49 protein-coding genes, 1 tRNA gene and 1 pseudogene (1 of these 51 only partly in view) are annotated in these 56,247 nt (G+C 69.6%); 32 read left to right on the top strand and 19 right to left on the bottom strand.

Annotation, left to right across the window (positions count from 1 at the left end; genetic code table 11):
* Both D9R12_RS13780 and acs read right to left on the bottom strand, forming a co-directional pair.
* On the bottom strand, positions 1 to 327 hold the 5' portion of the coding sequence (locus D9R12_RS13780) for a response regulator transcription factor (RefSeq protein ID WP_014162113.1). The gene continues 342 nt to the left of window position 1, outside the view; 327 of the gene's 669 nt are visible here — the first part of the coding sequence; it begins with the start codon at positions 325 to 327; its stop codon lies off the left edge, out of view.
* A 144-nt stretch (positions 328 to 471) separates the two neighbouring features.
* A complete protein-coding gene (gene acs, locus D9R12_RS13775; protein WP_122231265.1) occupies positions 472 to 2,415 on the bottom strand; it encodes an acetate--CoA ligase in 1,944 nt (647 codons plus the stop codon).
* Positions 2,416 to 2,667: 252 nt separating this feature from the next.
* Here acs and D9R12_RS13770 point away from each other — a divergent pair, with 252 nt between their 5' ends.
* The 4 genes from D9R12_RS13770 (at position 2,668) to zapE (ending at position 7,688) form a co-directional block, all read left to right on the top strand.
* Complete coding sequence (locus D9R12_RS13770; RefSeq protein ID WP_122231264.1) at positions 2,668 to 4,083, top strand: DcaP family trimeric outer membrane transporter; 1,416 nt, start codon at positions 2,668 to 2,670, stop codon at positions 4,081 to 4,083.
* Positions 4,084 to 4,095: 12 nt separating this feature from the next.
* Positions 4,096 to 5,757 carry an MFS transporter gene (locus tag D9R12_RS13765; RefSeq protein WP_122231263.1) on the top strand — a complete coding sequence of 554 codons (1,662 nt, stop codon included), beginning with the start codon at positions 4,096 to 4,098 and terminating at the stop codon, positions 5,755 to 5,757.
* A gap of 147 nt (positions 5,758 to 5,904) precedes the next feature.
* Positions 5,905 to 6,573: an alpha/beta hydrolase gene (locus tag D9R12_RS13760; RefSeq protein WP_122231262.1), complete on the top strand. Its 669-nt coding sequence runs from the start codon at positions 5,905 to 5,907 to the stop codon at positions 6,571 to 6,573.
* A 32-nt stretch (positions 6,574 to 6,605) separates the two neighbouring features.
* Entirely contained in the window at positions 6,606 to 7,688 is a 1,083-nt protein-coding gene (gene zapE, locus D9R12_RS13755; protein ID WP_170159270.1) for a cell division protein ZapE, read from the top strand.
* Positions 7,689 to 8,206: 518 nt separating this feature from the next.
* Here zapE and D9R12_RS13750 read toward each other — a convergent pair.
* Entirely contained in the window at positions 8,207 to 9,901 is a 1,695-nt protein-coding gene (locus tag D9R12_RS13750; RefSeq protein WP_210538948.1) for a phosphoethanolamine transferase, read from the bottom strand.
* Positions 9,898 to 10,620 (bottom strand): phosphatase PAP2 family protein, encoded by a 723-nt coding sequence (locus tag D9R12_RS13745; protein WP_122231302.1) that lies wholly within the window; start codon positions 10,618 to 10,620, stop codon positions 9,898 to 9,900. The genes D9R12_RS13750 and D9R12_RS13745 overlap by 4 nt, the downstream gene beginning before the upstream one ends.
* Positions 10,621 to 10,855: 235 nt before the next feature.
* Between D9R12_RS13745 and D9R12_RS13740 the strand changes: the two genes are divergently transcribed.
* From D9R12_RS13740 to D9R12_RS13725, 4 genes are all read left to right on the top strand, one after another.
* Positions 10,856 to 11,551: a response regulator transcription factor gene (locus tag D9R12_RS13740; RefSeq protein ID WP_014162105.1), complete on the top strand. Its 696-nt coding sequence runs from the start codon at positions 10,856 to 10,858 to the stop codon at positions 11,549 to 11,551.
* A complete protein-coding gene (locus tag D9R12_RS13735; RefSeq protein WP_170159265.1) occupies positions 11,541 to 12,824 on the top strand; it encodes a sensor histidine kinase in 1,284 nt (427 codons plus the stop codon). Before D9R12_RS13740 ends, D9R12_RS13735 begins: the two co-directional genes overlap by 11 nt.
* A 180-nt stretch (positions 12,825 to 13,004) precedes the next feature.
* Complete coding sequence (locus D9R12_RS13730; RefSeq protein ID WP_122231258.1) at positions 13,005 to 16,460, top strand: PAS domain-containing hybrid sensor histidine kinase/response regulator; 3,456 nt, start codon at positions 13,005 to 13,007, stop codon at positions 16,458 to 16,460.
* Positions 16,461 to 16,705: 245 nt separating this feature from the next.
* On the top strand, positions 16,706 to 17,338 hold the full coding sequence (locus D9R12_RS13725; protein ID WP_043291500.1) for an exopolysaccharide biosynthesis protein: 633 nt from the start codon (positions 16,706 to 16,708) through the stop codon (positions 17,336 to 17,338).
* Between the two features lie 161 nt (positions 17,339 to 17,499).
* On the opposite strand, the gene D9R12_RS13720 is transcribed toward D9R12_RS13725, so the two are convergent.
* Both D9R12_RS13720 and D9R12_RS13715 read right to left on the bottom strand, forming a co-directional pair.
* Positions 17,500 to 18,525, bottom strand: a complete 1,026-nt coding sequence (locus D9R12_RS13720; protein ID WP_122231256.1) for a ribonuclease H-like domain-containing protein — start codon at positions 18,523 to 18,525, stop codon at positions 17,500 to 17,502.
* Positions 18,526 to 18,697: 172 nt separating this feature from the next.
* Complete coding sequence (locus D9R12_RS13715) at positions 18,698 to 21,250, bottom strand: DEAD/DEAH box helicase (RefSeq protein ID WP_122231254.1); 2,553 nt, start codon at positions 21,248 to 21,250, stop codon at positions 18,698 to 18,700.
* Positions 21,251 to 21,361: 111 nt separating this feature from the next.
* Here D9R12_RS13715 and kdsA point away from each other — a divergent pair, with 111 nt between their 5' ends.
* From kdsA to D9R12_RS13695, 4 genes are all read left to right on the top strand, one after another.
* Entirely contained in the window at positions 21,362 to 22,228 is an 867-nt protein-coding gene (kdsA, locus tag D9R12_RS13710) for a 3-deoxy-8-phosphooctulonate synthase (RefSeq protein ID WP_122231252.1), read from the top strand.
* 176 nt (positions 22,229 to 22,404) lie between these two features.
* A tRNA-Arg gene (locus D9R12_RS13705) sits at positions 22,405 to 22,481 on the top strand.
* Between the two features lie 79 nt (positions 22,482 to 22,560).
* The gene (locus tag D9R12_RS13700) at positions 22,561 to 22,839 is read left to right on the top strand and encodes an IS1096 element passenger TnpR family protein (protein ID WP_122231250.1); all 279 of its coding nucleotides are present in this window, start codon (positions 22,561 to 22,563) and stop codon (positions 22,837 to 22,839) included.
* Positions 22,836 to 23,654 (top strand): dioxygenase family protein, encoded by an 819-nt coding sequence (locus tag D9R12_RS13695; RefSeq protein ID WP_122231248.1) that lies wholly within the window; start codon positions 22,836 to 22,838, stop codon positions 23,652 to 23,654. Before D9R12_RS13700 ends, D9R12_RS13695 begins: the two co-directional genes overlap by 4 nt.
* 49 nt (positions 23,655 to 23,703) lie before the next feature.
* Here the strand turns inward: D9R12_RS13695 and D9R12_RS13690 are convergent, their stop codons facing one another.
* The 3 genes from D9R12_RS13690 to D9R12_RS13680 form a co-directional block, all read right to left on the bottom strand.
* Positions 23,704 to 24,261: a DUF2058 domain-containing protein gene (locus D9R12_RS13690; RefSeq protein WP_122231246.1), complete on the bottom strand. Its 558-nt coding sequence runs from the start codon at positions 24,259 to 24,261 to the stop codon at positions 23,704 to 23,706.
* A gap of 275 nt (positions 24,262 to 24,536) precedes the next feature.
* Complete coding sequence (locus D9R12_RS13685) at positions 24,537 to 25,154, bottom strand: hypothetical protein (RefSeq protein ID WP_014162086.1); 618 nt, start codon at positions 25,152 to 25,154, stop codon at positions 24,537 to 24,539.
* Between the two features lie 138 nt (positions 25,155 to 25,292).
* On the bottom strand, positions 25,293 to 25,874 hold the full coding sequence (locus D9R12_RS13680) for a TetR/AcrR family transcriptional regulator (RefSeq protein WP_122231244.1): 582 nt from the start codon (positions 25,872 to 25,874) through the stop codon (positions 25,293 to 25,295).
* A gap of 194 nt (positions 25,875 to 26,068) precedes the next feature.
* On the opposite strand from D9R12_RS13680, the gene D9R12_RS13675 reads away from it, so the two are divergent.
* On the top strand, positions 26,069 to 27,163 hold the full coding sequence (locus D9R12_RS13675) for an AbrB family transcriptional regulator (protein ID WP_014162083.1): 1,095 nt from the start codon (positions 26,069 to 26,071) through the stop codon (positions 27,161 to 27,163).
* Positions 27,164 to 27,177: 14 nt separating this feature from the next.
* Here D9R12_RS13675 and D9R12_RS13670 read toward each other — a convergent pair whose 3' ends face one another.
* On the bottom strand, positions 27,178 to 27,549 hold the full coding sequence (locus D9R12_RS13670) for an MAPEG family protein (RefSeq protein WP_014162082.1): 372 nt from the start codon (positions 27,547 to 27,549) through the stop codon (positions 27,178 to 27,180).
* 102 nt (positions 27,550 to 27,651) lie between these two features.
* Positions 27,652 to 28,773, bottom strand: coding sequence for an NAD(P)/FAD-dependent oxidoreductase (locus tag D9R12_RS13665; RefSeq protein ID WP_014162081.1), 1,122 nt, complete (start codon positions 28,771 to 28,773; stop codon positions 27,652 to 27,654).
* Between the two features lie 203 nt (positions 28,774 to 28,976).
* Here D9R12_RS13665 and D9R12_RS13660 point away from each other — a divergent pair, with 203 nt between their 5' ends.
* The 7 genes and pseudogenes from D9R12_RS13660 to D9R12_RS13625 all read left to right on the top strand — a co-directional run bounded on the left by D9R12_RS13660 (position 28,977) and on the right by D9R12_RS13625 (position 32,890).
* Positions 28,977 to 29,549, top strand: a complete 573-nt coding sequence (locus D9R12_RS13660; protein ID WP_122231242.1) for a DsrE family protein — start codon at positions 28,977 to 28,979, stop codon at positions 29,547 to 29,549.
* Between the two features lie 74 nt (positions 29,550 to 29,623).
* Complete coding sequence (locus D9R12_RS13655; protein WP_122231240.1) at positions 29,624 to 30,205, top strand: phosphatase PAP2 family protein; 582 nt, start codon at positions 29,624 to 29,626, stop codon at positions 30,203 to 30,205.
* A pseudogene (locus tag D9R12_RS16295) lies at positions 30,148 to 30,519 on the top strand (DUF1615 family protein); the annotation flags it as partial. The gene D9R12_RS13655 and the pseudogene D9R12_RS16295, both read left to right, overlap by 58 nt.
* 112 nt (positions 30,520 to 30,631) lie before the next feature.
* Positions 30,632 to 30,880: a hypothetical protein gene (locus tag D9R12_RS13640; RefSeq protein WP_147475104.1), complete on the top strand. Its 249-nt coding sequence runs from the start codon at positions 30,632 to 30,634 to the stop codon at positions 30,878 to 30,880.
* Positions 30,877 to 31,785 (top strand): EamA family transporter, encoded by a 909-nt coding sequence (locus tag D9R12_RS13635; RefSeq protein ID WP_210538950.1) that lies wholly within the window; start codon positions 30,877 to 30,879, stop codon positions 31,783 to 31,785. Before D9R12_RS13640 ends, D9R12_RS13635 begins: the two co-directional genes overlap by 4 nt.
* 67 nt (positions 31,786 to 31,852) lie before the next feature.
* Positions 31,853 to 32,566, top strand: a complete 714-nt coding sequence (locus tag D9R12_RS13630; RefSeq protein ID WP_122231238.1) for a glutathione S-transferase family protein — start codon at positions 31,853 to 31,855, stop codon at positions 32,564 to 32,566.
* A gap of 87 nt (positions 32,567 to 32,653) precedes the next feature.
* Positions 32,654 to 32,890 carry a hypothetical protein gene (locus D9R12_RS13625; RefSeq protein ID WP_014162074.1) on the top strand — a complete coding sequence of 79 codons (237 nt, stop codon included), beginning with the start codon at positions 32,654 to 32,656 and terminating at the stop codon, positions 32,888 to 32,890.
* A 61-nt stretch (positions 32,891 to 32,951) separates the two neighbouring features.
* Here D9R12_RS13625 and D9R12_RS13620 read toward each other — a convergent pair whose 3' ends face one another.
* From D9R12_RS13620 to D9R12_RS13610, 3 genes are all read right to left on the bottom strand, one after another.
* Entirely contained in the window at positions 32,952 to 33,845 is an 894-nt protein-coding gene (locus tag D9R12_RS13620; protein ID WP_122231236.1) for a ketopantoate reductase family protein, read from the bottom strand.
* Positions 33,846 to 33,908: 63 nt separating this feature from the next.
* Positions 33,909 to 35,609 (bottom strand): FAD-dependent oxidoreductase, encoded by a 1,701-nt coding sequence (locus D9R12_RS13615; RefSeq protein WP_122231234.1) that lies wholly within the window; start codon positions 35,607 to 35,609, stop codon positions 33,909 to 33,911.
* Positions 35,610 to 35,837: 228 nt separating this feature from the next.
* The gene (locus D9R12_RS13610; protein WP_244671969.1) at positions 35,838 to 36,167 is read right to left on the bottom strand and encodes a DUF2782 domain-containing protein; all 330 of its coding nucleotides are present in this window, start codon (positions 36,165 to 36,167) and stop codon (positions 35,838 to 35,840) included.
* 99 nt (positions 36,168 to 36,266) lie between these two features.
* Between D9R12_RS13610 and polA the strand changes: the two genes are divergently transcribed.
* A complete protein-coding gene (gene polA, locus D9R12_RS13605; protein ID WP_122231232.1) occupies positions 36,267 to 39,032 on the top strand; it encodes a DNA polymerase I in 2,766 nt (921 codons plus the stop codon).
* A 455-nt stretch (positions 39,033 to 39,487) separates the two neighbouring features.
* Here the strand turns inward: polA and hemF are convergent, their stop codons facing one another.
* Genes hemF through D9R12_RS13590 form a run of 3 tightly spaced genes read right to left on the bottom strand, consistent with a single transcriptional unit; the run spans position 39,488 to position 43,561 of the window.
* Positions 39,488 to 40,456 (bottom strand): oxygen-dependent coproporphyrinogen oxidase, encoded by a 969-nt coding sequence (gene hemF / locus D9R12_RS13600; RefSeq protein WP_014162069.1) that lies wholly within the window; start codon positions 40,454 to 40,456, stop codon positions 39,488 to 39,490.
* Positions 40,457 to 40,499: 43 nt separating this feature from the next.
* Positions 40,500 to 41,126, bottom strand: coding sequence for a hypothetical protein (locus D9R12_RS13595; RefSeq protein WP_147475103.1), 627 nt, complete (start codon positions 41,124 to 41,126; stop codon positions 40,500 to 40,502).
* Between the two features lie 56 nt (positions 41,127 to 41,182).
* Positions 41,183 to 43,561 (bottom strand): alpha/beta hydrolase family protein, encoded by a 2,379-nt coding sequence (locus tag D9R12_RS13590; RefSeq protein ID WP_122231227.1) that lies wholly within the window; start codon positions 43,559 to 43,561, stop codon positions 41,183 to 41,185.
* A gap of 179 nt (positions 43,562 to 43,740) precedes the next feature.
* On the opposite strand from D9R12_RS13590, the gene D9R12_RS13585 reads away from it, so the two are divergent.
* Both D9R12_RS13585 and D9R12_RS13580 read left to right on the top strand, forming a co-directional pair.
* A complete protein-coding gene (locus D9R12_RS13585) occupies positions 43,741 to 45,087 on the top strand; it encodes an AMP-binding protein (protein WP_170159264.1) in 1,347 nt (448 codons plus the stop codon).
* A 48-nt stretch (positions 45,088 to 45,135) separates the two neighbouring features.
* Positions 45,136 to 46,485: a class I adenylate-forming enzyme family protein gene (locus tag D9R12_RS13580; RefSeq protein WP_122231225.1), complete on the top strand. Its 1,350-nt coding sequence runs from the start codon at positions 45,136 to 45,138 to the stop codon at positions 46,483 to 46,485.
* Positions 46,486 to 46,687: 202 nt separating this feature from the next.
* On the opposite strand, the gene D9R12_RS13575 is transcribed toward D9R12_RS13580, so the two are convergent.
* Entirely contained in the window at positions 46,688 to 47,701 is a 1,014-nt protein-coding gene (locus D9R12_RS13575) for a chorismate transformation FkbO/Hyg5 family protein (RefSeq protein ID WP_122231223.1), read from the bottom strand.
* Positions 47,698 to 49,080: an NAD(P)/FAD-dependent oxidoreductase gene (locus tag D9R12_RS13570; RefSeq protein WP_122231294.1), complete on the bottom strand. Its 1,383-nt coding sequence runs from the start codon at positions 49,078 to 49,080 to the stop codon at positions 47,698 to 47,700. The genes D9R12_RS13575 and D9R12_RS13570 overlap by 4 nt, the downstream gene beginning before the upstream one ends.
* Positions 49,081 to 49,214: 134 nt before the next feature.
* Between D9R12_RS13570 and D9R12_RS13565 the strand changes: the two genes are divergently transcribed.
* The 9 genes from D9R12_RS13565 to D9R12_RS15930 all read left to right on the top strand — a co-directional run.
* Entirely contained in the window at positions 49,215 to 49,484 is a 270-nt protein-coding gene (locus D9R12_RS13565; protein ID WP_122231221.1) for a phosphopantetheine-binding protein, read from the top strand.
* Positions 49,459 to 50,211: a ketosynthase gene (locus tag D9R12_RS13560; protein ID WP_244671970.1), complete on the top strand. Its 753-nt coding sequence runs from the start codon at positions 49,459 to 49,461 to the stop codon at positions 50,209 to 50,211. Before D9R12_RS13565 ends, D9R12_RS13560 begins: the two co-directional genes overlap by 26 nt.
* A 145-nt stretch (positions 50,212 to 50,356) precedes the next feature.
* On the top strand, positions 50,357 to 51,112 hold the full coding sequence (locus D9R12_RS13555) for a lysophospholipid acyltransferase family protein (protein ID WP_425476627.1): 756 nt from the start codon (positions 50,357 to 50,359) through the stop codon (positions 51,110 to 51,112).
* A 7-nt stretch (positions 51,113 to 51,119) separates the two neighbouring features.
* Complete coding sequence (locus D9R12_RS13550) at positions 51,120 to 51,413, top strand: ApeI family dehydratase (protein ID WP_122231217.1); 294 nt, start codon at positions 51,120 to 51,122, stop codon at positions 51,411 to 51,413.
* Positions 51,410 to 52,393: a lysophospholipid acyltransferase family protein gene (locus D9R12_RS13545; protein ID WP_122231215.1), complete on the top strand. Its 984-nt coding sequence runs from the start codon at positions 51,410 to 51,412 to the stop codon at positions 52,391 to 52,393. The genes D9R12_RS13550 and D9R12_RS13545 overlap by 4 nt, the downstream gene beginning before the upstream one ends.
* On the top strand, positions 52,344 to 52,979 hold the full coding sequence (locus D9R12_RS13540; protein ID WP_122231213.1) for a LolA-related protein: 636 nt from the start codon (positions 52,344 to 52,346) through the stop codon (positions 52,977 to 52,979). The genes D9R12_RS13545 and D9R12_RS13540 overlap by 50 nt, the downstream gene beginning before the upstream one ends.
* On the top strand, positions 52,976 to 55,321 hold the full coding sequence (locus D9R12_RS13535) for an MMPL family transporter (protein WP_170159263.1): 2,346 nt from the start codon (positions 52,976 to 52,978) through the stop codon (positions 55,319 to 55,321). The genes D9R12_RS13540 and D9R12_RS13535 overlap by 4 nt, the downstream gene beginning before the upstream one ends.
* Positions 55,308 to 55,742: a hotdog family protein gene (locus tag D9R12_RS13530; RefSeq protein ID WP_122231210.1), complete on the top strand. Its 435-nt coding sequence runs from the start codon at positions 55,308 to 55,310 to the stop codon at positions 55,740 to 55,742. Before D9R12_RS13535 ends, D9R12_RS13530 begins: the two co-directional genes overlap by 14 nt.
* A 170-nt stretch (positions 55,743 to 55,912) precedes the next feature.
* Positions 55,913 to 56,247, top strand: a 335-nt coding sequence (locus D9R12_RS15930; RefSeq protein WP_211327657.1) for a helix-turn-helix domain-containing protein, incomplete at its 3' end; no start/stop codon positions are given.

Genomic DNA, 56,247 nt, shown 5'->3' with positions numbered 1-56,247 from the left:
CGAATCGACCGACTTGGGAATGAAGCCCATCGCGCCGTGGTCCAGGGCGCGTCGCATCACCGAGGGTTCCTCGCGCGCGGACACCACGATCACCGGCAGCTGCGGATGCAGGGCGCGCAGGTGGACCAGCGCGTTGAAGCCATGCGCGCCGGGCATGTTGAGGTCCAGCAGCAGCAGGTCCGCATCCGGGTTGGCCTCGACCAGGGCGTAGAGCGCATCGACACTGGCGGCCTCGTGCAGGTTCACCCCCGGCAGCACCCGTTGCACGGCTCCGCGCAGGGCCTCCCGGAACAGGGGATGGTCGTCGGCGATGAGCAGTGTGGTCATGGAGGCGCAGGTCGTGGGAGAGGGGTCGTGCACCGGGTCGGCATCGCGCTCGGGCAATGCCGATTCCGGGTGGGAACGCTTGGCATGGTGCCAGACCACGCGGTCGGCCCTGGACGATGCACTGGCCACGGCCCCTCGCTCCGGCTACCGGACCTTGCGCTCGGACACCAGCGAATCGACCACCGACGGGTCGGCCAGGGTCGAGGTATCGCCCAGCTGGTCCGGCGCGTTCTCGGCGATCTTGCGCAGGATCCGGCGCATGATCTTGCCCGACCGGGTCTTGGGCAGGCCCGGCGCCCACTGCAGGTGGTCGGGCGAGGCGATCGGCCCGATCTCCTTGCGCACGTGGGCGATCAGCTCCTTGCGCAGCTCCTCGGTTGGCTGCTCGCCGGCCACCAGGGTCACATAGGCATAGATGCCCTGGCCCTTGAGGTCGTGCGGGAAGCCGACCACGGCGGCCTCGGCCACCTTGGGATGCGAGACCAGCGCGCTTTCCACCTCGGCCGTGCCGATCCGGTGGCCGGAAACGTTGATGACGTCATCCACCCGGCCGGTGATCCAGTAGTAGCCATCGGCATCGCGGCGGCAGCCGTCGCCGGTGAAGTAGGTGCCCGGATAGGTGCGAAAGTAGGTGTCGATGAAGCGCTGGTGGTCGCCGTAGACCGTGCGCATCTGACCCGGCCAGGAGTCCTTGATCACCAGGTTGCCCTCGGCCTGGCCTTCCAGCTCGACCCCGTTGGCATCCACCACGGCCGGCTGCACACCGAAGAACGGTACGGTGGCCGAGCCCGGCTTGAGCGCGGTGGCACCGGGCAGCGGGGTGATCATGTGGCCGCCGGTTTCGGTCTGCCACCAGGTGTCCACGATCGGGCAGCGGCTGTCACCCACCACCTCGTAGTACCAGCGCCAGGCTTCGGGATTGATCGGCTCGCCGACCGTGCCCAGCACGCGCAGGGTCTTGCGCGAGGTCTTCCTGACCGGGCCATCGCCCTCGCGCATCAGCGCGCGGATCGCGGTGGGCGCGGTGTAGAACAGGCTGACCCTGTGCTTGTCCACCACCTGCCAGAAGCGCGAATTGTCCGGATAGCTGGGCACCCCTTCGAAGACCAGCGAGGTCGCGCCATTGGCCAGCGGGCCGTAGACGATGTAGCTGTGGCCGGTGACCCAGCCCACGTCGGCGGTGCACCAGTAGATGTCGTCTTCCTTCAGGTCGAAGACCAGCTCGTGCGTGTACGCGGCCCACAGCAGGTAGCCGCCGGTGGTGTGCAGCACGCCCTTGGGCTTGCCGGTCGAACCGGAGGTGTAGAGGATGAACAGCGGATCCTCGGCATTCATGCGCTCCGGCGCGCAGGTGTCCGGCTGGCTGTCGACCACGTCGTGGAACCAGCGGTCGCGCGGGGCCTGCATGTCGACCGGGCCACCGGTGTGGCGCACCACCAGCACCGTTTCCACCGAGCTGGTACCGGGCAGCTTCAGTGCGGCATCGACGTTGGCCTTGAGCGGGATCTTCCTGGAGCCGCGCAGGCCCTCGTCGGCGGTGATGATCAGCTTGCTGGCGCAGTCGGCGACCCGGTCGGCGATGGAATTGGGCGCAAAACCGCCGAACACCACCGAATGGACCGCGCCGATCCGGGCGCAGGCCAGCATCGCCACGGCCGCATCGGGAATCATCGGCAGGTAGATGGTGACCCGGTCGCCCTTGGCCACGCCCAGGCTGCGCAGCGCGTTGGCCAGCCGGCACACGCGCGCATGCAGCTGGCGATAGGTGACGCCGTAGCTCTCGCTGTCGGGGCTGTCCGGTTCGAACAGCAGCGCGATCTTGTCGCCGCGCGCCTCCAGCTGGCGGTCCAGGCAGTTGACGCTGGCGTTGAGTTCGCCATCGGCGAACCACTGGATGTGGAAGTCATCCACATCGAAGCTCACGTCCTTGATCCGGGTCGGCGCCTTGATCCAGTCCAGCCGCTGCGCCACCTGCTTCCAGAACGCCTCGGGCTGCTCGATGGAGGCCTTGTAGTCGCGGGCATAGGTCGCGGCATCGACCCGGGCCTGGCGGGCGAATGCAGGATCGACGGGATACAGATCGGACATGGAGCCTCCTTGGTGGAACGTGTTGCCAATGAGCGGGCCGGACATCGAAAAACCGGCCGCGACGCGGGGACAGGAAGTTTGACCGATCCACGGTTTACGCTGCCCGACAGGCCCGTTAGACCTTGGTCTTAAAGGGTGCGCGTTTCGACCAAAGGGGAATGGTGAGCGCCATCACGTACCCCGCACTCTGCCATGGTGCGCTCTGAGGGGGCAGATCCGACGCACATGGGTGGACTTCCTGGGAGAGGGGAAATGAGCACAAACCTAGCATCGTTGTCGCGCCGACCACTTGCAGTCGCGATGTTGGTTGCCCTGCTGGTGCCCGCAGCGGCCCTGGCTCAGACAAGGAAGGAGAAAGAGCTCGAAGCCCGCGTGGCCCAGCTCGAGGCGCAGGTCCAGGCCTTGCTCAACGCGCAACAGCAACAGGCCAGCCAGATCACCCAGACCCAAGGGCAGATCGCCCAGACCCAAGGCCAGATCAGTCAGACCCAGACCCAGCTGGACGAGGTGCGCACCCGTGTGGCCAAGGTCCCGGCCGGCAAGCAGCCGATCCAGGCGCAGTCGATCATGGCCGGGGCCATGCCCAATACCACCTTCACCTTTGGTGGCTTCATCAAGATGGACGGCATGTACACCGACACCTCCGACGGCCGCATCGTCGACGGATCGGCCGGACGCCTGTTCTATGTGCCAGCGGCGATCCCGGTGGCCGGTGCTGGCGCCGATGGTGGCGATGGCTACACCGATTTCCACGCGCAGTTCTCGCGCTTCAACTTCTCGATGGACACCGTCACCGACAATGGCGACAAGATCAAGGCGTACCTGGAGGCGGACATGTTCGGCGGCGGCAGCAACACGTTCGCCGGCAACGAGACTTCCACCAACACCTACGCGCTGAGCCTGCGCCATGCGTACGTGAGCTGGAACCACTGGCTGGCCGGCCAGACCTGGTCCAACTTCATGAATGCCGAAGTGCTGCCCGACGCAGTGGACTTCCTGGGGCCGACTGACGGGGTGATCTTCGTGCGCCAGGCGCAGTTGCGCTATACCAACGGTGGCTTCTCGGTGGCGCTGGAAAACCCGCAGACCACGATGGGTGCGTATCGGACCGGGGTGCGCTCCAACTCCGGCGACAGCAGCCTGCCGGACCTGACCGCCAAGTGGCAGACCAAGGGCGACTGGGGCCTGTTCAGCGTGGCCGCGCTGCTGCGCCAGTTCAAGTACCAGGACGAAACCGACAACGGCGCTGCGCTGAGCGTGGCCGGCAAATTCAACATGGGCAAGGCCGACGACCTGCGCTACCAGGTCAACGGCGGCAAGGGCATTGGCCGCTACATGGCCCTGGGCCTGGGACCGGACACCGTGGTCGATGCCGACAACGACCTGCATGCACAGGACGGCTACGGCGGCTGGGTGGCCTGGCGCCATCTGTTCTCGCCCAAGGTGCGCACCAACCTGTACTACGCGCAGGCCCTACTGGACAACGATGTGGAATACACCGGCTACGGGGTGACCGAACGCGCCCAGTCCTGGCACGCCAACGTGATCTATTCGCCGTATCCCAAGCTCGATCTGGGCGCCGAGCTCAGCTGGGGCCAGCGTCAGCTTGAAGACGACCGGTCCGGCGACTTCAAGCGCATCCATACGTCCGTGAAATACAGCTTCTAACCGGAGAACCTCATGTCAACGACTGCTTCCTCCCAGCCCGTCTCGGGCGCGCTGACTTCCGGGCACAAGCGCGTCATTATCGCGTCCAGCCTCGGCACGGTCTTCGAGTGGTACGACTTCTTCCTGTACGGCTCGCTGGCGGCGATCATCGCCAAGCAGTTCTTCAGCGGCGTCAACGAAACCACCGGCTTCATCTTCGCCCTGCTGGCCTTTGCGGCAGGCTTTTTCGTGCGGCCCTTCGGCGCGGCCTTCTTCGGCAGCCTGGGCGACCGCATCGGCCGCAAATACACCTTCCTGGTCACGATCCTGATCATGGGCCTGTCCACCTTTCTGGTGGGCGTGCTGCCGTCCTACACCGCCATTGGTGCGGCCGCGCCGGTGATCCTGATCGTGCTGCGCCTGGCCCAGGGTCTGGCGATGGGCGGCGAGTACGGGGGCGCGGCGACCTACGTGGCCGAACACGCGCCGGTCAACAAGCGTGGGTTCTACACCAGCTTCATCCAGTGCACGGCCACCGTTGGCCTGTTCCTGTCGCTGCTGATCATCCTGGCCTGCCGCACTGCGCTGGGCAATGAAGCGTTCGAGGACTGGGGTTGGCGCATTCCGTTCCTGGTCTCGATCGTGCTGCTGGGCGTGTCGGTGTGGATCCGCCTGCAGCTGAGCGAGTCGCCACTGTTCCAGCAGATGCAGTCCGAGGGCAAGGGGTCCAAGCAGCCGTTCCGCGACAGCCTCAAGGGCGGCAACTTCAAGCTGATGCTGCTGGTGCTCCTGGGCGCCACCGCCGGCCAGGCTGTGGTCTGGTACGGCGGCCAGTTCTACACGCTGTTCTTCCTGACCCAGGCGCTGAAGGTCGACCCCACGACCGGCAACCTGATGATTGCCGGGAGCCTGGCACTGGCCACGCCGTTCTTCCTGTTCTTCGGCTGGCTCTCGGACAGGATCGGCCGCAAAAGCATCGTCCTGGGCGGCTGCCTGCTGGCCGCCCTGTGCTACATCCCGCTGTTCAAGGCGCTGACCCACTACGCCAACCCGGCGATCGAAGAGGCCCGTGTCAGTGCGCCGGTGGTGATCAATGCCGACCCGCAGACCTGCAGCTTCCAGTTTGACCCGATCGGCCGGAAGAGCTTCACCAGCTCCTGCGATGTCGCGGCCACCGCGCTGACCAGGGCCGGCGTTCCGTACACGATCAACGAGGCCGCGCCCGGCACCGTAGCCACGGTGAATGTGGGCAGCGTGCAGATCAGTTCGTACGAAGGCGGCGGCTTGAGCAAGGAAGAAACCAAGGCCAACAGCGAGGCCTTCACCAAGCAGCTCAAGTCCACTCTGACCACTGCCGGCTACCCTGAAAAAGCCGACCCGGCGCGCATGAACAAGCCGATGGTCATCGCGGTGCTGTTTGTGCTGGCGATCTTCGTGACCATGGTCTACGGGCCGATCGCGGCCTGGCTGGTGGAACTGTTCCCCACCCGGATCCGTTACACCTCGATGTCGCTGCCATACCACATCGGCAATGGCTGGTTCGGCGGCTTCCTGCCGACGATTTCCTTCAGCCTGGTCGCGGCGACCGGCAACATGTACTACGGCCTGTGGTATCCCATCGGCGTTGCCTTGATGACGGTGGTGATCGGGGGGATCTTCCTGCGCGAGACCCGGGGCGTGGACATCACCAAGTAAGCCATCCCTGGGAGGGGCGCCACGGGCCGGGGCGAGATTCGCCAGCCCACACCGACGCCGGTCCCGTGGGGCCGGCGTCGGTGTTTATGCGATTTGACGAGGTTGCAAGAGGCGGGCCGCGCGCGAAGCGGGGGTTATCATGGCGCCATGCCGACTCCTGCCTTCCCCACTGAATCGACCACCCTGCTGCTGGACGGCCCCGCCGGCGCGTTGGAAACGGCGGTGGACCTGCCCGATCCCGACGTGGCGCCGGTTCCGGCCGTGGCGGTGGTCTGCCATCCGCTGTCCACCGAAGGCGGCAGTCTGCACAACAAGGTCGTGACCATGGCCGCGCGCGCGCTGCGCGAGCTTGGCCTGGCCACGGTGCGCTTCAACTTTCGCAGCGTCGGCCGCTCGGCCGGCGCGTTCGACAACGGCGTCGGCGAGCAGGACGACCTGGCCGCGGTGGTGGCCTGGGTGCGCACCCAGCGGCCCGAGGCGGCGCTGTGGCTGGTGGGCTTCAGTTTCGGCGCCTACGTGACCCTGAAGGCCAGCGCCGCGCTGCGGCCGCAGGTACTGGTGTCCATCGCCCCGCCGGTCGGGCGCGAGTGGGACTTCGATGATGTGCAGCCGCCGTCGCGCTGGCTGGTGGTGCAGGGCAACGATGATGAGATCGTCGATCCGCAGGCGGTGGTCGACTGGCTCGACGGCCTCGACGCGCCGCACACGCTGGTGCGCATGCCCGACACCGGCCACTTCTTCCACCGCAAGCTGATCGACCTGCGCGGCGCCATCCAGCACACGGTCAAGGGCTGGCTGCCGGCAGCCAGCGCGTGAGCGCACCGCAGGCAGGCCGCGCGCAGGCTGACCTGCTGCCTTCGCAGCGCTATGCGCAAGGTGCGCGCGAAGGCAAGTGGAGCGATGACCGCGCCCAGCACGCAGCCCTGGCCGAGCTGGACCGCATCCACATCGCGCTGTGCGAGGGCGAGCAGGACGGCTTCCTGGATCGGCTTTCGGCCTTCTGGAAGAAGCCGCAGGCCGTGCCCGGACTGTATCTGTGGGGCGGTGTGGGCCGTGGCAAGACCTTCCTGGTCGACCTGTTCTACGACGGGCTGCCGGTCAGGCAGAAGCGGCGCACGCATTTCCACCGGTTCATGCGCCAGATCCACGACAGGCTGCGCGCGCATGCCGGCCAGAGCGATCCGCTGGCACGCATTGCCCAGGACTGGAAGGATTCGCTGCGGGTGCTGGTGCTCGACGAATTCTTCGTCACCGACATCGGCGATGCGATGCTGCTCGGGCGGCTGCTGGAGCGGCTGTTCGTCCAGGGCGTGACCCTGGTGACCACCTCCAACACCGCGCCGGAAAACCTCTACAAGGACGGCCTGCAGCGCGAGCGTTTCCTGCCGGCCATCGCCGCGCTGCAGAAGTACTGTGTGGTGCTGCACGCCGAGGGCCAGCAGGACTATCGGCTGCGCACGCTGACCCGTTCGCCAGTGTACCGCGCGCCGCTGGATGGCGAGGCGGACGCCTGGCTGGGCCAGCGCTGGCTGGAACTGGCCGGCGTACCGGCGCAGGCCGGGCAGATCGAGATCGACGGTCGCAGGATCGCGCTGCGCGGACGCTGCCGGGGCCTGGCCTGGTTCGATTTTTCGGCCCTGTGCGAAGGCCCGCGCTCGACCACCGACTACATCGAGCTGGCGCGCGAATTCGACACGCTGCTGGTGGGCGCCATCCCGACCTTCGATCGCCACAACGAGGATGCCGCGCGCCGCTTCGTCAACCTGATCGACGAGGTGTACGACCGCCAGGTCAAGCTGGTGTGCACCGCCGCCGCTGCACCGACCGCGCTGTACAGCGGCAGCCGCCTGGCCGGTGCGTTCGAGCGCACGGCGTCGCGATTGATCGAAATGCAAAGTGCGCAGTATCTGGGGACGCCGCATCTGGGTTGATGCGGCGCAGGCTTCGGTCTGTTGTTGTTGATTTGACTGAGCTTCCTCTTGCCGCGAGAAAAGGAAGTCCATGCCCGAAGGGTGCGAAATCCTTTGATCCTGCTTGAATGGCTTGCGCGGTCTTAGCGGGGACACTCAACGCACACCAAGATCAGAAGCAAAGGCTTTCACGCCGCTTCGCGGCGCGAGCTACTTTTGTCTTGGCAAGAGTAGCCAAAACCGCTTCTCGCCGGTCCCAAAAAGGGGATTGAAAACGCGATCCGCCGCTGCGCGGCGGTCCCCTGCGCTTCTCGGAAGGCGGGGCATTTATCCCCTTTCAGGGACGGCGCCCAAACTCGCTTCGCTCAGACAAGGGCGCCTCTTCGGCCCTGCCTTCCTGCGATGCTCGGCTCGCTTTACGGCTCGGTCAGGTAAAGCTCACGGCAACGGCAACGGCAACGGCACAAGCAACAGCACAAGCAACAGCTCAGGCCAACAGCTCAGGGCAACAGCTCAGGGCAACAGCTCAGGGCAACAGCTCAGGCGTGGGTTGCCGCCGCCGCGCGACACGGTGCGAACAGATCCCGCGAGGCGTCGTACAGCGAGGTCTTCACATCCAGCAGGCCCAGCACCGAGGGAAACAGGTTGTCGTGGCTGGTGGGCCGGGTGGCGCGCTGGCGCAGGCACTGCAGGTCCAGGCCCTCGTCGCGGGCGAAGCGCTCGCCGAACCACATCACCATCGGCACGTGGGTCTGTTCGCGCGGGGCGATGGCGTAGGGCACGCCGTGCAGGAACAGGCCTTTCTCGCCCAGTGATTCGCCGTGGTCGGACAGGTACACCAGCGCGCTGTCCACCTCGGTGCGCCTGGCCAACGCGCCGATGGCGCTGGCCAGTACATGATCGGTGTAGCGCAAGGCATTGTCGTAGGCGTTGACGATCTCCTGGCGCGAACAGCGGCCCAGGTCAGGCACCTGGCAGGCAGGCGTGAAGCGGGCGAACTGCGGCGGGTAGCGGTCGTAATAGCTGGGTCCGTGGTTGCCCAACATGTGCAGGACCAGGACCTTGTCCCGGCCCGTGGTCTTGGCCATGGCCAGCGCCCCGTCCAGGTCCTTGAGCAGGATCTGGTCCCAGCAGCGCTGGTCGTTGCACAGCTGCGGGTCCTTCGCGTCGGTCACCGACTGCATCGGCAGCCCCTCGCATACGCCCTTGCAGCCAGCCTGGTTGTCGCGCCAGACCACGCCGATGCCGGCATGGTCCAGCACATGCAACAGCGACTGGTGGGCGCGGATCTTCTTCTCGTCGTAGTCGTGGCGGCCCCACGGCGAAAACATGCACGGCAACGAGACCTCGGTGGCGGTGCCGCAGGCGCTGGTGTCGGTGAAGTTGATCACGCCGGCTTGGCGCAGCTCCGGGGTGGTGTCGCGGGCGTAGCCGCCCAAGCCCCAGTTCTGCGCCCGCGCGGTTTCGCCGACCACGATCACCAACAGTCGCGGCCTGGCCCCGGCCGGGCGCGCGGCGACCTGGACCGCGTCGGTGCCGATCGCCAGCTTGGGCTTGGCCGGGCCGGGCGGGCTGGCGAAGGCCACCTTGCCCAGCGAGAGCATCCAGTTGCCCGGGGTGGCCAGGTAGCGCAGGTCATGCTGGTTGCGCATCAGCGCGGCCAGCGGCTGGTAGCCGGCCACCGCCGCCACGGTGCTGGCGGCCAGGGCACCGCCCAGCAGCAGGACGCGCGCGCCCAAAGCCTTCTTCAAAGGTCGGCCGAGCAGCTCCACGCGCCACAGCAGCGCCACCGGGATGGCCGCCAGCAGCAGCGGTGCCAGCAGCGACCAGGTCATCAGTTCGGACGATTCGCGCGGGTCGGTGGCCAGCACGTTGCGCACCATGTCCGCGTCCAGGTACAGGCCAAAGGCCTGCATGAAGTGCGAGGCCGCGGCGGTCACCAGCACGATCACGCTCAACAGCGGCTTGGCGGTCCAGCGGTTGACCAGCAGGCCCAGCAACAGCGCGTGCAGGCCGACCAGCAAGACCAACAGGGAGATGGCCATCGGCCATTGCTGGGCGGGTGCGGTGATGGCGGCCGACCAGAAACGGACATTGCTGAAGACGGCGAAATACAGGCTGGCCAGCAGCACCAGCATTTCGCTGCTCAGGCGCGGCGGCTGCCGTAGCCGCGCCGCCAGATGTGGCACGTCGGCGCCGGGCCGCTTGCGCGGCATGGGCAGGTCGGCGCTCATGCCTTGACCGCCGGCTGGCGCGGCAGCATCAGCCGTGCGCAGACCCAGGCCATGAGCCAGCACACCGCCGCCGAGGCCACGTCGTGGGAGAGAAAATGCGCGCCGCGCAGCTGCTGGCTGATGCCGAACACCAGGCCCACCCCGAGCGCGATGCCCAGCCCGATCCAGCCCCAGCGGCGATCCAGCGCGCCCAGGCCGAAGAACAGCGCCAGCCAGCCATAGCCGGCGCTGGCGTGGCCGGCAGGAAAGCACTGGCCGGGGCCATAGCCAGCCGCACGAGGCTGCAGCAATTCCACGTAGGGATGGCTGCCGCCGTAGCGGACCAGGTCCCAGGGGCAGTCGACATGTGTCCAGGACTTCAGCCAGGACACCATCAGCGGACCGGCCAGCGTGGCCACCAGCAGGTAGTCCAGCGGCCGACACCAGGCGCGCTTGCCGGCATCGCGCGAGAGCGCCACGCGCGTGCACGCCATCGCCAGCCAGGCGAGGATATCCAGCCGCTTGCCCCAACGGTGAACCAGGTCCTCGGTGAACCAGGCGTGCTGCAGGGCCCAGCGGCCCCCTTCGAGCGCATACAGCTGGTCGGCCAGCCACCGGTCTGCGCCGGCGCCCTGCAACAAGGCGATGGCTGCGATGGCCGCACCCAGCGGGCCCCACAGCAGCAGGTCAGGACGCAGGCGCGCGGCGCCGCGAACGCGGAGAAGTCTGGTGGCAGGCATCTGCATTGAAGGCGCACGCATCACGGGAACGGCGCGGATGCTCGGGCCTGCACCGTCGGAGCTTCGTCGGAGCGAGGTTGGCTGGATTTAACCGTTCAGCCGCCGGTGGCTATGGGAGAATGTGCATGGCCGCGCATCCAACACCATTCCGACAACGGCATCCCAACCATACGCGCCCATCCATGGCGATCGTGACTGCGCTGCGGCCATCCGAGGCAATTGAGGAAGCACGGCCATGCGCCTGCTGGTGATCGAGGACAACCGCAACCTGGTGGCCAATCTGTTCGATTACTTCGAATCGCGCGGCCACGCCCTGGATGCCGCCCCCGATGGCGTTACCGGCCTGCACCTGGCCACGACCCAGGTCTTCGACGCGGTGCTGCTGGACTGGATGCTGCCGCGCATGGACGGGCGCGAAGTGCTGCGCCGGCTGCGCGGCGAGTACGGCAGCATCGTGCCGGTGATCATGCTCACCGCGCGCGATGAACTGCCCGACAAGATCGACGGTTTCCGCACCGGCGCCGACGACTACCTCACCAAGCCCTTTGCCATGCAGGAACTGGAAGTGCGGCTGGAGGCACTGCTGGCCCGCGCCAACGGCCGCAACCGCCGGCGCGTGCTGCAGGTGGCCGACCTGACCCTGGACCTGTCCACCCTGGAAGCCACCCGCGCCGGCCAGCCGCTGCACCTGTACCCGGCCTGCCGCAAGCTGCTGGAAGTGCTGATGCAGGCCAGCCCGGCCGCGGTCACCCGCCAGCGCCTGGAATACGCGCTGTGGGGCGATGAGCCACCCGACGGCGACATGCTGCGTTCGCACATCTACGAACTGCGGCGCAGCGTCGATGGCCCGTTCCAGACCAAGCTGATCCAGACCCTGCCGCGGGTCGGTTACCGGCTGCTGACCGGTGATGTCGCTGCCGATGGCGCGTAGGATCTCGCTGCGCAAGCGCCTGCTGCGCTGGGCGCTGGTGTATCTGGTGGTGGTCACCGGCGCGGTGGTGCTGGGCGGGGAGGTGGTCAACGAACACGCCGAGCGCCAGGTGTGGCGCTCGCTGATGCGCTCGGACCTGCAGCATTTCGTCGAACGGCGGCAGGCCGACCCGGGCTACAACTGGATCGACGATCCGGCCGAGCGCCTGTATTTCCTGAATACCGATCCGGACGTGCCGACCAAACTGGCCGCGCTCAAGCCCGGGCTGCACGATGACTTTTCCATCGATGGCGTGCAGCACGTGGTGCTGGTGGAAGACACGCCGCTGGGGCGGCTGGCGCTGTCCCTGGATCTGACCCGTTTCGAAGGCGTGGAAGGCTGGGTGACCCTGGGCACGGTGGGCGCCGCGGCGGTGGCCATTGCCGTGTTCGGCCTGCTCATGGCCTGGGGTCTGGGGCGCGCGGTGCGGCCGCTGGGCGCGATGGCCGACCAGATTGCCGGGCTACGCCCGGACATGGGCCATGCCCGCATCCAGGTGGCCGAGGACGCCGGCGAGGAACTGCAGGTGATCGGCGCGGCGTTCAACGACTACCTGGAGCGCAACGCCCGTTTCGTCGAACGCGAACGCGCCTTCATCGACAGTGCCAGCCATGAGTTGCGCACGCCGGTGGCGGTGATCGCCGGTGCCAACGAACTGGCCCTGGAGCAGCCCGACCTGCCGGTGGCCGCGCGCCAGCCGCTGCTGCGCGTGCGCCGCACCGCGCGCAACGTCGAACAGCTGATCGCGCTGCTGCTGGCGCTGGCCAAGGATCCGGCGCGCCTGGCCGGCAGCGCCGACATGGTGGCCCTGGACGAACTGCTGCCGGCGGTGGTGGCCGATCACCGCCACCTCACCGAAGGTCGCGACCTGGAGATCGTGCTGGCGCCGCTGCCTGCCTGCGTGATCCGCGCGCCGGTGGCGATGGTCCAGGCCGCGATCGGCAACCTGCTGCGCAACGCGGTGGAGAACAGCGACCGGGGCCGGATCGAGGTCGGCCTGACCGCCGATGCCACCGTGATCATCCGCGATCCCGGCCATGGCATGTCGCCGGAGGAAATCAGCGAGGTCTACGGGCGTCTGGCCCGCGGCGGCGGCGGCCGCGACGGCGGCGGCATCGGCCTGGACCTGATCGCGCGCCTGTGCGAGCACCTGGGCTGGCAACTGCGGATCGACTCCGAGCCGGGCCGCGGCACCGTTGCCCGGCTGCGCCTGGCACCGGCCGAAGGCCTGTAGCCGAGCCTGCAGCGCTGCCGTTCGCCCGATGACCGGGAATGTCCCGGCCGGGCAGGTTCGGCCTGCCCCCGAAACCGGGGAAAGCGGGAAGCCGTGCCTGCGGCACGCGGGTAAACTCCAGGGCTGCATGCGGTGCCCCTGGCGCGCCGCGTCACGTGCGTGCGAGGTCCGGGAAAGGCAATGATTTCAGGTTGGCTGTTGCTGGGCATTTCAGTCGGCTATGCGGTGCTGCTGTTCGGCATCGCATGGTTCGGCGACCGCCATCCGCTGTATCCCAACCGGCGCTGGCTGCGCCCGGCGATCTATTCGCTGGCGCTGGCGGTGTACTGCTCGTCGTGGACCTTCTATGGCGCGGTCGGCAGTGCAGTGCGCAACGGCATCGGCTACCTGCCGATCTACCTTGGGCCGCTGCTGATGCTGGCGTTTGGCTGGCGCATCATCGAACGCCTGGCGCTGGCGGCGCGCAGCCAGAACACGGTCTCCATCGCCGATTTCATTTCTTCGCGCTACGGACGCTCGCGCCGGCTGGCGGCCCTGGTCACGGTGATCGCGCTGGTCGGGGTGATCCCCTACCTGGCGCTGCAGTACAAGGCGGTGGCGATGAGCCTGGGCGTGCTGACCGGGTACAACCCGCAGGCCGCCGGCTTCCTGCACGACCCGGCGCTGTACGTGGCGCTGCTGATGGCGCTGTTCGCGGCCCTGTTCGGCACCCGCCAGGTCGATGCGACCGAACACCACCACGGCATGATGCTGGCCATTGCCATGGAGTCGGTGGTCAAGCTGGTGGTGATCACCGCGGTGGGTGTGTTCGCCTGGCAGTGGCTGGGCACGGGCGGGCATGCGCTGGGCGAGTCGGTGCTGACCCTGTTCCAGAACGCCCCGCCGGTGGGATTGCTGACCCAGACCCTGCTCGGATTCCTGGCCATCATCTGCCTGCCGCGCCAGTTCCACGTGGCGGTGGTCGAATGCGGCGAGGTGGGCGACGTGCGCCGCGCGCGCTGGATGTTCGGCGCCTACCTGGTGGTGATCTCGGCGATGGTGGTGCCCATCGCCACGGCCGGCGCGGAATTGTTCGGCGGGTCCGGCGCGCAGGCCGGTGATACCTATGTGCTGGCGCTGCCGCTGGCGCTTGGCCGCGAGGGCCTGGCCATCGCCGCCTACATCGGCGGCTTTTCGGCGGCCACCGGCATGGTGATCGTGGCCAGCATCGCCCTGGCCACCATGGTCAGCAACGATCTGGTGATGCCGCTGCTGCTGCGCCGTGGCTGGGGCGAGCGCCACGACGCGGCCGACATGGCCACCCGGGTCCTGTGGATCCGCCGGGTGACCATCGTGGCGCTGGCGCTGTGCGCCTTCGCCTACCACCGCAACAGCGACGGTGGCAGTACCCTGGCCAGCTACGGCCTGATCGCCTTCGCCGCGGTGGCGCAGTTCGCACCGGGGCTGATCGGCGGGCTGTACTGGCGCGGGGCCAGCCGCCACGGGGTGGAGCTGGGCATGGCAGTGGGCTTTGCCACCTGGGCCTATACCCTGCTGCTGCCGACCCTGTCGGCCTCGGGCTGGTTGGGGCCGCAGTGGCTGGTCACCGGGCCGTTCGGGGTGTCCTGGCTGCGTCCGCAGCAACTGTTCAACCTGACCGGCTGGGACCCGTTGACCCACGGCACGTTCTGGTCGCTGCTGCTCAATGCCGGCACGATGATGATCGTCTCGGCGCGCTGGCGGCCCAGCCTGGATGAACGCCTGCGGATCGTGCCGTTTCTGGACCCGTACGCGCAGCGGCGTGCGCTGATCGCAAGCCCGTGGCCGGGCGGGAGCGTGCGCGTGTCCGACCTGGTCTCGCTGGCCCAGCGCGTGGTCGGCGAGCGCCACGCGGTGCGTGCCTTCGCCGAGCAGGCCAACGAGCTGGGGCGCGAACTCAAGCCCGATGCCAGCGCCGACCGCGCCTGGGTCCAGTTCACCGAGCGCCTGCTGGCCTCGGCCATTGGCGCGGCCTCGGCGCGGCTGGTGTTGACCAGCGTGCTGCGCGGCTCGGGCATGGAGCTGGGCGAAGTGGTGGCGGTGCTGGACGAGGCCGGGCAGGAACTGCGTTTCAACCGCGAGATCCTTTCCTCCACCCTGGAGAACATCAGCTCCGGGGTCAGCGTGGTCGATCACGAGATGCGCCTGGTGGCCTGGAACCGCCGCTACCAGACCATGTTCGGCTACCCGGAGGGCATGCTCTACGTCGGCCGGCCGGTGGCCGACCTGATCCGCTACAACGCGCTCAAGGGCGAGCTGGGTGCCGGCGAGGTGGAGGAACAGATCGACAAGCGCATCGGCTACATGCGCGCCGGCACGCCGCACGTGTTCGAACGGGTGCGCAGCGACGGCCAGGTGATCGAGCTGCGCGGCCAGGCGCTGCCCGGCGGCGGCTACGTGACCAGCTACAACGATGTGACCGAATTCAAGCGCGTGGAGATGGCGCTGCTGGAATCCAACGAGACCCTGGAGCAGCGGGTGGCCGAGCGCTCGCGCGAGGCCGAGGCCGCGCAGCAGTCCAAGACACGCTTCTTGGCCGCGATCAGCCATGACGTGCTGCAGCCGCTCAATGCGGCAAGGCTGTTCACCTCGGCGCTGCGCGAAAGCGGCGGCGATGCGGCCGAGCAGGTGCGCCTGGCCGAGCGCGTGGATGCCTCGCTGCGCGCGGCCGAGGAGCTGCTGGACGGGCTGCTGGATGTCTCGCGCATGGACGCCAACCGCCTGCGCGCCGAGCTGAGCGACTTCGACGCGGCCGAGGTGCTGCGCGAGCTGGCCGCCCAGTACGCGCCGGTGGCGGCCAGCCGCGGCCTGCAGCTGCGCGTGCACGCGCCTGCCAGCGCGCCGGTGCGCAGCGATCGCCGGCTGCTGCGCCGGGTGTTGCAGAACTTCGTCGCCAACGCGCTGCGCTACACCCGCTCGGGCCGGATCGTGCTGGGCATGCGCGGGCGCGGGCGGCTGCTGGAACTGCAGGTGTGGGACACCGGACCAGGCATCCCGCCGCAGCACATGCGCCAGATCTTCGAGGAATTCCAGCGCTACCAGCAGCCCTTCGACTGGGGTGAGCAGGGCCTGGGCCTGGGCCTGTCGATCTGCCAGCGCATCTCGCGCGTGCTCGACGCGCCGCTGGATGCGCGCAGCAACGTCGGCAAGGGCAGCATGTTCTCCATCACCGTGCCACGCGCGGCCCAGATCAGCGAGCCGGTGGTGCGCCGGCGGCGTGCACCGGTGAGCGACTCGCTTGGGGGACTGAAGGTACTGTGCGTGGACAACGACCAGGAAATCCTGGATGGCATGCGCATGCTGCTCAGCCGCTGGGGCGTGGAGGTGATCACCGCCAGCACCGTCGATGCCGCCCTGGAGCAGGTGGCCGAAGGTCCGGCGGTGATGCTGGTCGACTACCACCTGCATGACCGCCTGGAAGGGCTGGATACGCTCGATGCGTTGCGTGACGCCAGCCCCGGCCCGATCGCCGGCGCGCTGCTCACCGCCGACGGGCGCGACGAGCTGAAGGTCGAGGCGCGCGCGCGCGGCTACCGGCTGTTGACCAAGCCGGTCAAGCCGGCGTCGCTGCGTTCGTTCCTGGCCGCGCACAGCGACCGCAGCCCGCCCGGGAGCTGAATGGCGCCGCGCCAATCCGACAGCGCCGCCACGGCCGCCGGGCTAGCAGTCTGTCGGACTTTGGTCGGCCGGGCTGCGAATCCGCCTGTGCGGCCCATCTTTCCGCCGCTTCTTGGCCCATAGCACCACTATGGGCCGGCGAACCGTCGAAAATCTGACCTCGCACAGCCGAATTCTCGCCTCGACCACCAAAGCCCGACAGGCTGCTAGCCTGCAACGCCCGCCGCCACCGCCGCCCCCATATGATGACCACCGCCGCGCCCGCCTCGCTGGGCGACCAGTTGCAACAGGCCATCGATGGCCTGCCGCCGGACCAGATCAGCCTGGATGCGCTGCTCGATCAGGTCGGCCCGCAGGGCCTGCTGCTGCTCACCGCGCTGCTGACCCTGGTGTTTCTGATCCCGGTGTCCATCCCCGGCGTCAGCACCGTGTTCGGCGCCGGCATCCTGCTGGTCGGTGTCAGCCGGCTGCTGCGCCGACCATTGTGGCTGCCGACCCGGCTGCGCCAGCGCCAGCTGCCCGCCGACAAGCTGCGCAACGCGCTGGGCCGCGGCATGGTGTGGGTGGCGCGCCTGCAGAAGGTCAGCCGTCCCCATCGGCTGCCGGTGCTGGTCGACAGCCGCATCGCCGAAACGCTCAACGATGCCGCCCTGGTGCTGGGCGCGGTGCTGCTGATGGCGCCGTTCGGGTTCGTGCCTTTCAGCAACACCATCCCGGGCCTGGCGTTGCTGCTGCTGGCGATCGGCCTGATGCAGCGCGACGGTGTGGCGGTGCTGCTGGGGCACCTGCTCAATGGCGCAAGCATCGTGTACTTCGGGATGTTGATTGGTGGCGGGGGACTGGCGGTGCGCGAGGTGTGGGACCGGATCGTTGGGTGAGTGGCGCTTCTCCTGACCAGCACGATTCCGGCGGTGGCCTCCAGCGGGGGCTTGCTGCCGGCACATCCAGGCGAGGGGACAGCCACTGACGAGGCGGCCCGGCAGCCGTTCCTGCAGCCCGAAGCGATGGGTGCGCCCGGGCGCTGACCGGTCTGCGCCGGCTACCGCGCTTGCTCGAAGGCCAGCACGGCGCGCTCGTCGTCCTCGGCCTGGACCAGGCGCTGGAACAGCTGGGCCAGGGTGACCACGTCCTGGTGGTTGTGCTGGACCACGCGACGCAGGTTGCCGGCGCTGCCGCCGCGCAGGAAGGACAGCCAGGCGGCGGGAGCTTGGCAGCCGGGCAGGTCGTCCTCGCGCACGATGCGCAGCAGCTGGCGCTCGATGGTGGCCAGCCTGCAGTTTTCCCAGGTGCCGCGATAGCGCCGGCGGGTGGGATGCAGCAGGTCGATGTGGTCCAGTGCGCTCAGCGGTTCGGCCAGGCGCGCCAGGCGATAGCGGGTCTTCAGCAGCGGCGCGTCGTAGCTGCGGCCGTTGTAGCTGGACAGCACCGTGCCCGGCGACAGCCACCCGGCGAATGCACGCAGCATCGCGCCTTCGGCGGCCATCGTGGAGGTCAGCAGCTGGCGCACGCGCAGGCCTTCGATCCCGCTCGCATGCACCTGCCAGTCGGCCGCGCCGATCATGAAGGCGCGTGTGCCGCTGCCGCCGGCCAGGCCGGTGGTCTCGGTATCGAAGAACAGCAGGTCGCACGGCGCCACCGCATCCTCGCAGCGCCTGGCGAAGGCCAGCGACAGCGCCATGCGCGGGATCGGCTGCGGCAGGAATGCCTCGATCAGGTGCAGGCCGGGCGAGATCTCTTGCCCGGGCAGGCTGCGCTCGGCCACTGCGGCACCCCGCGCGACGGCCGCGCCTGCCGGCACGGCCGGCTTGCGCTCGCGGGTGGCGATCAGACGACGCAGCGCGTCCACGTTCTGCGGCTGCAGGCCGCGCCGATGGCGGTCGTTGGCGGCAGGCGTGGCGGTGGGATCCATCCAGTCCAGGACCGAGCGTTCACGCGTGCGTGCGCTGTCCCGCGCTGCGACAGTTGGCGAAAGCTGGGCGCCATCGCCCGATGGCGCCGCCTCGCGCACCGTGGGATCGCCGGCCTGCTTGCGCAAGGCGCGCAGTCGATCAGCGCTGATGCTCATGGGCGGCCATCCGCTGAACCCTTCACAGGAGCGCGCTCCGCATGGCGTGGGAGCCGCCACGGCGGCGAAGGGGCCCTCCCACTGCGCTCACGTCCTGCGATCAACACGCCACGCGCGCGCTGACCGACATCGCCGCCGTGGCGGCTCCCACAGGATCGGCGCTGCATCGTCGTCACGCCGACGTGTCCCGGGCCGCGCGCTCGTCATCCAGCGGACGATGATCGGCGGTCAACGCGCCATCGACCGGTGCGAACACCGCGCTCGCATCAAAACCTGCGTCCTCGTGCAGCGCAGTCCCAGGCTCGCACAGCAGCGCCAGCACCTTCAGCGCCAAGGTCTTGGGCCAGGTGCCGTTGCCCTCTTCGTGTGCGGCCAGCACCGGGCCCACGCATGCGGGGCAGCCGGCCTTGCAGTCGCAGCGCTGGACCAGCTCGCCGGCGCGCTGCACCAGTTCGCCCTGGCGCTGCCACAGCGGTTCGCTCAGGCCCACACCGCCGGGGAAGTTGTCGTACAGGTACACCGTCGGCACGAACGCCTGCGCCAGGCTCGCCGCACCCTCTGCGCCTTCCACGCCGCGCAGCTGGCCGCGGCCGCTCTGGTCGGCCAGCGCGAACCAGGCGCCGTCGCCGTTGCCCACGGCTTTTTGCAGGTCGCGTGCATCGGCCATCACCGCCACCGTGGCCACCACGTGCAGTGCATGCGAGGCAGCCAGGAAGCCATCCAGCGCGTCCTGCCTGGAGGCGAACGCCTTGCCCAGGGCGGCCTGTGGCAACTGCCACCACACCGCGGTGGTGTGCAGCTCCTGGTCGGGCAGGTTGACCGGGCCGTAGCCGATGTTCTCGTGGGTGTAGTAGCGGATCTTCTTGTAGCCGCTCACGCGCCGGACCACGTGGACCTCGCCGTGGTGCGCATCGCCGCGCCCGGCCGGGCCGCCGTCGAAGCGTTCCAGCACCTTGAGCCGGGTGTAGTCGATGCTGTCGGTGTAGTAGTCCACCTGGGTGCGGCTGACGTAGGCCTTGCGGCCCTCCCAGTCCAGCCGCTCGACCTGGTACGGCGTGGACTGCACCATGTGGATCGCGCCTTCGTACAGGGTCAGCGCCGCGGCCGAATAATCGACCTCGGCAATGATGGTCTGCTTGCCGTCGGTCCTGTCGACCACCACGAAGTTGCCGTCGGCCACCGAGCGCAGGCTCACCGCGTTGGCCGGATAGCTGTCGGCGATCCATTCCCAGCGATCGCCTTCCCGGTGCACGACTTCGCTTTCGGCCAGTGCTTCCAGGTACACCAGCGGATCGACCGGGCCGAACGGCTCACCGGCGTTGAACGGCAGCTCGAAGGCGGCGCAGCGGATATGGTCGAACAGGATCAGCGGCTGGTCCGGCGCGGTGCGCGCGTGTTCGGGCGGCGCATCGGCGAAGAAATCCGGATGCCGCACCACGTACTGGTCCAGCGGCTGCGAGCTGGCCACCAGCATCCCCAGGCAGGGGCGCTGGCGCCGGCCGGCGCGGCCAAAGCGCTGCCAGGTCGCCGCCACGCTGCCCGGATAACCGTTGAGGATCACCACGTCCAGGCTGCCGATATCCACGCCCAGCTCCAGCGCCGAAGTACTGACGATGCCGTCGATGCGGCCTTCGCGCATCGCCCGTTCGGCCTGACGCCGTTCGGTGGGCAGATAACCGCCGCGATAGGCGCGGATGCGCGCGGGCTTGCGCGGGTCGTGGTCGAAGATGTCCTTCAGGTACTTGGTCAGCACTTCCACCATCAGCCGGTTCTGGGCGAACACCAGGGTCTTCAGGCCGGACTTGATGGCGATGCGCGCAATGCGGTTGCTCTGCGAACGGGCCGAGGCGCGCAGGCCCAGGTCGGCATTGACCACCGGTGGATTCCACAGCAGCACGTGCTTGTCGCCGGTGGGTGCGCCGGATTCGGTGATGGCATGCACGCGCTCTTCGATCAGCGCCTGCGCATGCGCCTGCGGATTGCCGATGGTGGCCGAGCACAGGATGAACTGCGGACTGGCGCCGTAGAAGGCGCAGATGCGCTTGAGCCGGCGCAGCACGTTGGTGACATGGCTGCCGAATACGCCGCGGTAGGTGTGGATCTCGTCGATCACCACGTACTGCAGGTTCTCGAAGAACTGCGCCCACTTGGTGTGATGCGGCAGGATCGCCTGGTGCAGCATGTCCGGGTTGCTGACCACGATGTCGCCATGCAGGCGGATCGCCTGGCGCGCATCGCCCGGTGTGTCGCCATCGAAGGTGAAGGCCTTGACGCCCAGTTCGCCGGCGCGATTGAGCTCCAGCAGCTCGGCCACCTGGTCCTGCGCCAGCGCCTTGGTCGGGAACAGGTACAGCGCCTTGGCCTGGCGCGTCATCGCCGCGCTCAGCACCGGCAGCGTGTAGCACAGCGACTTGCCGCTGGCGGTGGGGGTGACGATGGCCACGTGCTCGCCGCGCCGGGTCGCTTCCCATGCCTGCGCCTGGTGCGCGTAGAGCCGTTGGATGCCGCGCGCACGCAGCGCCTCGGCCAGGGCCGCCGGCACCTCGTCGGGGATCGGCGCGTAGCAGCCTTCGCGCCCGGGCAGGGTGAAGCTGCCGGTGATGCGGTCGGCGTAGCGGCGCTCAAGCCGCTGGGCCAGCAGCGCGCCGTCCTTGGAGGGCTGGCCATCGGTGGTGGCCAGGGCGCGTTCGGCGTCTTCGGTGCGGCGGGTCAGCGCGTAGGCCATGGTCGATCTTCCCCAAAGCCGTGCAGGGAAACCGATGCCGGTCTCACGGCGTGCGACACCCTTGCCGTGCCCCTCACTAGAATGGCCCGCAATCCTCCTGCGAGTCCCACCATGCCCCTGTCCGCCCACTGCGTCCCGGTCGCGATCGATGACCGGGTGTCCATCGCCAACGATGCGCCGTTTGTGCTGTTTGGCGGGCTCAACGTGCTCGAAGACCTGGATTCGACCCTGTTTGCCGCCGAGCACTTCAAGCGGGTGACCGACAGGCTGGGCATCCCGTACGTGTTCAAGGCCTCCTTCGACAAGGCCAACCGCTCCTCGATCAGCTCCTATCGCGGCGTCGGCCTGGAGCAGGGCCTGCGGATCTTCGAGCAGGTCAAGCAGCAGCTGGACATTGCGGTGATCACCGACGTGCACGAGGTCGCCCAGGCCGCGCCGGTGGCCGAGGTGGTGGACGTGCTGCAGATCCCGGCGTTCCTGGCACGGCAGACCGACCTGGTGGTGGCCATCGCCCGCACCGGGCGCGCGGTGAACATCAAGAAGCCGCAGTTCATGAGCCCCACCCAGATCCGGCACGTCGTCAACAAGATCCGCGAGGCCGGCAACGACCGCATCATCCTGTGCGAGCGTGGGGTGCAGTTCGGCTACGACAACCTGGTGGTGGACATGCTGGGCTTTCGCGAAATGACCGAGTCCAGCGGCGGCCTGCCGGTGATCTTCGATGTCACCCACAGCCTGCAGCGGCGCGATCCGGGCAGCGAAGCCTCCGGCGGGCGCCGCCGCCAGGTGCCGGAGCTGGCCCGTGCCGGCATGGCGGTGGGACTGGGCGGGCTGTTCCTGGAGGCGCATCCGGACCCGGACCACGCCCGTTGCGACGGCCCCAGCGCCTTGCCGCTGGCCGCGCTGGAGGCCTTCCTTGCGCAGATCAAGGCGATCGATGACCTGGTCAAGGGGTTGCCGGCGCTGGACATCGCCTGAGGCGGGGGCTTCAAGGCTCGCCCGAGTCCCCGGCCTGTATCCGGCATCGTCGCGCTGCCGGGCCAGCAGTTGCCATGTCCAACTCCGGCGCGTGTCGGCATGTTCGCGTCCTGCGGCGCTTTCAGTGATAATGCTGCGCTGCCGCCGGCCTTGCCGCGGCAGCGTGCAACAGCAAGGCGCCTGTAGCTCAGCCGGATAGAGTAGTGGCTTCCGAAGCCATTGGTCGGGGGTTCGAATCCCTCCAGGCGCACCAGATCCCCTGTGACAAGTCGGCCCCCCGCTGTGCCAGGGCATTACCTGGCCGCTCGGTCGCACTGAGCAAAGGCGGGGCAATGCCCGAGCCCATCCTCCAGCTCCGCGTCGGGCTGCTGCACATCGCGCCGCCCATCTGGCGCCGCCTGCAAGTCCCCGGCGAGTACAGCTTCTGGGACCTGCACGTCGCCATCCAGAGCGCCGTCTGCCCGGTGCACCTCAAGGACGATGATGCGCGGCGCCGGTACCAGGGCCGGGGCGGCCATGAAACGAATTCTGGCCTTCATTGGAGTTTATCCACCGCCCGCGGCGTAATAGGCTGCAGGTCTTCGTCCGTTGCCGGAACCACCCGCCCATGACCACCACCACCCGCCTGCCTTCGCTCTACATCTCCCATGGCTCGCCGATGACCGCGCTGGAGCCCGGGCGGGTCGGCATGCGCCTGGCCGAACTGGCCCGCGACCTGCCGCGGCCGCGGGCCATCGTGGTCGCCTCGGCGCACTGGCTGGCGCGCGCGCCGCTGGTGGGCGGGGCGGCCAGGCCGGAAACCATCCACGACTTCGGCGGCTTTCCGCAGGCGCTGTATGAGATCCAGTACCCGGCGCCGGGCGCGCCGGAGGTCGCCCTGCGCGCGGCGCAGCTGCTGCATGCGGCCGGCCTGGACCCGCACATCGACCCGCAGCGCGGTCTGGATCATGGCGTGTGGGTGCCGCTGCGGCTGCTGTACCCGGACGCCGACATCCCGGTGGTGCCGCTCTCGATCCAGCCCATGGCCGGTCCCGAACACCAGCTGGCGGTCGGCCGGGCGCTGGCGCCGCTGCGCGCGGAGGGCGTGCTGGTGATCGGCTCGGGCAGCATCACCCACAACCTGCACGACTGGCGCCGCTACAGCGAAGGCAAGCCGATCGCGCCATACGTGCAGCCCTACATCGAATGGGTCGAGCGCAAGCTGGCCGAGGGCGACGTGGCCGCGATGCTGGACTACCGCCGCCAGGCGCCCGGTGCCGAACACGCCCACCCCACCGACGAGCACTGGCAGCCGATCTACGTGGCCATGGGCGCGGCCGGTGAACACTTCCGCGCGACCCGCATCGATGCCGGCATCGACATGGGCTTCCTGGCCATGGACCTCTATCGCTTCGACGACGCGCTGCCGGCGCAGCCAGCGGCATGAGCGCGCTGCAGGTGATCCGGCCGGCGGCCGCGGCGCAGCGCCTGCGCGCTCACCAGATCAGGTCGTCAGGCACCTTGAACCGATCCTGGTCGTAGAAGTGGTCGGCTTCATCCGGCGCCGCGGTTGCTGCAGCGCTGGTGCGGCCGTTGTCGAGCAGGATGAATGCGGCGTCGCGTTCGTAGATTTTCTCGGCCGCCGCGCGCGGGATGAGTTCCACGCCCCCGCCATGGCGGGCGATCACCAACGCGCCGCTGATCAGCTGCGCGCGCAGGGCGGCATCGACCAGCACGGTGCCGATGACCGCGCCGTCGTTGAAGCGGTAGCCGATCTCGCCGCCGCGCTTGACCTTGTGGGTGTCCACGATCTGGCGGATCTGCGCCTGCAGCTCCTGGCGCCTGGCCAGGGCATTGCGTTCGGCCGCCAGGGCGCGGTCGCGCTCGGCGCGCTCGGCCTGCAGGCGGGCTGCGTCCACTTTTTCCTGGTCGCCCGCTGCGGCCTTGCCACCCTTGGCCAGGCGCGCCTTGACCTGCTCGCGGGCGATCTGGTCGGCCTTGCCTTTCTTGACCAGGCCGGCCTTGAGCAGCTGTTCCTGCAGGGGATTGCGCATGGGCAGTGGCGGGGTGAACACGAAGGCCGCAGTGTACCGCCAGCCTGTCGGCCGGCCAGCGCGCAGCGTTGCCACGGACACACCGAGCCGCTCCTCTGATGATCAGGGTCCGGTGCCGGATCCGCGAGCGCCGAGCTCGGCACCTTTGCAAAGGCTCGGGCGCACTCCCATGCGAATCCGGACAGGGCAGCGCGTTGCGACCCGGCTTGCGGAGTCGGGTCGACGGGGTTCCCGCCGCCGCCAGGCCAAGGCCTGACGCGACAGCTGTGCCAGGCTCAGGGCTGTTGCACGCAGTAGGTGTTGCCCGAGGCGATCTGGGTGGCATCGACGGCGTTGAACTGCAGGCGTGTCCAGCCCTGCGGCGGCGTGCTGCCTGGGCCGGGTTTGAGCGGTTCGTTGCGATACAGGCCGGTGAGATGGCAGACGCCTTCCACTTCCTGGGTGTTGCCGCGCACGCCGATCTCCAGGCCGCCGCTCGGGTCGCCGGGGTTGGCCAGCTTGAACAGGTTGACCTCGCTGTCGCTGCACTTGGGCGCGTCGTGGGCTTCCAGGGCGACCACCACCACCTGGCCTTCCTGCTGCGGCGGTGCGGTGTTGACGTTGTTCTGCGCATCGACGGCGGGCTTCCACACCGGGATCGGCGTGCGCTTGTCGCCAGGCTTGCAGCCGGGAATGCCCGGTATCAGGTCGCCGGCCTCGGCCATCGCGGCCTGTCCCGGCGGCGGGGCCGAGGCCTGTGCGCCCTCGCCGGTGGTCGGGCTGGGCGCGGCCGCACCGGGCGCGCCCGGGGGCGAGTTTTGGGCCGGTGGAGGGCTGGCCGGCGCGGGCGCGGGGGCGGGTTGGCAGGCGGCGCAGGCCAGGCCCAACGCGGCCACCACAAGCAGGTGCTTCATGAAGACTCCGGATCGAGGCGATGGCACAGCGCAAGCGTGCATGGATAACGGTCGCCGCATTAAAAAAATGTTGCGCGGGGCGGCGGTTGCGGACGGCGCAGCCCTTCTGCGCAGTGGTGGTACGGCGGGGTGCATGCATCAGTCGGCCAGATAGCGCTGCAGCAGCCGGCGCAGTTCGGCGATGGCGCCGGCACTGTTGGGCTGGTTGGCGAGCGCGCCGGCGCCTCTGATCACGGTGATCACCGCGAGCGCGGCGTCGGCGGCGCGTTCGGCCGGGACGCGGCCAGCACGCACCAGGATCCCGGCCACGCGGGTGCGCATGGTCTGGCGCAATTGCTGGCGCAGCTGGCTGGCATCGTGCAGGTCGGCCAGCACCACGGCGGCAGCGCGCTCTGTGCGCAAGTCCAGGGACAGGGCCAGCAGGGCATCGGCCAGCGCGTCGGGCGTCAGGTCCGGCGCGCGGGCAGCCAAGGCATCCAGCGCCTGGCGCATGTGCTCGGCATAGCGCTGCAGCAGCACGTCGGCCAAGGCCTCGCGGGTGGGGAAGAACCGGTACAGCGAGCCGATCGCAGTCCCGGAGCGCGCGGCGATCTCGGTCATGGTCACGGCTTGGCCCTGTTCGATGAACAGCTGGGCGGCCGCATCCAGGATCGCGGCCACCCGTTCGCGTCCCCGCTGGCGCTTGGGCGCGACGGCTTCAATTGACTTTTGCGAGGCCATCCTCACACTCTCTGTATGCGAATCATTCCTCGCATATTAGCCATGCCTCCCCCCTCCTTCCATGGGATCGCCATGTCCAGGCTTTTGCCCGCCGCCACCGCGCTGGTGCTCATCGCGCTGCCACACGGCCCCGCTGCCCTGCCGCTGCACCGGCGCCGGTGCGATCTGCGCCTGCCGGGCCGGTGACCACGGCGATGACGGATGAAGACGGTTTCCTGCGCGCACTGGCCACACGGCCGGCGTGGTTGCGCTGGACGGTGCTGCTGGCCGCCTCGCTGCTGATCGTGGCGCTGCTGGAAGCGGCCCACCTGTCGGCCGCGCTGCTGCTGGGGTCGATGGTCGCGGCGATCGTACTGGCCGTGGGCGGCGCGTCGGTGCGCGTGCCGGGTCCGGCCTTCGCGGTGGCCCAGGGCGTGCTGGGCGTGATGATCGCGCGCTACATCCCGGTCTCGATCGTCGGCGAGATCGCGCGGCAGGGGCCGTTGTTCATCGGCTGCGTGGTGTCGGTGATCGTGGCCGCCCTGCTGCTGGGGCTGCTGCTGATGCGCTGGCGCGTGCTGCCGGGGACCACGGCGCTGTGGGGCACCTTTCCCGGTGCGGCCTCGGCGATGGTGCTGATGTCCGGCGCGTTTGGCGGCGACATGCGACTGGTGGCCTTCATGCAGTACCTGCGCGTGGTGCTGGTGGCGGTGGTGGCCTCGGTCATGGCCCGGCTATGGCAGGGGCCGGGCAAGCACGTCGCAGTGGCCTCCACCGATTGGCTGGCGCTGGGCGAGCCGCGCGCCCTGGCCCTGACCCTGCTGCTGGTGCTGGCCACGGTGTGGCTGGCGGCCAGGACCAGGCTGCCGGCCGGTGCGCTGCTGCTGCCGCTGGTGGCCGGCGTGGTGCTGGAAGACAGCGGCCTGCTGCACATCACCCTGCCGCCGCTGCTGCTGGCCGCCTGCTACGCGTTGTTGGGCTGGAGCATCGGCGAACACTTCACCCCGCAGATCCTGCGCAGCGCGCTGAAGGCCCTGCCGCGCATGCTGGGCGCGATCGTGGCGCTGATCGCGCTGTGCGGGGCGATCGCCGTGGCGCTGGTGAAGCTGGCCGGGATCGATCCGCTGACCGCCTACCTGGCCACCAGCCCGGGCGGCGCCGATTCGGTGGCCATCATCGCCGCTTCGTCCCGGCAGGTGGACGTGCCGTTCGTGATGGCCATGCAGACCGCGCGGCTGGTGGTGGTGCTGGTGTGCGGCCCGGTACTGGCTCGCTGGCTGGGCCGGCGGTTCGGCGCGCCGCCGGCCTGATCAACGCGTGGACCTTACAGCAGCGCCCACACCAGCTGCAGGATCCCCCACAGCGACACCAGCCAGACCAGCGTGCGCAGATAGGGGATGCCGATCACGTACACCGGCAGGTAGGCCAGCCGCGCCCAGAAATACAGCTGCGCGGCCAGGGCGGTCTGCGGGCTCTGGCGTTCCAGTGCGATCACCGCCAGCACCGCAGCGGCGAAGAACGGGAAGGTCTCCATGAAATTGGCGCTGGCCCGCTGCGCGCGCGCCGGCGGGCCGGTCAGCGGTTCGGCCGGGGTATCGCGGTTGCCTGCGTTCCACTTGATCCCGCGCTTGGCGGTGACCAGCGCGCCGGCCACCAGCACGTAGACCAGGCCCAGCAGGATGGACCAGGCAAGCATTTTCAGTTCGGTAGGCATGGGCGAGGATCCGATGGGAAAGCGGCATCTTAAGCGCGCGCCGGTCGCGCCGGTGTGCAGCGTCGCAAGGCCGTGCGCGCCAGCTCAGGCCGCCAGCGGTTCGGTCAGCTCCAGCAGGGCGCAGACGTGGTCGCCGATGGCCAGGCTGCTGGTCAGGCCGGGCGATTCGATGCCGAACAGGTTCACCAGCCCGGCGATGCCGTGCTCGGCCGGGCCGTCGATGCGGAAGTCGGCATTGGGCTGGCCCGGCCCGCTGATCTTGGGGCGGATGCCGCTGTAGGCCGGCTGCAGGGCATGGTCGGGCAGGGCTGGCCAGTAGCGGCGGATCGCGGCATAGAAACGGTCGGCGCGGGTTGGATCCAGCCGATAGTCCAGGCCATCGACCCACTCCACGTCCGGGCCGAAGCGCGCCCGCCCGGCCAGGTCCAGGGTCAGGTGCACGCCCAGGCCACCAGGCTCGGGCAGCGGGTAGACCAGGTGCCTGAACGGCGTGCGCGTCGACAGGCTGAAGTAGCTGCCCTTGGCGTACCAGGCCTGCGGCACGTGCTGCGGCGCCAGGCCGTGCATGCGCGCGGCCAGCGCCGGCGCGCCGTGGCCGGCGCTGTTGACCAGGGTGCTGGCATGCAGGCGCATCGGCGCATCGCCGCCGACTTCGATCACCAAGCCGGCGTCCTCGCAGGCGATGGCGGTCACCGGCGCGCGCAGCGCCAGCAGCGCCCCATGGGCCTGGGCATCGCCCTGCAGGGCCAGCATCAGGCCGTGGCTGTCGATGATGCCGGTGCTGGGCGAAAGCAGCCCGGCCACCGCGTGCAGGTCCGGCTCGAGTGCGTGCAGTTGCGCCTGGTCGAGCAAGGCCAGGTCGTTGACGCCATTGGCCAGCGCGTGCTGGCAGATCCGGTCCAGGCCGTCGCGCTGGCCCTCGTCGCTGGCCACGATCAGCTTGCCGCAGCGGCGGTGTTCCACCCCGGCGCGCGCGCAGAAGGCGTACAGCGCCGCACGCCCTGCTACGCACAGTCGCGCCTTCAGCGAACCTTGCGGGTAATGGATGCCGGCGTGGATCACCTCGCTGTTGCGCGCGCTGGTACCGGTGCCGATGGCCGCTTCGGCCTCCAGGATCAGTACCTCGCGCCCGGCCAGGGCCAGCGCCCGCGCGATCGCCAGGCCGACCACGCCGGCGCCGATCACCACACAGTCCACGCGCTCCATGAGCGTCCTCGTCTTGCCGGGTCGGCCCCGGCCTGCCGCATCGTCACTGCCACGCAAAGCGTGGGCCTTTGAATCTCAACACGTAAACCGTTGCCGGCTGGGGACGTGTCGACCCTGTCCGATTGGCTGATGGTGCACGCCGGGCCAGTGCGCCTATGCTGGCCCGGCCGCGTTCGGCCGGCCGGATGAGAAGGAAACCGACGATGAGCAAGCCCCTGCGCGCTTGCCTGGCCCTGTGCCTGGCCGCGCTGTCCGCCTTGTCCATGCCGCTGCTGGCGGCGGAGAACAAAAGCCAGGCCGAGTGGATCTATCCGGTGATCCCCGGTTTCGGCGGCGTGCATCCGCGCCAGGACCTGCCGGTGCGGCCCGACCCGGCCAAGGACTACAGGATCTTCGTGCAGGTGGTCAGCGCCGGCAAGGATCCGGCCAAGGTCAATGGCGCGCTGGTCCGCCTGGCACGCCTGGTCAACCTAATGGGTTATGCCAAGGTGCCGCCGGAGCATGTGCATATCGTGGCGGTGCTGGACCGCGAGGCAATGCTGAACTCGATGACCGACCAGGCCTACAGGCAGCACCTGCAGCAGGACCACAATCCCAACCTGCCGCTCCTGCATGCGCTCAAGGCCGCCGGCGTGCAGCTGATGATCTGTGGCCAGGCGCTGGCCGAACATGGGATCCCCGATGCCGCCATCTCCCCGGATGTCACCATCACCCTGTCGGCGCTGACCGACTTTGCCGTCTACGGCGAGCGGGGCTACAGCTTCATGCAGCTGTAAGCGCAAGACCTGTCCATTGCGTGGATTGCGTTGACTGATTGGACGCTTCCTTCCGTTCGCCTAAGGACCCTTGCATGCCCGCTGCCCTCGACACCCTGTTGACCTGGATGGGCGACAGCCGCCTGGTGTTGCCGGTGATGGCTGCGCTGGGTTGGCTGTGGTGGAAGCGCAATCCGCGCCTGGCCTGTGAGTGGGCGGCGGTGCTGGCGGCGCTGGCGTCGGTCGTGGTGCTCTCCAAGATCGCCTACAAGGCCTTCGGCGTGGACTGGCGGACGATCGGTTTCTTTACCGTCAGCGGCCATAGCGCGCTGGCCGCGGCGCTGTATCCGCTGCTGTGCTATGCGCTGATGGCCGGGGCGAAACCGCCGGTGCGCCGGGCGGCGGTGGCCTTCGGTGGCACCATCGCCGTGGCGATCGCGGTGTCGCGGGTGCTGAGCCATCGGCACACGCCGGTGGAAATCGTCACCGGGCTGGCGGTGGGGTTGGCGGTGGCCTGGCTGATGCTGCGTCGCTGGCATGGCGCGCTGGGCATTCCGGTGCGTTCGATGCCGGTGGTGCTGGGCACGGCGATGGTCGCGGTGCTGGCGGTCTACCTGCTGCCCAACGTGCCGGCCGAACGGGTGCTCTCGCACATCGCCTGGCGCATCCGCAGCTGAGGGCAGGTAGCACCCATTACGAGGCGCTGCCGTACCGCTTCGCCGCCTTCAATGCCGGCTGGTACGCCAGCCGCAACGCGGCTTTCCAGAAGGGTGCTGGGCAGGACCGAACGGGCGGCGCGCGCGCTGGCCTTCGAGCACACCGCGCTGTACGCGCGTGTTCGCACTGGCCGATGCGGCATCGGTCCGGCCACGGCCGCGCGCGGTTGCTGCCGGGCATCGTGCCGGAAAGCCCCAGGATCACCCGCCCGTTGACCTCCGCGTGGCTTGCCAGGCCGGTCAACGCGCGCTGGCAGCGCTGCATGGAGCGCTGAGCGAGGCGTCGTTGTCGCAGCGCTGGAACCGGCAGTGCCAGCCCGCCGTGCTGGCCCTTTCACCGGGGCGGTCTATCATGTCGGTCCGGCGTGCGGCGCCTGCGACCTCCCCATGACTGCCTTGAACACGATGGCCAGCCAATACGCATCACCGCAGCAACTCGACGCCATGTTGGGCGCGCTGGAACAGGACCTGCCGGCCCTGGTCGCCGCGCATCCCTCGCCCGGCGAATTCTGGAACGCCTTCATGCGTCGCGTCGATCCGATCGAGGACAGCACCTGCGACGACGACGACACCGTGCTACCGCGCTTGAACGCGATGCTGGCGCCCTACGGCATGCGGATCGCTGCAGTCGAATGACCGCGCGCGCCGAGCGCGGCATGGCGCCAGGCGACCTGCTGCTGGCGCTGGTGGTGATCGTGGCGTGGGGCCTGAACTTCGTGGTGATCCGGGTGGGCCTGAACGGCCTGCCGCCGATGCTGCTGGGCGCGCTGCGGTTCGTGCTGGCCGCCTTTCCCGCAGTGCTGCTGGTGCGGCGTCCGGCGCTGCCCTGGCGCTGGTTGATCGCCTATGGGCTGACCATCTCGCTGGGGCAGTTCGTGTTCCTGTTCCAGGCCATGGCCCATGGCATGCCGGCCGGGCTGGCCTCGCTGGTGCTGCAGTCGCAGGCCTTGTTCACCCTGTTCTTTGCCGCAGCGTTCCTGGGCGAGCCGCTGCGCGCGGCCAGCCTGGTCGGGCTGGCCATCGCCGCGGCGGGCCTGGTGCTGATCGGGCTGGACAGCGGCCAGGCCACGCCCTTGAGCGCGGTGCTGCTGACCCTGGGCGGCGGGGCGATGTGGGGTGCCGGCAACATCATCACCCGGCGCTTTGGCGGGGTGGACCAGCTGGGCCTGGTGGTCTGGGGCGCGCTGGTGCCGCCGCTGCCGTTCCTGGCCCTGTCGCTGTGGTGGGAAGGCCCGGCGCTGATCGCCCGCTCGCTGCGGCACCTGCACTGGAGCGCGGTCGGAGCCCTGTTCTACCTGGCCTTCGTGGCCACGCTGCTGGGCTACGGGCTGTGGAGCCGGCTGCTGTCGCGCTATCCGGCCGGCAAGGTGGCGCCGTTCTCGCTGCTGGTGCCGGTGGTGGGGCTGAGCTCGGCTGCATTGCTGCTGGACGAGCGCCTGGGCCGGCTGCAGTGGATCGGCGGGGCGCTGGTGATGGCCGGGCTGGCGGTCAACGTGTTCGGCGCGCGCTGGTTTGCGCGCCGCGCCACACCTGTCGGCTGAGCCACCACAGGGCCTTACGCCGCTGGCCGCTACGGTGCGCCGCTGCGCCGCCGCGGAGTCCATGCCGATGTCCAATCCAGCCGATCTGTCCGCCTTCCCGATCACCACCCGCTGGCCGGCGAAGGATCCCAACCGCATCCAGCTGTATTCGCTCAACACGCCCAACGGGGTCAAGGTCTCGATCATGCTGGAGGAAACCGGGCTGCCCTACGAGGCGCACCTGGTGGACATCGGCGCCGACCAGAGCCATACGCCCGAATTCCTCTCGCTCAATCCCAATGGCAAGATCCCGGCGCTCATCGATCCGGCCGGGCCCGGCGGGCGGCCGCTGGGCCTGTTCGAATCCGGCGCGATCCTGGCCTACCTGGCCGACAAGACCGGGAGCTTGATCCCCGAAGATCCGCAGCTGCGCTGGCATACCCTGCAGTGGGTGTTCTTCCAGGCCGCCGGCATCGGCCCGATGTTTGGCCAACTGGGGTTCTTCCACAAATTCGCCGGCAGCCAGTACCAGGACAAGCGCCCGCTCAAGCGCTACGTGGACGAATCGCGCCGCCTGCTGGGGGTGCTGGAAACCCAGCTCGAGGGCCGCGACTGGATCGTCGGCAGCGACTACACCATCGCCGACATCGCCCACCTGGGCTGGGTGCGCGGCCTGATCGACTTTTACCAGGCCGGCGGGCTGGTGGGTTTCGACGATTTCAAGCGGGTCGCGGCCTGGCTCGAACGCGGCCTGGCCCGTCCCGCCGTGCAGCGCGGGCTGCAGATCCCGTCCCTTGGCTGAGCAGGCCGGCATGACCTCAGGCACTGGCCCCCGCCGCGCCCGCCGCCGAGCATCGGCGCCCACCGTTGCGCAACAGGAATCATCGTCATGAGTGAAGGCCAGGGTTCGACCGGCAACGTGCTTGCCGCCATCTGCAGCTTCTTCATCCCCGGCCTGGGTCAGCTGGTCCAGGGGCGGTTGATCTCGGCGGTGCTGTGGTTCGTGGTGGCCTGCGCGGCGTTCGTGATCACCTGGCTGATCACCCTGTCGCTGTTGCCGTTTGGCTGGTTCATCGTCAGCGTGCTCTCGTGCATCAATGCGGCGGTGTATCGACGCAACGGCTGATGGCGCTTGCAAGCGGCGGGCGGGAAGCCCGGGCGGGCGTGCGGGCGCGATGCAGCCCGCTTCACCCGGCGCGGGCTTCCAGCAGCTTCACCACGCACCACAGGCTGCGGTTGACCGGAGTGGCGATGCCGCAGGCGGCGCCCAGGCGGACGATGCTGCCGTTGAGGTGGTCGATCTCGCTGGGCTTGCCGCGGGCCAGGTCCTGGGCGGTGGAGGAGCGCTGGCCGGCCATGCTGACCGAGATGGCCAGGGTGTCCTGACACATTGTTTCGGGCAGGGTGATGCCCTGGGCGCCGGCCACGGCCAGGCACTCTGCAAAGACATCGGCCATCACCTGGCGCGCGCCCTCGGCCTGGATCAACGCCCCATAGGGCTGCTGGCCGATCGCCGACAGCGCGTTGTAGACGCAGTTGATCACCAGCTTGGCCCACAGCGCCTCGTGCACGGTGTCCGAGACCGTGGTCGGAATGCCGGCCTGGCCCAGCTGCACGGCCAGCGCCGCACTGCGCGGCGAGGGGCCGATCACCAGGTCGCCGCGCCCGCGGTGGCGGACCTGGCCAGGTCCGGCCATTTCGGTGGCCACGTAGACCACGGCGGGGATCACCGCACGCCCCAGCACCTGCTCCAGGCGCGCGGCATTGTCCACGCCGTTCTGCAGGCTCAGCACCTGCGCATCGGGCGCAAGGTGCGGGTGCAGCTGCGCGCCGGCGGTTTCGGTATCACCGGACTTGACGCAGAACAGCACCAGCTCCGCCTGGCGCACTGCGGCTGGATCGGTGCTGGCCTGCAACGGCACCGGGCCGGTGAAGGCGGCCGATTCCAGCCACAGGCCGTGCGCGCGCACCGCCTCGACCAGCGCTGGCCGGCCGATCAGGGTGACCGAATGGCCGGCGCGCGCCAGCAGCGCGCCGTAATAGCAGCCCACGGCACCGGCGCCCATGACCGCGATGTGCATGCGTCCAGATCCTGTTGCAACAAGGGCCGACGACTTTAGCCAATCGCGACCCGCACCGCAGTCCTAACGGCTGCGTGCGCCATCACGATGCGCCGCGCCGGGCGCCACGTCGATGCCACGCTGGCCGGCCTGCGCCTGCGCCTGCGCCTGTGCGCGGATGCGGTCGGCCAGGCGCAGCGACAGCGCCACGATGGTCAGGGTCGGATTGGCATAGCCGCTGCTGGGGAACACCGCCGAGCCGCCGATGAACAGGTTGTCCACGCCGTGCACGCGCCCATCGCGGTCGACCACGCCACGGCGGGGGTCGTCGTGCATGCGCGTGGTGCCCAGGTAATGGGTGGTGGAGCTGGTCTTGATCTCGAACGGCCGGCGGATGTTGAAGGTGCCCACGCCGCTGCGCGCCAGTTCGCGCGCCACGATGTCCTGCGCCTTGTGGACCATGGCGATGTCCTGGTCGTGCCAGCGCCACTGGATGTCGATCAGGCGGTTGCCCAGGTCGTCGCGCTCCTGGCCCAGGCGCACGCGATTGTCGTGGCGTGGTGGTTGTTCGGCCTGGTGCAGCACTTCGAAATAGTCCAGCCGATGGCTGGGCGTGCCGGCCTTGGACCAGCCGCCCACGCCCAGGTGCGAGATCGGTTTGCGCAGCCGGTCGTTGTACTGCTGGGCCACCCCGTCCAGCCCGTACAGCATGGCCAGCAGGTCGCGCTTGCGCAGCCGCGCGCGCTTGCCCAGCGCATCACGCACCCGTTGTGATGCGCGGAAACCGATCTCGCGCCGGCGCGACATGCTGCGGCGGGGGAACAGCAGGGTGCTCAGGTTGACGCAGGGCTCGCCGCGCAGGGTGGCATCGGTGAGCTGCAGGTGGCCCATGCCCGAGCTGCCATCGATGCGGCGCAGGTCGTACAGCGTCATGCGGTCGATCAGCTTGCGCGAGACCGGGGTGAAGGTGCCGCCGAAGATCAGCGGATGGTCCATGAAGTAGCGGCCGACCAGATCGTGCTGGTTGCCGATGCCTGCCCGCTGGCGGTCGTTGGAGGCCAGCAGCAGCTGCGGGGTCGCCAGCCCGCCCTGGGTCAGGATGATGGTGTCGGCTTCGAACACCAGCGCGTGGCCCGGCTGCGCACACGCGTGGACCGCGCTCACGCGCGCGCCGGCCTCGTCCATGGCCAGGCGCGCGGCGGTGGCGTGGTAGTAGCAGGTGATGTCGCCGGAGGCGCCGATCAGGTCGCGGTTTTTCTTCAGCACCACGTCCTTGTCGGCGAACTGGAACATGCTGGTGCGCAGCCCGCTGCCATGCAGCGGCAGGCGCGGTGCATCGGCGCCTTCCCAGTCGCCGGGGCCGTAGTGCCGCTGCGGCAGTTCGAACCAGGACTGGGCGCGCGCGTAGTACGGCTTGAGCTCGTCCAGGGTCAGCGGCCAGCCGCTGTTGGCGATCCAGGCGCGCTGCTCGAAATCGGCCGCGGTCAGGGTGGCCAGGCGCAGGTGGTTGGCGCCCAGGCCGGCATCGACCAGCCACAGGTTGGCGTTGCCGCCGAACCGGCGCGTGGTATGCAGCCCACGATGGCCTTCGAAGACCGAGCCGCTATCGGGCTGGCCGCGCTCGCTGCAGGCCTCGTTCAAGCCGCCGCTTTCCAGCAGGGTCACCCGCAGCCCGCAATGGCGGAGCTCGGTGGCCAGGGCGATCCCGGCCGGCCCCGCCCCCACGATGCAGATATCCGAGCGGACGATCGCGTTGCGGGGCAGCGCCTTGGCATCGATGAACATGGGAGACAGTCCTGAATGAAAGAAGGTCGCTGATGCCTGGCATGCCTGGCCTCAGTTCCCATGACAACGCCGGCTTCATGACAAACAGGTCAGGTTCGGGCTCCGGTCATCTGCAAGGAGGTTCATGTGTTCGTCTGCGCCTGTGCGCCTGTGCGCCTGTGCGCCGGGAGCTGAGCCAGCGCGCCGCGCAATCGATGCTGAACCCGGCTTGCACAGTCGGCAGCCGGCTCACCAGCCATAGAGCTTCCAGTACACCGGCGAGATGTCACCCCGGTTGGGCGCGTTGCTGCGATCGAGCCTGCCGTCGCCGTCATCGTCGTACAGGTAGTAGGTCGGGCCCCGGCGCGGGGTGATCTTGACCATGCGCAAGGTGCCGGCGATCCGGTATTCCTGGATCACATCGCCGTTGGCCTCGGTGCGCACGGCCACCGCGGCATTGGTCAGGTCCATCTCGCTGACCGCCTGGGTCGCATCGCTTTGGCCGCGCGTCGAAGCGCATCCGGTCATCAGCAGCGCGCCGGCCAGCAACAGCGGGATCAGCAGGGTCGGGGTTCTCATGGCGGACGCTCGCTTGAAGGATGGGATCCGATTATCCGTCGCCACGGCCACGCAGGTGTGACGGGCGGCCGGCCAGGGCCTGCGGCGTAGAATTGATTCATGACAAGACTCGTGCTGATCGATGGTTCCAGCTACCTGTACCGCGCCTTCCATGCCTTGCCGCCGCTGACCAATGCTGCCGGCGAGCCCACCGGTGCGCTGTTCGGGGTGGTCAACATGCTGCGCGCCACGCTCAAGGAGAGACCCGAGTACATCGCCTTCGTGATCGACGCGCCGGGCAAGACCTTCCGCGACGACCTGTACCCCGCCTACAAGGCCAATCGCGCGGCCATGCCCGACCAGCTGCGCGCGCAGGTCGAGCCGATGTGCGCCATCGTCCATGCGCTGGGCATCGACATCCTGCGCGTGGAAGGGGTGGAGGCGGACGATGTGATCGGCACGCTGGCGCTGCAGGGCCACGCCGAGGGCTTGCAGGTGACCATTTCCACCAGCGACAAGGATTTCGCCCAGCTGGTGCGCCCGGGCGTGGAGCTGGTCAACACCATGAGCGGCAGCCGCATGGACTCGGATGCGGCGGTGATGGACAAGTTCGGCGTGCGCCCCGAGCAGATCGTCGACCTGCTCTCGCTGATGGGCGACAGCGTGGACAACGTGCCCGGCGTGGACAAGTGCGGCCCCAAGACCGCGGCCAAGTGGCTGAGCCAATACGGCTCGCTCGAAGGTGTCATCGCCAACGCCGGCAACATCAAGGGCAAGATCGGCGAGAACCTGCGCGCGGCGCTCGAGCGGCTGCCGCTCAACCGCACGCTGGTCACCATCAGGACCGATGTGCCGTTGCAGGTATCCGCCCGGGACCTGGTCCTGCGCGAGCAGCACGTGGACGACCTGCGCGCGCTGTACACCCGTTACGGCTTCAACCAGGCACTCAAGGACCTGGACGGCGGCGCACCGGCCGGCGCGGTCAGCGAGAAGGAACCCGGCCGCGCCCGCGGCAGCGGTTTCGTGGCCGCGCCGCTGCCGGCCACGGCCGCCGACCTGGATCCGGCGCTGGCCGCCGCCGGTCACTACGAAACCGTGCTGACCGGCCAACAGCTGGACGCCTGGATCGCCACGCTCAAGGGCGCCGGGCGCTTTGCCTTCGATACCGAGACCGACAGCCTGGACCCGATGCGGGCCAACCTGATCGGCCTGAGCCTGGCCGCCGAGATCGGCAAGGCCGCCTACGTGCCGTTCGGCCACGACTATCCCGACGCGCCAGTGCAGCTGGAGCGCGCCGCGGTACTGGAGGCGCTGCGCCCGCTGCTGACCGATCCGGCCATCGAAAAGATCGGCCAGCATGGCAAGTACGACCTGCACGTGCTGCGCCGCCATGGCGTGGAGGTGGCCGGCTATGCTCAGGACACGCTGCTTGAGAGCTTCGTCCTGAACTCCGGCAGCGCCCGCCACGACCTAGACAGCCTGGCCAGGCGCTACCTTGGCTACGACACGGTCAAGTACGAGGACCTGTGCGGCAAGGGCGCCAAGCAGATCGCATTTGCCCAGGTGGCGCTGGACGATGCCACGCGTTACGCCGCCGAGGACGCCGACATCACCCTGCGCCTGCACCGGGTCCTGGCGCCGAAGCTGGCCGCCGAGCCGGGCCTGGAATCGGTCTACCGCGACATCGAGATGCCACTGGTGCCGGTGCTGGCGCGGATCGAGGCCAATGGCGTGCGCGTGGACGCCGAAGAACTGCGCCGGCAGAGCGCGGACCTGTCCAGGCGCATGCTCGCCGCCCAGCGCAAGGCCACCGAGCTGGCCGGGCGCAGCTTCAACCTGGATTCGCCCAAGCAGCTGCAGGCGCTGCTGTTCGACGAGCTGGGCCTGCCGGCGGTGGTCAAGACGCCCACCGGCCAGCCCTCAACCAATGAGGAAGCGCTGGAGGCCATCGCCGAGCAGCACGAGCTGCCGCGGGTGATCCTGGAGTACCGCGGCCTGGCCAAGCTGCGCAGCACCTACACCGACAAGCTGCCGGACATGATCCACCCCGACACCGGCCGGGTCCACACCAGCTACCACCAGGCCGGCGCGGCGACCGGGCGGCTGTCCTCGTCCGATCCGAACCTGCAGAACATCCCGATCCGCACCGAGGACGGCCGCCGCATCCGCCGCGCCTTCGTCGCCCCGCCGGGCCGCAAGCTGGTGGCCTGCGACTACTCGCAGATCGAGCTGCGGATCATGGCCCACCTGTCCGGCGATCCCGGGCTGGTCGGCGCGTTCGAGTCGGGGGTGGACGTGCACCGCGCCACCGCCGCGGAAGTTTTCGGGCGCAAGCTCGAAGAAGTGACCGGCAACGAGCGTCGCGCCGCCAAGGCGATCAACTTCGGCCTGATGTACGGCATGAGCGCGTTCGGCCTGGCCCGGCAGCTGTCGATCGGCCGCGGCGAGGCCCAGGACTACATCGCCCTGTACTTCAGCCGCTATCCGGGCGTGCGCGACTACATGGAGGCCACCCGCCGCCAGGCCCGCGACAAGGGCTACGTGGAAACCGTGTTCGGCCGCCGCCTGTACCTGGACTACATCAACGCCGGCAGCCAGGGCCAGCGCGCCGGCGCCGAGCGCGCGGCGATCAACGCGCCGATGCAGGGCACCGCGGCGGACATCATCAAGCGCGCGATGGTCAGCGTGGACCGCTGGCTCTCCAACCACGCCGACCGGGCGCTGATGATCCTGCAGGTCCACGATGAACTGGTGTTCGAGGTCGATGCCGATTTCGTCGACCCCCTGATCGGGCAGGTGCGCGCGCTGATGGCCGGGGCCGCGACCCTGGCCGTGCCGCTGGAAGTGGACTGCGGGGTCGGCGACAACTGGGATCAAGCCCACTGACAGGTGGGTACGCGTGCGCAGCAAGTGGCCGCGCGTCCCCGCAAATCCGGAGACCCGCACAGGTTCATGCCGGTTGCGCGAGCGTCGTGCAATGCATGCATCGCAGCGTCTCAAAAGCAGGCTCCATACAACCGGAAAACAAGCAGTTACAGGCGCTTGTGCATTGACGGGAAAATAATTTCAGAACTGGCAAGTTTATGATCTGAATATGCCTTAAATCCAACGGGTTTTTAACCGGAATCTTCACGATTCATCCATGCAGCGAATGTTCTGATGTCCCTCGACAGATGCAAGGTCTGTCGCGGACCGCCCCCCATCCCCTGGGGCCGGTCTCTGGTACGGAGCCCCTCCCCAGGCTTCCGTACCCTGGCCCCGCCGAGCCCCCCCTGCTCTGCGGGGCTTTTTTATGCGCGCGACCGGGCGAGCCTTTGCCCGCGCGATGCAATCCCTTATGCCTACTGCGGCTGCAACTCGCTCAGCCAGTCGCGCGGCACCAGATAGTCGGCCAGGCGTGCTTCGGCGCTGCCGGCCTGCGGAGTGAAGCCGTATTCCCAGCGGACGTTCGGCGGCAGGCTCATCAGGATCGACTCGGCGCGCCCACCACTTTGCAGGCCAAACAGCGTGCCGCGGTCGTAGACCAGGTTGAATTCCACATAGCGGCCACGCCGGTACAGCTGGAAATCGCGCTCGCGCTGGCCGTACGGGGTGTCCTTGCGCGCGGCCACGATCGGCAGGTAGGCGTCGAGGAATCCATCGCCCACCGCCTGCAGGTAGCCGAAGTCGCGCGCGAAATCGTCCTGCAGGTCGTCGAAGAACAGCCCGCCCACGCCGCGGGTCTCGTTGCGGTGCCTGATGAAGAAATACCTGTCGCACCACTTCTTGTGGGCCTCGTAGCGGGCCTGTCCGCCGAAGGGCTCGCACAGCGCACGGGCGGTGCGATGCCAGTGCAGCACGTCCTCGTCCACCGGATAGAACGGGGTCAGGTCGAAGCCACCGCCGAACCACCAGGCCACCGTCTGGCCCTCGCGCTCGGCGCGGAAGTGGCGCACGTTGGCGTGGGTGGTGGGCAGGTGCGGATTGTGCGGGTGGAACACCAGCGAGACCCCGACCGCGCGCCAGGAGGCGCCGGTCAGCTCCGGACGCGCGGCCGTCGCCGAAGGCGGCAGCGTGCTGCCGGACACGTCGGAGAAGCCAATGCCGGCCTGCTCGAACACCGCGCCATTGCGCAGGATCCGGGTGCGCCCGCCACCGGCCAGCTTCGGGCCGGCGCGGTCTGCGGCAACCGGTGGAGACGGACTGCCGCCCTGGGCGCGGCTCCAGGCGTCCTCGATGAAGCGGGCGCCGCCGTCGGCGGTTTCGATGGCCGCGCAGATGCGGTCCTGCAGTCCGGTGAGGTAGTCGCGGACAGTGTCGAGATCGTTCATGTGCGCAGTGTAAGGGCCGCCCTTGCGGCGGCATTGATCGCGATCAATCGCCGCGCGGCGCCGCGCCGGCGGCGGCGAACTGTCCGCGCACCGCCGGCGTGCACAGCGTCCAGATGATCGCGCCGTGCAGCGCGGCCAGGACCAAGGCGACGGCCAAGCTCATCACCATGGCCGCGTCCTCCACCCCGGCCAGTTCCGACGGCAGCGGCTGGCCTGGCGCCTGCAGTCCCAGCTGCGCCGAGAGCGTGGAATCGACCAGCGCCGGCACCAGCCAGACCAGGCCGAAGGTCAACAGCGTCCCGATGGCGAGGAAGACGATGAACCCCACGCGTCCCCACTCCCGGCGGCGCAGCAGGCCCCAGCCCAGCCAGAGCATCGGCGCGGACAGGACGATCCCGGCCAGGCTGATCTCCACGCTGTGCTCCAGGGTCCAGCGCAGCATCGGCGGCAGCGCCAGCGCGCCGCCGCCCAGGGCTCCCAGCAGCTGCTGCACGCCTTCGGCGGTGCTGGCTTGGGCCGCAAGCAGCTCCAGCAGGCCCGAGCCCACGCCCAGGGCGCCCATCGCAATGCTGATCCAGGCCAACCCGGTGACGAAACCCCGGGCGCCATCGCCTGGCGGCATCCCCGGCGATGGCATCGGGGGTGCGGGCAGCGGGGGCGGTGCGTTCATGCGATCAGTGTGGGCTCAATGGGCGCAGCAATCGTCGCGCCTGCAGTACGGTGCCGCTATGGCGCCGGTTTGAGCGCATCGTTGAACAGGTCCAGCACGCGCTTGTACTCGTCCAGCCAGGAATCGGCGCGGGTGAAGCTGTGGCGCTCCAGCGGATACGGTGCGAGCGACCAGTTGTCCTTGTGCAGCTCGATCAGCTTCTGGGCCATGTCCACCGAATCCTTGAAGAACACGTTGTCGTCGATCATGCCGTGGGCGATCAGCAGGCGGTCCTGGAGCCCGTCGGCGTATTCGATCGGTGAGGAGATCCTGTAGGCCTGCGGGTCGAGGTCCGGGGTGTTGAGGATGTTGGAGGTGTACTGGTGGTTGTACTGGGTCCAGTCGGCCACCGGGCGCAGCGCGGCGCCGGCCTTGAACACGCCCGGCGCGCGGAACAGCGCCATGTAGGTCATGAAACCGCCGTAGCTGCCGCCGTAGATGCCGGCGCGGTCGCGGTCGCCCTGGTGATGGGCGATCAGCCAATCCAGGCCGTCCAGGTAATCGTCCAGTTCCGGGTGGCCCATGTTGCGGTAGATCGCCGTGCGCCAGGCGCGGCCGTAGCCGGCGCTGCCGCGATAATCCAGGTCCAGCACCAGGTAGCCCTGCTGGACCAGCAGGTTGTGGAACATCTGCTCGCGCGGGTAGGGCGGATAGCCGGCGATGGCGTTCTGCAGGTAGCCGGCACCGTGGACGAACATCACGATCGGGTAGCGCTTGCCCGGCACCGTCCGCGCCGGTCCGTAGTACTTGCCCCAGACCGTGCCGGCGCCGTGCCGGGATGGCACCTGCACCAGCTGCGGCTGGATCCACGGCTGGGCCTTGTAGGCCGCCGTGCGCGTGTCGGTCAACACCCTGGCCGCACCGCCGTTGGCCGGCACCACCGCCAGCTGCGTGGGCAGGTAGCTGGCCGAGTACTGGACCAGCAGCCACCGCCCGTCGGGCGACTGGCTGAAACCCTCCACGCCGCCGTCCAGCGCGGTGACTTCGGCCACCTTGCCGGTCTTCAGGTCGACCTGGCAGACCTCGTAGCGGCCGGGTGCGGTGCGGTTGCACAGGAAGTAGAACCCGTCGCCGTCGGCGGCCGGCACCGGCGCCGAGGCCTCCCACTGGCCCGAAGTCAGCGCCCTGGGCCTTTCGGTCCCGCGCTGGGTGTACAGCTGCGAGTAACCGCTGGCCTCGGACAGCAGCCACAGGGTCTGGTTGTCGGCCAGCCAGCCAAACTCGTTGAAGCTCCAGTTGATCCAGCCCGGGTCGGTCAGCCGGTCGCGCACCTGCAGGCGCGCATTGGCCAGGTCCACCCCGGCAATCCAGCGGTCCTTGTTGTCGGTGGCGCGCAACAGCACCGCGACATTGCGCGAATCGGCGCTCCACTGGATCGCCGCGCCGCTGCCATCGCCGTCGCTTTCCACCCGCACCGCGCGGTTGCCCTTGAGCGGTTCCTTGCCGGCGGCCTTGCGCAGCCCGGCCAGCGGATCGCTGGTGATCCCGGGCAGGGCGTCGAAGGACAGCGGCTTGGCCGTGCCGGTGCGCATGTCGGCCAGCCATAGCGCCTGCGGCACCGGCGAATTGCGGCCGACCAGGGTGCGCGCTTCCTGGTCCTCGGCGTATCCGGACTCGGTGACGTAGTGCGCCACCTTGCCCGCGCGGCCGGCCTCGGCGCCTTTTTCCTGGGTGACGATGAGCAGCCACTGGCCGTCGGGCGACAGCGCAGTCTGTTCGATCTGGACCTTGCTGCCCAGGTACACCGGCGCCGGCGCGCGGCTGGGGTCGGCCTTGCGCCAGCGGTCTTCCTGGCGGCGCAGCGCCTGGCGCATGTCGCGGTCGTGGGCCAGGGTGGACAGGGTGCGCAGCTGCTGTTCGCGCAGCAGGTCCTCGGACTTGGGCTTGTCCGGATCGTCCTCGGCCCTGGCCTGCGCGGCCTGGGCCACGGAGGTGCCGTTCCAGCGCCACCACTGGTTGCCCACGCGCCAGACCAGCGCGCCATCGCTGCCGAACTGCGGCGCGGTTTCTTCCTCCAGCGTGCGGGTCAGTTGGGTCAGTGCGCCGCTGCGCAGATTGCGCACGAACACATCGCCATTGCGCACGAAGGCCTGGTGCTGGCGTTTGCCATCAAACACCGCGCCGGGCGCGCCCAGGGTGTCGCGGGCATCGTCGGCCACGCGCGTGGCCGCACTGGCCGAGAGCTCCTGGCGGAAGGTGTCGCGGATCGGCGAGCCGTTGCGCTTGAGGGCGTATTCCACGGCGCGGCTGTCCCAGGTCCAGCGGGCGTCCTCGACCGGCGGGCCGATCCAGTCCAGGTCGGCCATCACCTGCTCGATGGTCAGCGGCGTCGGCGACTGGGCCAGCGCGGCAGGGGCGAGCAGCAGGCAGGACAGCACGGCGGCGGGCAGGCGCATGGACAGGCTTTAGTTGGGCAGGAAAACAGCCGCCAAGGGTAGCAGCCGCCGCTCCGCGGCCACATCGGCCCAAGGTCACGCCCGCTCCGCGCCCCGCGCAGAACCTGCGCGCTTGCCCGGGCGGCGTGCAGCGGCCAAAGTAGGCCAGGACCGGCGCCTTTTCGCCGGGGAAGGACTCCATGTCAGCCGTCATCCATTGCGCGCCCTCCGGACGCGGCCTGTGTCCATTGGGCGTGGGCCCGCTGGAGCGCGTCATCGCCCGCAGCGGCGGCCAGGCCATCGACCTGGCCACCTTCCACGGCCATGTACGTGCCCTGGCCGCGCAGCTGCCGGCCGCTCGCCACGCGGTCAACCTTTGCCAGGACCGCTACCGGTTTCTGGTCGCCTTCTGCGCAGTGGCGCTGCGCGGGCAGGTGACGCTGCTGCCGTCCTCGCGCGCACCGACGGTGGTGGCCGAGGTGATGGAGCGCCATGCCGAAACCTATGCGTTGGGCGATGCGGCGATCGACCCGCCACCGGCCGCCTACTGGCGCCTGCCGGCCGCGCTGGCCAGTGTCCAGGGCCCGGTGCCGCAAGTGTCCGAGGACGCGGTGGTGTGCATCGGCTTCACTTCCGGCAGCACCGGCGCCCCCAAGCCGTTTCCCAAGACGCTGGCGGCCTTCCGCACCAGCAATGCGCAGAACCTGAGCGCGGTGGCCGACCTGTGGGGCGATGCCACGCCCAGCATCGTGGCGACCGTGCCGCCGCAGCACATGTATGGCATGGAGATGTCGGTGGTGATGCCGCTGCTCGGCGATGCCTGCGTGCACGGCGGCAAGCCGTTCTTCCCCCAGGACGTGGCCGCCGCGCTTGCGCAGATGCCCGCCCCGCGCCTGCTGGTGACCACCCCCGTACACCTGCGCGCGCTGGTCGAATCGGACGTGACCCTGCCGCCGCTGGCCGGCTACGTCTCGGCCACCGCACCGCTGGAACAGACACTGGCGCAGGCGGCCGAGGCGCGCTTTGGCGGGCAGCTGCGCGAGACCTTCGGGTCCACCGAGACCTGCATCTTCGCCCGCCGCCGCACCGCGCTGGAAACCGCCTGGACGCCGTTGCCCGGGGTGTGGCTGCAGCCACAGCCCGATGGCACCCTGGTGCATGCCCCGCACCTGCCGCAGCCGGTGGCATTGGCCGACCTGATGGAGGTCCAGGCCGACGGCCGCTTCCACCTGCGCGGCCGCCAGGCCGACCTGCTGGAGATCGCCGGCAAGCGCGCCTCGCTGGCCGATCTCACCCGGCGCCTGCTGGCCGTGCCGGGTGTGCGCGACGGGGCGGTGCTGCAGCTGGAGCCGGACCAGATGGGCGTGCGCCGCATCGCCGCGCTGGTGGTTGCCCCCGGCATGAGCGAACAGCAGGTGCTGGCGCAGCTGCGCGAGGCGATGGACCCGGTGTTCCTGCCGCGGCGCATCCGCCTGGTCGCCGCGTTGCCGCGCGGGGAGACCGGCAAGCTGCCGCGCGATGCGGCGCTGCGCCTGCTGGAGTGCTGAGCACGGCGCGCCGGATCTTGCGTTGACCGAATGAGGAGTCCATCACCCATGTCGGCTGTCATCGAGCGCTCTTCCCGCCCGCCACGACCCTGCGCGCTGGGGATCGGGCCGCTGCAGCGGGTCATCGCCCGCAGCGGCGGCGGCGAGATCACCGTGGCCACCTTCCACGGCCATGTGCGCGCACTGGCCGCGCAGCTGCCGGCCGGCCAGCATGCGGTCAACCTGTGCCAGGACCGCTATCGCTTCCTGGTCGCGCTGTGCGCGGTGGCCCTGCGCGGACAGGTGACGTTGCTGCCGCCTTCGCGTGCCCCGGCGGTGGTGGCAGAGCTGCTGGCCCGCCAGGCGGGGAGCTATGCCCTGGGCGATCAGGCGCTGGAGACTGCGCCGTCCCCCTACTGGCGCCTGCCGGAACCACTCGGCCAGGCCGACGGGCCGGCGCCGGAAGTGGACCCCGATGCGGTGTTCGCCGTGGCCTTCACCTCCGGCAGCACCGGCGCGCCGAAGGCCTTTGCCAAGACCCTGGGCCAGTTCCGGGCCAGCACCGCGCAGCTGGTGGCGGCAATGGCCGACCTGTGGGACGGGCGCACGCCCAGCATCGTGGCCACGGTGCCGCCCCAGCACATGTTCGGCCTGGAGCAGTCGGTGATGGTGCCGCTGCTGAGCAATGCCACCCTGCACGCTGGCCGCCCGTTCTTCCCGCAGGACGTGGCCCGCGCGCTGGAGCAGGTGCCGGCGCCGCGCATGCTGATCAGCACCCCGATGCATCTGCGCGCGCTGGTGGACTCGGGCGTGGCGCTGCCGCCGATCGCCGGCTGCGTGTCGGCCACCGCGGTGCTGGAGCAGGCGCTGGCCCAGGCCTTCGAGGCACGCTTTGGCGGGCAGCTGCGCGAGATCTTCGGTTCCACCGAGACCTGCATCTTCGCCTGCCGCCGCACCGCGCTGGAAACCGCCTGGACCCCGCTGCCCGGGGTGTGGCTGCAGCCACAGCCGGACGGCACCCTGGTGCATGCCCCGCACCTGGCCGGGCCGGTGGCGCTGGCCGACCTGATGCAAGTCCACGCCGATGGCCGCTTCCACCTGCGCGGGCGCCAGGCCGACCTGCTGGAGATCGCCGGCAAGCGTGCCTCGCTGGGCGAGCTCACCGGCCGCCTGCTGGCCGTGCCCGGCGTGCGTGACGCGGTGATGGTGCAGCTGGATCGGCCCGGCAAGGTGCGTCGTACCGCCGCCCTGGTCGTGGCCCGGGACCTGTCCGAAGGCGAGCTGCTGACCTGCCTGCGCGGGGTGATGGACCCGGTGTTCCTGCCGCGCCGGATCCGCTTCGTCGACGCCCTGCCGCGCACCGACACCGGCAAGCTGTCGCGGGCCCAGTTGCTGCGCCTGCTCGGGGAACCGACATGAAAGACCGCCGGCAACGAGCCGATGCGCGACAGGCCGCGCCGGCTTCGGCCCGCGGCGACTTCTTGCCCATGGCGGCACCCGGGTCATCGAGTCGCATTGCCGCAGCCGGCAGGCGAACGGGTCGGGTCCGTTGGGCGAGGTGTGGGAGCCGCTACAGCGGCGATGAAGCCTTACCTAAGGCCTTCGCCGCGAGGGCGGCCAGTCACGAACCGTGCACGCCGTCGATTTCGACCCGCAGGTCGCGGCGGCAGATCGCCGCGTGCAGCAGCACCCGCGGCACCTCGGCCGGCAGGGATGCCTCAAGCAGGCCGGCGACCAGCGGCAGTTCGGCTGCCTCGCGGACGTAGACCTTCAGCCGGCTGCCGGCGTCGAACGCGGCCGGCAGCGCCGGTGCATGCCGGCGCGCGCTGGCGATCAGCGCCTGGAAATTGGCAAAGGTCTCTTCCAGCTGCGCCCGGGTGGATTGTGGATGCAGGGTCCGGTGGCCGACCACCGCCGCGGTGCCCGACAACAGCAGCGGCGCATCGACGCTGGCCGGCGGCAGCATCGCCCGGGCAAAGCTCGGCGGTTGCGGGCCGTACTGGCGCGGATAGCGATAGGCGCTGACCTGGCGTGGATTCTCCACCGGCGTGCCGGGCCGGTTGCACGCCAGCCAGTAGACCTGCAGCGTGCGCACCCCATCGACCCGGCCGATCGCGGTGGCGGCCGGCAGGTGGCGGGTGTCGAACTGGCCCAGCCCGCGCACGCGGCCCACGCAGAAGCGGCGATAGCGTTCCTGGTCGCCCTCGCCCTCGGTGATCGCATCCAGGGAGTTCCAGATCCGCAACAGGTGCGCGGTGGCGCTGCTGGCGACGAACCGGGTCAGCAGTGCATAGGCCTGCGCAGTGGCGTCCTCGATGTCGCCGTCGGTTTCGTCGATCTGGATCGCGCCGAACTGCAGGGTGCCGTCGCTGGCCCAGGCGATCGCGCCATCGCGGCCGCGCACCACCGGCCGGGTGCTGCGCCAGACTTCCAGCGGCGCGGCGCCCAGCGGGGTCAGCGGCACGCGCAGATAGCGCGGATCGTCGCTGCCGGGTGCCTCGGGCCCGAAGCCGAACACGGCCAGCAGGCGGTCATCGTCCAGCAGCGCCGGCAGCTGCTCGGCCGGCAGGTAATCCACGTGCAGTCGGGTCGCATCGACCGGTCGCGGCGCCTTGGTGGACTGCGGATGATTCATGCCTGGCCTGCCGGGTCCGGCTGCAGGGTCTCGCCGCGGAAGCCTTCGGCAGGCTGGCACCTGCGCCGACGCCAGGCCTTGAATGCCTGCGGCACCATCGACAACACGTGCGCGCCGTAGATCAGGCGAAAGAGGCGCAGGCGCCGCTTGACCCGCGGCGAATCGAACACATCGCCGGCCAGCATTGCCACCAGCGCCGATTCGACCTGCAGGAAGTCGCGCGGATTGGCGAACAGCAGGCGCATGGTCGGCGAGGTGAAGCGATAGATGAACCATTTGAACTCGCGCACCCCTGCGTCCTGGCGGCGTTGCAGTGCCCGGCGCAGGGCCGGGGCGCGGCGGGGCGCGCGCAGGGCGGCATCGACCATCGCCGCGCCGTGCTCGCCGCTGTGCATGGCCAGGTGCACCCCGGAGGAAAACATCGGATCGACAAAGGCGTAGGCATCGCCCAGCAGCAGCCAGCGCGGGCCGCTCATCCGGGTCGAGTCGTAGGCGTAGTTGCCGGTGGCGTGGACCGGCGCCACGCGCACCGCGCCGGCCATGCGTTCGGCCACCTCCGGGTTCAGCGCCAGGGTCTGGTGCAGGAAGGCTTCCAGCTCGCCGCTGCGGGCCTTGAGGTAATCGGGAAAGCACACCGCGCCCACGCTGGTCACATCGTTCGGCAGCGGGATCAGCCAGATCCAGCCGTGCCGGTGGCGGTAGATGCTGATGTTGCCGGCATCGGCGCCCGGGCGCCGGGCCACGCCGGTGAAATGGCTGAACACCGCCGCCGACTGGTGCTGCGCATTCTTGCGGCGCAGCTTGAGCCGGGTGCCCAGGAACGCATCGCGGCCCGAGGCATCAAGCAGCCATCGCGGGCGGATTTCCACGCGGTGCTCGCCCTGGCGCGCCCACACGATAGGCTGGTCGCGGTCGAAGTCCACCGCGGTCACCTGGGTCTGCTCGTGCGCGTCGACCCCTTCGCTGCGGGCTTTCTCGAACAGGATCCGGTCAAACCTGTCGCGCGGCACCTGCAGCGCAAAGCCGCATCTGGCATCCAGCGCCTGGTCGAAACGGAAGGTGTTGTAGCCACCGTCCTCCCTGGAGAAGTCGGCCCCCAGCTTGAGCGTGCCGATCGCGCGCATGTCCTCCATCACGCCCAGTCTTTCCAGCAGCGGCATGGTCATGGGCAGCAGCGATTCGCCAATATGGAAGCGCGGGTGGCGGGACTTCTCCAGCACGGTGACCTTCCAGCCGGCGCGGGCCAGCTGGATCGCCGCGGTGCTGCCGGCCGGGCCGCCGCCGATGATCAGCACATCCGGGGTGGCCTGCGGTGCTGCGCCGGACGCGGGGCCCGGACCGGGTGGAAACGCAATGGCGTCTGCGGTGGCGGAAGTCATGCGTGCGAGGCCTGCGCGTGCGGCGATCCTGATCCAGCGATCATCATAGCCTGCACGCCGCGCGGCCCGCCGGTTGCACGGGCGCGTCCGATGCACCATCGTGTCGCCCCTTCACCCCCTGGAAGCACCCTCGCATGTCCGCGCAAACCGCCGAAGAACACGAGCTGGCCCAGCTGCTGGTCGAGAGCCTGAACCTGGAAGACGTGGACCCCGGCCAGATCGACCCGGAAGCCCCGCTGTTCAACACCGGTCTGGGCCTGGATTCGATCGACGCGCTGGAGCTGGCCCTGGCCATCGGCAAGACCTACGGCGTCCAGCTGCGCTCGGACAACGACGACAACCAGCGCATCTTCGCCTCGCTGCGGGCGCTGTCGACACATGTCCAGGCCGCCAGGACCCCCTGAGGCCGGCGTGTCCGCGCCCGCGCCGCAGGCCGGTGCCCGGTGGGCAGTGGCGGCGGCGCTGCTGCTGGCCATCGCCTATCCACCACTTGCCCACTGGGCCAATGCCAAGGGCAGCAGCCAGCTGGCCGTGCTGGCCGGGGTGGCACTGGTCCTGCTGCTGCTGATCGAGCCGATGGCCCGTCTGCGCGGCTGGGCCTGGGGGCTGGCCGTGGTGCTGCTGGCCGCGCTGGTGTCGCTGTGGCATTCGCCGCATGCGCTGCTGCTGCTGACCGCGCCGCCGGTGCTGTTCACCGGCTGGGTCGCCTGGTTCTTCGGCCGCAGCCTGGTGGGCGGCCGCACGCCGCTGATCACCCGCATCGTCTGCGGCCTGTACGCGCAGGCCGGGCACGTGCCCGGCCCGGCGGAGCTGACCTATACGCGCCGGCTGACCGGCTGCTGGGCTGGCCTGCTGGCGATGATGACGCTGGCCAACCTGTTGCTGGGGCTGTGGGCGGTACCGGGCGGTGTGCTGGCCCAGCTGGGCCGGGTGCCGCCGCTGGTCATTGCCGATGCGCAGGCCTCGTTGTTCGCCAACCTGCTGGGCTACGGGGTGGTCGGCGGGTTCTTCCTTGGCGAATACGCCCTGCGCGCGCGCTGGTTCCCGGTGCGGCCCTACCGCAACCTGGTCGATTTCCTGCGCCAGCTGGTCCGGCTGGGGCCGGCCTTCTGGCGCGACGTGCTGCGTTGAAGCTGCGCCCACGCACCGGGCGCGGGCCAACAGCGCTTGCGCCAGCACCTGCAGTCACTGTTAAAAAATCGCAAATCCGCGCCGCCCAAGCGGCCGGTGCCCGGGTATCCTGTCGCGCATGAGCCTTTCGACCGACAACATGGGCGTGCAGTCGTCGCGGGCCTGCGGCAACCTCGCCTGGAGCGTCCTCAACGCCCTGCAGCTGGCCTTTACCCTGGCCTGGACGGCCGGCTGGATCAGCCTGGCGCTGCTGCTGCGCGCCCTGGGCACCGGCCCGGAGGTGGTGTTGCGCATGGCCGCGCGCTGTTGGGCGCCGGGCCTGGTCCGCGGCGCCGGCGCGCAGCTGGTGGTGGAAGGCGGCCGGGACATCGACTGGTCCAGGCCGCACCTGCTGGTGTCCAACCACCAGTCGGTGATCGACATCTGCGTGCTGTACATGGCGGTGCCGGCGCCGCTGCGCTTCCTGCTCAAGGCCGAGATGCTCAAGGTCCCGTTCGTGAACTGGTACGCCAAGGCCACCGGCATGCTGTTCCTGGACCGCGACAGCCGCCGCGCCGGGGCCCTGGTCCGGCGCCAGGCCGCCGCGCTGCTGGGCCGGGGCCAGAACCTGTGCCTGTTCCCGGAAGGCACCCGCAGCCGCACCGGCGCGCTGGCGCCGTTCAAGGCCGGGTTGCTGCAGGCGGCCATCGACGCCGGGGTACCGGTGGTGCCGGTGGCCATCGACGGGTGTGGCAAGGTGCTGCCGGCGCAGGGCCTGTTCCGGGTGCGTCCGGGCCCCATCCGGGTGCGCATCGGCGCGCCGATCCCGGTGCGCGATGAAGCCGGCATGCTGCTGGACCGGCAAGCGCTCACCCGGCGTGCCCACGAGTCGGTGCGCACCCTGCTCGAACCGCGCCTTTGACAAGCGCATGGAATTTGCCGTCCCGCACGACCATCCCGCCCTGCCCGGACATTTCCCCGGCCACCCCATCGTGCCCGGCGTGGTGGTCCTGGACCATGTGCTGGATGCGATCCAGGCCCAGCACGGCCCGCTGCACGGCGGCCTGCGCCTGCCGCAGGTGAAGTTCGTCCAGCCGCTGCTGCCGGGCCAGCGCGCGCGCATCGTCCTGGAAGGCGCCGCGCCGCGCTGGAAGTTCCGCGTGCTGCGCGGCCAGACCCTGCTGGCCAGCGGCGAGATCGTGGCTGCCGGTGGCCCGCCATGAACAGCGCCTGGAAGCAGCGTCCGGAAGGCGGCACCCGGTTTGGCCTGCGCCTGATCCGGGCCATCGCCTGCCACGGCGGCCGGCCGCTGGCGCGCGCGCTGCTGGTCCCGATCACCGCCTACTTCATGCTGGTGCGCGGCCCGGAGCGCCGTGCCTCGCGCGCCTATCTCGGCCGCGTGCTCGACCGGCCGGTGCGCTGGCTGGACGTGGCCCGCCACTTCCACACCTTCGCCTCGGTGATCCTGGACCGGGTGTTCCTGCTCAGCGGACGCATGGAGCAGTTTCATGTCCAGGTCAGCGGCCTGGAGCAGCTGCACGCGCAGATGGACAAGGGCCGCGGGGTGCTGATCTTCGGCTCGCACCTGGGCAGCTTCGATGCGCTGCGGGTGCTGGCCCAGGAGCGTCCCGACGTGCAGGTCCGGGTGGTGCTGGACAAGGCCCAGGCGCCGGCACTGACCGAGCTGCTGGGCGCGCTCAATCCGCAGCTGGCCGAGCGCATCATCGATGCCGGCATGGACAGCACCTCGATCGTCATGGCGATCAAGCAGGCCACCGACGCCGGCCACCTGGTGGCGCTGCTGGTCGATCGCACCCGCCCGGAAGACCCGTTCCTGCCGGCGCAGTTCCTGGGCGCACAGGCGCAGTTTCCGACCTCGCCCTGGCTGATCGCCGCGGTGCTCAAGGTGCCGGTGGTGCTGGCCTTCGGCCTGTACCACGGCGGCGCCCGCTACGCGCTGGCGTTCGAGACCTACAGCGAGGGCCTGGAGGTCTCGCGCCGCAACCGCGCCGCCTGCCTGGGTGTGCTCATCCGGGGTTATGCCGAACGGCTCGAGCATTACGCCCGGTATGCGCCCTACAACTGGTTCAACTTCTATGATTTCTGGAACGCCAAGCATGACCAGGGCAAGCTCCACCTGGAGCCGGGTGCTGATGCTGATGCTGCTGTGCAGCGCCGGACCGCTGTGCGCCGCATCGCCTGAGCCGGCCGCCGGGCAGGTCGACCCGGCCTGGATCCTGTCCAGGATCGCCCGGCCCGGCGCGATCACCACCCAGTTCGTCGAACTGCGCGGCTCGGCCCTGCTGAGCACCCCGCTGCGTCTGCAGGGCCGCTACATGCGCGATGCCGATGCCACCCTGGTGCGCGAGGTGACCGCGCCGTACCACGAGAAGATCACGCTCAGGGGCCAGACCGCCACGCTGGAACGCGACGGCAAGCAGCCGCGCACCTTCGCGCTGGCGCGCGCGCCGGAACTGCTCGGCCTGCAGCACGCCTTCGGTGCGCTGCTGTCCGGTGACGCCGCCCAGCTGCAGCAGCACTACACGCTCAGCGCCGCCGGCACGCGCCAGGCCTGGCAGCTCAGGCTCGATCCCAGGCAGGCGGCCGCCGCCCAGGCGCCGGCGCGCCAGATCCAGCTCTACGGCCGCGGCGCCGAACTGCGCTGCATCGAGACCACCGATGACAAGGGCCAACACCAGCGCACGTTGCTGGCCGGCGCCGCGCAGGCGGCGGCCCAGGTCGAAGACGCCGATGCCCTGGCCGCGCTGTGCCGCGGCCAACCCGGGTGAGGCTGCCTGCCCGCGCACGCACCGGGGTGGCGGTGCTGTGGCTGTTGGCACTGCTGGGCCTGGGGGCGTGGCTGGGCCATTCGCTCAAGCTCTCCGGCGACCTGCGCAAGTTCATGCCCGATGCGCGCACCCCGGCGCAGAAGCTGCTGCTGGACGAACTGGGCCAGGGCCCGGGTTCGCGCCTGTTGCTGATGGCCATCTCCGGCAGCGATCCGGCCACCCTGGCCAGGCAGTCGCAGGCGCTGCGCGCCAGGCTGGAGGCGGACAGGGACCTGTTCGCCATGATCAGCAACGGCGGGCAATCGCCCGTCGATGCGATCCCGGGCAGCTGGCTGCCGTACCGGTTCCTGCTGACCGACCGCTACGACCAGCAGCGGCTGGATGCGCAGACCCTGCACGCGCAACTGGCCGAGCGCGTACAGGACCTGGGCTCGCCGGCGGCCGGCATGATCGAGCCGCTGCTGCCGCGCGACCCGACCCTGGAACTTCTGTACGTGGCCCAGCGCCTGCAGCCGGCCCGGGCGCCGCAGCAGATCGAAGGGGTGTGGTTCGACAGGGCCGGCACGCGCGCGCTGCTGGTGGCCCAGACCATCGCCGGCGGCTTCGACCCGAGCGGCCAGCAGCAGGCCGTGGCCGCGATCAACGCTGCCTTCGAGGAGATCGCCAGGGGCACCGGAAGCACGCTGCTGCTGACCGGGCCGGGCGCGTTTTCGGTGGAGATCAGTACCCGCACCCAGAACGAGACCCGGTGGATCGGGGTGTTCGATACCGTCGGCCTGATCGTGCTGCTGCTGGTGGCCTATCGCAGCTGGAAGATCCCGCTGCTGGGCGTGCTGCCGCTGGCCAGTGCCGGCCTGGCTGGCATGGCCGCGGTGATGCTGTGCTTCGACCAGGTCCACGGCATCACCCTGGCGTTCGGCTTCACCCTGATCGGCGTGGTCCAGGACTATCCGATCCATCTGTTCAGCCATCAGCGTCCCGGCCTGGACCCGTGCGCCAATGCGCGCCGGCTGTGGCCGACCCTGGCCACCGGCGTGGTCTCCACCTGCATCGCCTACATCACGTTCTTCTTTTCCGGCGTGGAGGGCCTGCGCCAGCTGGCGGTGTTCACCATCACCGGCCTGGCCGTGGCCGCGCTGCTCACCCGCCTGGTGATGCCGGAGCTGCTGGACCCGGCCACCGGCGATTTTGCCGATTCGAAACTGATGGGCCGCCTGGCTGATGCCATCGAACGCCTGCCGCGGCCGCGCTGGTCGCTGGCGCTGCTGGCGGTGATCGCCGCGGGGGTGATCGTGGCGGTGCCCACCCCGTTCTGGCAGCACGATCTGTCCAGGCTGACCCCGGTGCCGGTCGAATCGCTCAGGCACGATCAGGACCTGCGCCAGGAACTGGGCGCGCCCGATGTGACCTACGTGCTGGCCGTGCAGGCGCCCACCCGCGAAGCGGCGCTGGCCGCCTCCGAGGCGCTGCGCCCGCGCCTGGATGCGCAGGTGGCCAAGGGCGCGCTGGCCAGCTACGACATGGCCGCCCGCTACCTGCCCAGCGCAGGGCTGCAGCAGCATCGCCAGCAGCAGCTGCCCGAGCCGGCCGCGGCGCGGGCGATGCTGGACGCGGCGCTGGTCGGCTTGCCGTTCCGCAGCGAGGTGTTCGCCCCGTTTCTGGCCGATCTGGAACAGGCCCGCACCGCCAGGCCGCTGACCGAAGCCGAGCTGGCCGACACGCCGCTGGCCGCGCCCGTGCAGGGCCTGCTGTTGGACGGCGGCGACCACCTCACCGCGCTGGTCTCGATGAGCGGCATCGGCGATCCGCAGGCGCTGGCCGCCGCGCTCCGGGGCAGTGGCGCCCAGTGGATCGACCTGCGCGAAGCCTCGCGCACCCTGGTCGACACCTACCACCGCGTGCTGGTGGCGATGGGCGTGGCCGCGGTGCTGCTGGCCATCGTGGTGGCCATCGCCCTGCGCGAGCCTCGCCGGATCGTGCGGGTGCTGCTGCCGATGGGGCTGAGCGTGCTGCTGATCCTGGCGGTGCTGCGCGCACTGGGCGTGGAACTGAACCTGTTCCACCTGATCTCGATGATCCTTGGTGCCGGCCTGGGCCTGGACTACGCGCTGTTCTTCGACCATGCCGGCGACGATGCGGCCGACCAGCGCCGCACCCTGCATGCGCTGATCGTGTGCAGCCTGATGACCCTGCTGGTGTTCGTGCTGCTGGCCCTGTCCAGCATCCCGGTGCTGCGCGCGATCGGTGCGACCGTGGCGATGGGCGTGGTGTTCAACTTCGTCCTGGCGCTGCTGGTCTCGCGCCAGCCGCGCGCAAAACAGGTGACCGATGCACAGCCGTGAAGCGATCGCCGCGCTGGTCCCGCACCAGGGCCTGATGTGCCTGTGGCAGGAAGTCGTGCACTGGGACGCTGCGCGCATCGTGCTGCGCAGCCACGGGCATCTCGATGCAGCCCATCCGCTGCGCGCACACGGCCGCCTGCGTGCCGTGCACCTGTGCGAGTACGGCGCCCAGGCGATGGCCGTGCACGGCGGCCTGCTCGGTCAGGCCAGTGGCGCACCGGTGCGCCCGGGCGTGCTGGTCGCGCTGCGCAACGTGGTCCTGCACGTGGACACCCTGGACCAGCTGCACGGACCCCTGCAAGGCCAGGCCGAAGTGCTGATCCACGGCCAGGACAGCCAGCAATACGCCTTCCGCATCCACCACGCCGACACCCTGCTGGCCGAAGGCCGCGCCTCGGTGGTGCTGGGGCAGGCGTCATAGCGAACCGGTGCCTTCAGGTTTTCGCTTCGGTGGGGGCCGCCAGGGCGGCGATGCGGCTTTACCGGAGCGCTTGGCCGCCGTGGCCGCTCCCACCGCATCGGCGACGCGGTACATCTGCGTGACCTGTTTTGCGACTGCTAGTGTACTGTTCTATTCTTGATGGAACTTATATGAAATCCATCGTTCCAACACTCTACGAGGACGAAGTGTGGAGAGTGCAAGTGCGAGTTGCCCCTGAGATTGTGCTGAGCGACGAGGAGCGAGCCGAGTTGACGAGACTGGTTCGCTCCAAGCGCACGAGCGTAAGGCTGGCGCAGCGCGCCCGCATGGTGCTGCTGGCTGCGGACGGCATGCAGAACAAGGAGATCGCCGAGCAAATAGGGGTGGGGCGCGTACAGGTCTCGCGCTGGCGCGCGCGATATGCGCAGTCGCGGATGGCCGGGATCGAGCGCGACTTGCCGCGCGGGGCGCCGCCGGCCAAGGTCGACGCGGCGCGGCTGGTGGA

This window comes from Pseudoxanthomonas spadix (genome assembly GCF_003703395.1).
GTDB lineage: Bacteria > Pseudomonadota > Gammaproteobacteria > Xanthomonadales > Xanthomonadaceae > Pseudoxanthomonas_A > Pseudoxanthomonas_A spadix.
Note: the sequence above shows the minus strand (reverse complement) of the source record. Positions and strands in the feature narration are given on the sequence as shown.

Bases quoted from the DNA above. Each gene is read 5' to 3' on its own strand.
- acs (WP_122231265.1), bottom strand. From the start codon at position 2,415: ATGTCCGATCTGTATCCCGTCGATCCTGCATTCGCCCGCCAGGCCCGG.
- D9R12_RS13770 (WP_122231264.1), top strand. From the start codon at position 2,668: ATGAGCACAAACCTAGCATCGTTGTCGCGCCGACCACTTGCAGTCGCG.
- D9R12_RS13765 (WP_122231263.1), top strand. From the start codon at position 4,096: ATGTCAACGACTGCTTCCTCCCAGCCCGTCTCGGGCGCGCTGACTTCC.
- D9R12_RS13760 (WP_122231262.1), top strand. From the start codon at position 5,905: ATGCCGACTCCTGCCTTCCCCACTGAATCGACCACCCTGCTGCTGGAC.
- D9R12_RS13750 (WP_210538948.1), bottom strand. From the start codon at position 9,901: ATGAGCGCCGACCTGCCCATGCCGCGCAAGCGGCCCGGCGCCGACGTG.
- D9R12_RS13745 (WP_122231302.1), bottom strand. From the start codon at position 10,620: ATGCCTGCCACCAGACTTCTCCGCGTTCGCGGCGCCGCGCGCCTGCGT.
- D9R12_RS13740 (WP_014162105.1), top strand. From the start codon at position 10,856: ATGCGCCTGCTGGTGATCGAGGACAACCGCAACCTGGTGGCCAATCTG.
- D9R12_RS13735 (WP_170159265.1), top strand. From the start codon at position 11,541: ATGGCGCGTAGGATCTCGCTGCGCAAGCGCCTGCTGCGCTGGGCGCTG.
- D9R12_RS13730 (WP_122231258.1), top strand. From the start codon at position 13,005: ATGATTTCAGGTTGGCTGTTGCTGGGCATTTCAGTCGGCTATGCGGTG.
- D9R12_RS13725 (WP_043291500.1), top strand. From the start codon at position 16,706: ATGACCACCGCCGCGCCCGCCTCGCTGGGCGACCAGTTGCAACAGGCC.
- D9R12_RS13720 (WP_122231256.1), bottom strand. From the start codon at position 18,525: ATGAGCATCAGCGCTGATCGACTGCGCGCCTTGCGCAAGCAGGCCGGC.
- D9R12_RS13715 (WP_122231254.1), bottom strand. From the start codon at position 21,250: ATGGCCTACGCGCTGACCCGCCGCACCGAAGACGCCGAACGCGCCCTG.
- kdsA (WP_122231252.1), top strand. From the start codon at position 21,362: ATGCCCCTGTCCGCCCACTGCGTCCCGGTCGCGATCGATGACCGGGTG.
- D9R12_RS13700 (WP_122231250.1), top strand. From the start codon at position 22,561: ATGCCCGAGCCCATCCTCCAGCTCCGCGTCGGGCTGCTGCACATCGCG.
- D9R12_RS13695 (WP_122231248.1), top strand. From the start codon at position 22,836: ATGACCACCACCACCCGCCTGCCTTCGCTCTACATCTCCCATGGCTCG.
- D9R12_RS13690 (WP_122231246.1), bottom strand. From the start codon at position 24,261: ATGCGCAATCCCCTGCAGGAACAGCTGCTCAAGGCCGGCCTGGTCAAG.
- D9R12_RS13685 (WP_014162086.1), bottom strand. From the start codon at position 25,154: ATGAAGCACCTGCTTGTGGTGGCCGCGTTGGGCCTGGCCTGCGCCGCC.
- D9R12_RS13680 (WP_122231244.1), bottom strand. From the start codon at position 25,874: ATGGCCTCGCAAAAGTCAATTGAAGCCGTCGCGCCCAAGCGCCAGCGG.
- D9R12_RS13675 (WP_014162083.1), top strand. From the start codon at position 26,069: ATGACGGATGAAGACGGTTTCCTGCGCGCACTGGCCACACGGCCGGCG.
- D9R12_RS13670 (WP_014162082.1), bottom strand. From the start codon at position 27,549: ATGCTTGCCTGGTCCATCCTGCTGGGCCTGGTCTACGTGCTGGTGGCC.
- D9R12_RS13665 (WP_014162081.1), bottom strand. From the start codon at position 28,773: ATGGAGCGCGTGGACTGTGTGGTGATCGGCGCCGGCGTGGTCGGCCTG.
- D9R12_RS13660 (WP_122231242.1), top strand. From the start codon at position 28,977: ATGAGCAAGCCCCTGCGCGCTTGCCTGGCCCTGTGCCTGGCCGCGCTG.
- D9R12_RS13655 (WP_122231240.1), top strand. From the start codon at position 29,624: ATGCCCGCTGCCCTCGACACCCTGTTGACCTGGATGGGCGACAGCCGC.
- D9R12_RS13640 (WP_147475104.1), top strand. From the start codon at position 30,632: ATGACTGCCTTGAACACGATGGCCAGCCAATACGCATCACCGCAGCAA.
- D9R12_RS13635 (WP_210538950.1), top strand. From the start codon at position 30,877: ATGACCGCGCGCGCCGAGCGCGGCATGGCGCCAGGCGACCTGCTGCTG.
- D9R12_RS13630 (WP_122231238.1), top strand. From the start codon at position 31,853: ATGTCCAATCCAGCCGATCTGTCCGCCTTCCCGATCACCACCCGCTGG.
- D9R12_RS13625 (WP_014162074.1), top strand. From the start codon at position 32,654: ATGAGTGAAGGCCAGGGTTCGACCGGCAACGTGCTTGCCGCCATCTGC.
- D9R12_RS13620 (WP_122231236.1), bottom strand. From the start codon at position 33,845: ATGCACATCGCGGTCATGGGCGCCGGTGCCGTGGGCTGCTATTACGGC.
- D9R12_RS13615 (WP_122231234.1), bottom strand. From the start codon at position 35,609: ATGTTCATCGATGCCAAGGCGCTGCCCCGCAACGCGATCGTCCGCTCG.
- D9R12_RS13610 (WP_244671969.1), bottom strand. From the start codon at position 36,167: ATGAGAACCCCGACCCTGCTGATCCCGCTGTTGCTGGCCGGCGCGCTG.
- polA (WP_122231232.1), top strand. From the start codon at position 36,267: ATGACAAGACTCGTGCTGATCGATGGTTCCAGCTACCTGTACCGCGCC.
- hemF (WP_014162069.1), bottom strand. From the start codon at position 40,456: ATGAACGATCTCGACACTGTCCGCGACTACCTCACCGGACTGCAGGAC.
- D9R12_RS13595 (WP_147475103.1), bottom strand. From the start codon at position 41,126: ATGAACGCACCGCCCCCGCTGCCCGCACCCCCGATGCCATCGCCGGGG.
- D9R12_RS13590 (WP_122231227.1), bottom strand. From the start codon at position 43,561: ATGCGCCTGCCCGCCGCCGTGCTGTCCTGCCTGCTGCTCGCCCCTGCC.
- D9R12_RS13585 (WP_170159264.1), top strand. From the start codon at position 43,741: ATGTCAGCCGTCATCCATTGCGCGCCCTCCGGACGCGGCCTGTGTCCA.
- D9R12_RS13580 (WP_122231225.1), top strand. From the start codon at position 45,136: ATGTCGGCTGTCATCGAGCGCTCTTCCCGCCCGCCACGACCCTGCGCG.
- D9R12_RS13575 (WP_122231223.1), bottom strand. From the start codon at position 47,701: ATGAATCATCCGCAGTCCACCAAGGCGCCGCGACCGGTCGATGCGACC.
- D9R12_RS13570 (WP_122231294.1), bottom strand. From the start codon at position 49,080: ATGACTTCCGCCACCGCAGACGCCATTGCGTTTCCACCCGGTCCGGGC.
- D9R12_RS13565 (WP_122231221.1), top strand. From the start codon at position 49,215: ATGTCCGCGCAAACCGCCGAAGAACACGAGCTGGCCCAGCTGCTGGTC.
- D9R12_RS13560 (WP_244671970.1), top strand. From the start codon at position 49,459: ATGTCCAGGCCGCCAGGACCCCCTGAGGCCGGCGTGTCCGCGCCCGCG.
- D9R12_RS13550 (WP_122231217.1), top strand. From the start codon at position 51,120: ATGGAATTTGCCGTCCCGCACGACCATCCCGCCCTGCCCGGACATTTC.
- D9R12_RS13545 (WP_122231215.1), top strand. From the start codon at position 51,410: ATGAACAGCGCCTGGAAGCAGCGTCCGGAAGGCGGCACCCGGTTTGGC.
- D9R12_RS13540 (WP_122231213.1), top strand. From the start codon at position 52,344: ATGCTGATGCTGCTGTGCAGCGCCGGACCGCTGTGCGCCGCATCGCCT.
- D9R12_RS13530 (WP_122231210.1), top strand. From the start codon at position 55,308: ATGCACAGCCGTGAAGCGATCGCCGCGCTGGTCCCGCACCAGGGCCTG.